The 57,388-nt window shown below is 70.7% G+C and carries 50 protein-coding genes and 1 pseudogene (2 of these 51 cut by a window edge); 36 read left to right on the forward strand and 15 right to left on the reverse strand.

From position 1 onward, the window contains the following. From IH68_RS0101640 to IH68_RS0101720, 17 genes are all read left to right on the forward strand, one after another. A protein-coding gene (locus tag IH68_RS0101640; protein ID WP_030927143.1) for an alpha/beta hydrolase crosses the window boundary here: on the forward strand, positions 1-76 show its end. It extends 635 nt beyond the left edge of the window; 76 of the gene's 711 nt are visible here — the last part of the coding sequence; its start codon lies beyond the left edge, outside the window; its stop codon occupies positions 74-76. Then, positions 73-921 (forward strand): sulfurtransferase, encoded by an 849-nt coding sequence (locus IH68_RS0101645; protein ID WP_030927145.1) that lies wholly within the window; start codon positions 73-75, stop codon positions 919-921. The genes IH68_RS0101640 and IH68_RS0101645 overlap by 4 nt, the downstream gene beginning before the upstream one ends. A gap of 24 nt (positions 922-945) precedes the next feature. Then, positions 946-1,836, forward strand: coding sequence for an ABC transporter permease (locus IH68_RS0101650; RefSeq protein WP_030927147.1), 891 nt, complete (start codon positions 946-948; stop codon positions 1,834-1,836). 4 nt (positions 1,837-1,840) lie between these two features. After that, positions 1,841-2,581, forward strand: coding sequence for an ABC transporter ATP-binding protein (locus IH68_RS0101655; RefSeq protein WP_051833068.1), 741 nt, complete (start codon positions 1,841-1,843; stop codon positions 2,579-2,581). Then, complete coding sequence (locus tag IH68_RS0101660; RefSeq protein ID WP_030927151.1) at positions 2,578-3,549, forward strand: ABC transporter substrate-binding protein; 972 nt, start codon at positions 2,578-2,580, stop codon at positions 3,547-3,549. The genes IH68_RS0101655 and IH68_RS0101660 overlap by 4 nt, the downstream gene beginning before the upstream one ends. A gap of 43 nt (positions 3,550-3,592) precedes the next feature. After that, on the forward strand, positions 3,593-4,693 hold the full coding sequence (locus tag IH68_RS0101665) for an LLM class flavin-dependent oxidoreductase (RefSeq protein ID WP_030927153.1): 1,101 nt from the start codon (positions 3,593-3,595) through the stop codon (positions 4,691-4,693). Between the two features lie 60 nt (positions 4,694-4,753). Continuing rightward, positions 4,754-5,761, forward strand: coding sequence for an ABC transporter substrate-binding protein (locus IH68_RS0101670; protein WP_030927155.1), 1,008 nt, complete (start codon positions 4,754-4,756; stop codon positions 5,759-5,761). Further along, entirely contained in the window at positions 5,758-6,876 is a 1,119-nt protein-coding gene (locus IH68_RS0101675) for an acyl-CoA dehydrogenase family protein (protein WP_234341147.1), read from the forward strand. The genes IH68_RS0101670 and IH68_RS0101675 overlap by 4 nt, the downstream gene beginning before the upstream one ends. A 28-nt stretch (positions 6,877-6,904) precedes the next feature. Beyond that, the gene (locus IH68_RS0101680; RefSeq protein ID WP_030927159.1) at positions 6,905-8,278 is read left to right on the forward strand and encodes an FAD-binding oxidoreductase; all 1,374 of its coding nucleotides are present in this window, start codon (positions 6,905-6,907) and stop codon (positions 8,276-8,278) included. Between the two features lie 1,037 nt (positions 8,279-9,315). Beyond that, a complete protein-coding gene (locus tag IH68_RS0101685) occupies positions 9,316-10,212 on the forward strand; it encodes a TauD/TfdA dioxygenase family protein (RefSeq protein WP_030927161.1) in 897 nt (298 codons plus the stop codon). Beyond that, entirely contained in the window at positions 10,209-11,102 is an 894-nt protein-coding gene (locus IH68_RS0101690; RefSeq protein WP_030927163.1) for an ABC transporter permease, read from the forward strand. Before IH68_RS0101685 ends, IH68_RS0101690 begins: the two co-directional genes overlap by 4 nt. Next, a complete protein-coding gene (locus tag IH68_RS0101695; protein ID WP_030927165.1) occupies positions 11,099-11,830 on the forward strand; it encodes an ABC transporter ATP-binding protein in 732 nt (243 codons plus the stop codon). The genes IH68_RS0101690 and IH68_RS0101695 overlap by 4 nt, the downstream gene beginning before the upstream one ends. Before the next feature lie 43 nt (positions 11,831-11,873). Next, the gene (locus IH68_RS0101700) at positions 11,874-12,932 is read left to right on the forward strand and encodes an aliphatic sulfonate ABC transporter substrate-binding protein (RefSeq protein WP_030927167.1); all 1,059 of its coding nucleotides are present in this window, start codon (positions 11,874-11,876) and stop codon (positions 12,930-12,932) included. Then, the gene (locus IH68_RS0101705; RefSeq protein ID WP_030927169.1) at positions 12,929-14,257 is read left to right on the forward strand and encodes an LLM class flavin-dependent oxidoreductase; all 1,329 of its coding nucleotides are present in this window, start codon (positions 12,929-12,931) and stop codon (positions 14,255-14,257) included. The genes IH68_RS0101700 and IH68_RS0101705 overlap by 4 nt, the downstream gene beginning before the upstream one ends. Continuing rightward, positions 14,250-15,074, forward strand: a complete 825-nt coding sequence (locus IH68_RS0101710; RefSeq protein WP_051833070.1) for an ABC transporter ATP-binding protein — start codon at positions 14,250-14,252, stop codon at positions 15,072-15,074. Before IH68_RS0101705 ends, IH68_RS0101710 begins: the two co-directional genes overlap by 8 nt. Next, entirely contained in the window at positions 15,071-15,379 is a 309-nt protein-coding gene (locus tag IH68_RS0101715) for a hypothetical protein (RefSeq protein WP_030927173.1), read from the forward strand. The genes IH68_RS0101710 and IH68_RS0101715 overlap by 4 nt, the downstream gene beginning before the upstream one ends. Before the next feature lie 50 nt (positions 15,380-15,429). Next, positions 15,430-16,929, forward strand: a complete 1,500-nt coding sequence (locus IH68_RS0101720; RefSeq protein WP_030927175.1) for an acyl-CoA synthetase — start codon at positions 15,430-15,432, stop codon at positions 16,927-16,929. Between the two features lie 104 nt (positions 16,930-17,033). Here IH68_RS0101720 and paaK read toward each other — a convergent pair whose 3' ends face one another. Next, positions 17,034-18,329: a phenylacetate--CoA ligase PaaK gene (paaK, locus tag IH68_RS0101725; protein ID WP_030927177.1), complete on the reverse strand. Its 1,296-nt coding sequence runs from the start codon at positions 18,327-18,329 to the stop codon at positions 17,034-17,036. Positions 18,330-18,546: 217 nt separating this feature from the next. Here paaK and IH68_RS0101730 point away from each other — a divergent pair, with 217 nt between their 5' ends. Continuing rightward, a complete protein-coding gene (locus IH68_RS0101730) occupies positions 18,547-19,404 on the forward strand; it encodes an alpha/beta fold hydrolase (RefSeq protein WP_030927179.1) in 858 nt (285 codons plus the stop codon). Between the two features lie 132 nt (positions 19,405-19,536). Here the strand turns inward: IH68_RS0101730 and IH68_RS51620 are convergent, their stop codons facing one another. Next, complete coding sequence (locus tag IH68_RS51620; protein WP_051833072.1) at positions 19,537-19,914, reverse strand: peptidoglycan-binding domain-containing protein; 378 nt, start codon at positions 19,912-19,914, stop codon at positions 19,537-19,539. Positions 19,915-20,241: 327 nt separating this feature from the next. On the opposite strand from IH68_RS51620, the gene IH68_RS0101740 reads away from it, so the two are divergent. Both IH68_RS0101740 and IH68_RS0101745 read left to right on the forward strand, forming a co-directional pair. Beyond that, positions 20,242-20,988 (forward strand): peptidoglycan-binding domain-containing protein, encoded by a 747-nt coding sequence (locus tag IH68_RS0101740; protein ID WP_030927183.1) that lies wholly within the window; start codon positions 20,242-20,244, stop codon positions 20,986-20,988. Beyond that, positions 20,985-21,776, forward strand: a complete 792-nt coding sequence (locus IH68_RS0101745; RefSeq protein ID WP_051833074.1) for a helix-turn-helix domain-containing protein — start codon at positions 20,985-20,987, stop codon at positions 21,774-21,776. The genes IH68_RS0101740 and IH68_RS0101745 overlap by 4 nt, the downstream gene beginning before the upstream one ends. A gap of 18 nt (positions 21,777-21,794) precedes the next feature. On the opposite strand, the gene IH68_RS0101750 is transcribed toward IH68_RS0101745, so the two are convergent. From IH68_RS0101750 to IH68_RS0101760, 3 genes are all read right to left on the reverse strand, one after another. Then, the gene (locus IH68_RS0101750) at positions 21,795-22,256 is read right to left on the reverse strand and encodes an excalibur calcium-binding domain-containing protein (protein WP_030927187.1); all 462 of its coding nucleotides are present in this window, start codon (positions 22,254-22,256) and stop codon (positions 21,795-21,797) included. Between the two features lie 112 nt (positions 22,257-22,368). Next, positions 22,369-24,348 (reverse strand): sulfatase, encoded by a 1,980-nt coding sequence (locus IH68_RS0101755; RefSeq protein ID WP_420718965.1) that lies wholly within the window; start codon positions 24,346-24,348, stop codon positions 22,369-22,371. A gap of 176 nt (positions 24,349-24,524) precedes the next feature. Beyond that, entirely contained in the window at positions 24,525-26,135 is a 1,611-nt protein-coding gene (locus tag IH68_RS0101760; RefSeq protein ID WP_030927191.1) for an acyl-CoA synthetase, read from the reverse strand. A gap of 187 nt (positions 26,136-26,322) precedes the next feature. Between IH68_RS0101760 and IH68_RS0101765 the strand changes: the two genes are divergently transcribed. The 7 genes and pseudogenes from IH68_RS0101765 to IH68_RS0101795 all read left to right on the forward strand — a co-directional run bounded on the left by IH68_RS0101765 (position 26,323) and on the right by IH68_RS0101795 (position 32,358). After that, positions 26,323-27,123: a crotonase/enoyl-CoA hydratase family protein gene (locus IH68_RS0101765; protein WP_030927193.1), complete on the forward strand. Its 801-nt coding sequence runs from the start codon at positions 26,323-26,325 to the stop codon at positions 27,121-27,123. 140 nt (positions 27,124-27,263) lie between these two features. After that, positions 27,264-28,205 (forward strand): Zn-ribbon domain-containing OB-fold protein, encoded by a 942-nt coding sequence (locus tag IH68_RS0101770; protein ID WP_030927195.1) that lies wholly within the window; start codon positions 27,264-27,266, stop codon positions 28,203-28,205. Continuing rightward, complete coding sequence (locus IH68_RS0101775; protein ID WP_030927197.1) at positions 28,205-29,251, forward strand: thiolase domain-containing protein; 1,047 nt, start codon at positions 28,205-28,207, stop codon at positions 29,249-29,251. The genes IH68_RS0101770 and IH68_RS0101775 overlap by 1 nt, the downstream gene beginning before the upstream one ends. Continuing rightward, positions 29,248-30,414: a thiolase domain-containing protein gene (locus IH68_RS0101780; protein WP_030927199.1), complete on the forward strand. Its 1,167-nt coding sequence runs from the start codon at positions 29,248-29,250 to the stop codon at positions 30,412-30,414. The genes IH68_RS0101775 and IH68_RS0101780 overlap by 4 nt, the downstream gene beginning before the upstream one ends. 93 nt (positions 30,415-30,507) lie before the next feature. Next, complete coding sequence (locus IH68_RS0101785; protein WP_030927201.1) at positions 30,508-30,750, forward strand: DUF397 domain-containing protein; 243 nt, start codon at positions 30,508-30,510, stop codon at positions 30,748-30,750. Positions 30,751-30,900: 150 nt separating this feature from the next. Beyond that, positions 30,901-31,806 (forward strand): universal stress protein, encoded by a 906-nt coding sequence (locus IH68_RS0101790; protein ID WP_030927203.1) that lies wholly within the window; start codon positions 30,901-30,903, stop codon positions 31,804-31,806. Next, positions 31,803-32,358, forward strand: a pseudogene (locus IH68_RS0101795) (ABATE domain-containing protein). Before IH68_RS0101790 ends, IH68_RS0101795 begins: the two are co-directional and overlap by 4 nt. Positions 32,359-32,362: 4 nt before the next feature. Here the strand turns inward: IH68_RS0101795 and IH68_RS0101800 are convergent. Next, positions 32,363-32,794: a plastocyanin/azurin family copper-binding protein gene (locus IH68_RS0101800; RefSeq protein WP_051833077.1), complete on the reverse strand. Its 432-nt coding sequence runs from the start codon at positions 32,792-32,794 to the stop codon at positions 32,363-32,365. Between the two features lie 265 nt (positions 32,795-33,059). Here IH68_RS0101800 and IH68_RS0101805 point away from each other — a divergent pair, with 265 nt between their 5' ends. Both IH68_RS0101805 and IH68_RS0101810 read left to right on the forward strand, forming a co-directional pair. After that, positions 33,060-35,966, forward strand: a complete 2,907-nt coding sequence (locus tag IH68_RS0101805) for a helix-turn-helix transcriptional regulator (protein ID WP_037884433.1) — start codon at positions 33,060-33,062, stop codon at positions 35,964-35,966. 134 nt (positions 35,967-36,100) lie between these two features. Beyond that, a complete protein-coding gene (locus IH68_RS0101810; RefSeq protein WP_030927212.1) occupies positions 36,101-36,598 on the forward strand; it encodes a hypothetical protein in 498 nt (165 codons plus the stop codon). Positions 36,599-36,604: 6 nt separating this feature from the next. On the opposite strand, the gene IH68_RS0101815 is transcribed toward IH68_RS0101810, so the two are convergent. Both IH68_RS0101815 and IH68_RS0101820 read right to left on the reverse strand, forming a co-directional pair. Further along, the gene (locus IH68_RS0101815; RefSeq protein ID WP_030927214.1) at positions 36,605-38,575 is read right to left on the reverse strand and encodes an N-acetylmuramoyl-L-alanine amidase; all 1,971 of its coding nucleotides are present in this window, start codon (positions 38,573-38,575) and stop codon (positions 36,605-36,607) included. Between the two features lie 290 nt (positions 38,576-38,865). Next, a complete protein-coding gene (locus IH68_RS0101820) occupies positions 38,866-40,008 on the reverse strand; it encodes an aminoglycoside phosphotransferase family protein (RefSeq protein WP_030927216.1) in 1,143 nt (380 codons plus the stop codon). Between the two features lie 244 nt (positions 40,009-40,252). On the opposite strand from IH68_RS0101820, the gene IH68_RS0101825 reads away from it, so the two are divergent. Next, complete coding sequence (locus tag IH68_RS0101825) at positions 40,253-41,743, forward strand: hypothetical protein (RefSeq protein WP_030927218.1); 1,491 nt, start codon at positions 40,253-40,255, stop codon at positions 41,741-41,743. A gap of 50 nt (positions 41,744-41,793) precedes the next feature. Here IH68_RS0101825 and IH68_RS0101830 read toward each other — a convergent pair whose 3' ends face one another. Further along, positions 41,794-43,227 carry a PP2C family protein-serine/threonine phosphatase gene (locus tag IH68_RS0101830; protein WP_030927220.1) on the reverse strand — a complete coding sequence of 478 codons (1,434 nt, stop codon included), beginning with the start codon at positions 43,225-43,227 and terminating at the stop codon, positions 41,794-41,796. Positions 43,228-43,624: 397 nt separating this feature from the next. Between IH68_RS0101830 and IH68_RS0101835 the strand changes: the two genes are divergently transcribed. Beyond that, on the forward strand, positions 43,625-44,038 hold the full coding sequence (locus IH68_RS0101835) for an SsgA family sporulation/cell division regulator (protein ID WP_030927222.1): 414 nt from the start codon (positions 43,625-43,627) through the stop codon (positions 44,036-44,038). A gap of 18 nt (positions 44,039-44,056) precedes the next feature. Here the strand turns inward: IH68_RS0101835 and IH68_RS0101840 are convergent, their stop codons facing one another. Beyond that, positions 44,057-44,665: a DJ-1/PfpI family protein gene (locus IH68_RS0101840; RefSeq protein WP_030927224.1), complete on the reverse strand. Its 609-nt coding sequence runs from the start codon at positions 44,663-44,665 to the stop codon at positions 44,057-44,059. A gap of 108 nt (positions 44,666-44,773) precedes the next feature. After that, positions 44,774-45,871 (reverse strand): chemotaxis protein, encoded by a 1,098-nt coding sequence (locus IH68_RS0101845; RefSeq protein WP_030927226.1) that lies wholly within the window; start codon positions 45,869-45,871, stop codon positions 44,774-44,776. Positions 45,872-46,023: 152 nt separating this feature from the next. Here IH68_RS0101845 and IH68_RS0101850 point away from each other — a divergent pair, with 152 nt between their 5' ends. Both IH68_RS0101850 and IH68_RS0101855 read left to right on the forward strand, forming a co-directional pair. After that, a complete protein-coding gene (locus IH68_RS0101850) occupies positions 46,024-47,442 on the forward strand; it encodes a basic amino acid/polyamine antiporter (protein ID WP_030927228.1) in 1,419 nt (472 codons plus the stop codon). Between the two features lie 27 nt (positions 47,443-47,469). Next, entirely contained in the window at positions 47,470-48,726 is a 1,257-nt protein-coding gene (locus tag IH68_RS0101855; RefSeq protein WP_030927230.1) for an arginine deiminase, read from the forward strand. Positions 48,727-48,739: 13 nt separating this feature from the next. Here IH68_RS0101855 and IH68_RS0101860 read toward each other — a convergent pair whose 3' ends face one another. Next, on the reverse strand, positions 48,740-49,162 hold the full coding sequence (locus tag IH68_RS0101860) for a PaaI family thioesterase (RefSeq protein ID WP_030927231.1): 423 nt from the start codon (positions 49,160-49,162) through the stop codon (positions 48,740-48,742). A 79-nt stretch (positions 49,163-49,241) separates the two neighbouring features. Between IH68_RS0101860 and IH68_RS0101865 the strand changes: the two genes are divergently transcribed. Then, on the forward strand, positions 49,242-49,667 hold the full coding sequence (locus IH68_RS0101865; protein ID WP_030927233.1) for a MarR family winged helix-turn-helix transcriptional regulator: 426 nt from the start codon (positions 49,242-49,244) through the stop codon (positions 49,665-49,667). A 4-nt stretch (positions 49,668-49,671) separates the two neighbouring features. On the opposite strand, the gene IH68_RS0101870 is transcribed toward IH68_RS0101865, so the two are convergent. Next, positions 49,672-51,258, reverse strand: coding sequence for an alpha/beta hydrolase (locus IH68_RS0101870; protein WP_030927235.1), 1,587 nt, complete (start codon positions 51,256-51,258; stop codon positions 49,672-49,674). Positions 51,259-51,580: 322 nt separating this feature from the next. Here IH68_RS0101870 and IH68_RS0101875 point away from each other — a divergent pair, with 322 nt between their 5' ends. Together IH68_RS0101875 and IH68_RS0101880 are read left to right on the forward strand one after the other, a co-directional pair. After that, the gene (locus IH68_RS0101875) at positions 51,581-52,270 is read left to right on the forward strand and encodes a chaplin (RefSeq protein ID WP_324607657.1); all 690 of its coding nucleotides are present in this window, start codon (positions 51,581-51,583) and stop codon (positions 52,268-52,270) included. A 123-nt stretch (positions 52,271-52,393) separates the two neighbouring features. Beyond that, complete coding sequence (locus IH68_RS0101880) at positions 52,394-53,248, forward strand: GNAT family N-acetyltransferase (RefSeq protein WP_030927240.1); 855 nt, start codon at positions 52,394-52,396, stop codon at positions 53,246-53,248. Here IH68_RS0101880 and IH68_RS0101885 read toward each other — a convergent pair whose 3' ends face one another. Together IH68_RS0101885 and IH68_RS0101890 are read right to left on the reverse strand one after the other, a co-directional pair. Next, complete coding sequence (locus tag IH68_RS0101885) at positions 53,249-53,977, reverse strand: methyltransferase (protein ID WP_030927242.1); 729 nt, start codon at positions 53,975-53,977, stop codon at positions 53,249-53,251. 7 nt (positions 53,978-53,984) lie between these two features. Beyond that, positions 53,985-57,388, reverse strand: the 3' portion of a protein-coding gene (locus IH68_RS0101890; protein WP_037884435.1) for an aminotransferase class I/II-fold pyridoxal phosphate-dependent enzyme. 892 nt of this gene lie beyond the right edge of the window; the window shows 3,404 of its 4,296 coding nt (coding positions 893-4,296); the start codon falls outside the window, past its right edge — the gene reads right to left on this strand; it ends in the stop codon at positions 53,985-53,987.

Below are 57,388 nucleotides of genomic sequence, written 5' to 3' on the forward strand. Positions count from 1 at the left end.
GGCCACCATCGTGCTCTTCCTGGAGCGGCTGCGCCTCTCGCCGGAGCTGCCGGCGATCGCGGAGGGTCTCGTATGAGCGCCCGCGTGACGACGACCGTCACCGAGCTGAGCGAGCTGCTCGCGTCGGACCGGCCGCCGGTGGTGCTCGACGTCCGCTGGGCGCTCGGTGACCCGCACGGCCGCGATCACTACGCCCACGGGCACATCCCGGGCGCGGTGTACGTCGATCTGGACACCGAGCTCGCCGGGGCACCGAGCCCGCAGGAGGGCCGCCATCCGCTGCCGGACCTGGCGGAGTTGCAGACCGCGGCCCGCCGTTGGGGCCTTCACGCGGGGCAACCGGTCGTCGTGTACGACGATCTGGGCAACACCGCGGCGGCCCGCGCCTGGTGGCTCCTGCGGTACGCCGGAGCGACAGATGTGACGTTGCTGGACGGAGCGTTGGGGGCCTGGAGGGCGGCGGGCCTGCCGCTGGAGACCGGAGTGCCTGCCGCTTCCGCGCCGGGCGACGTCGTGCTGAAGCCGGGCGGACTGCCGGTCACCGATGCCGACGGAGCAGCCGAACTCGCCGGTGGTGGACTGCTGTTGGACGCGCGTGCCGCCGAGCGGTACCGGGGCGAGGTGGAGCCCGTGGACCCGCGGGCGGGGCACATCCCGGGAGCGATCTCGGCGCCGACCGGGGAGAACCTCGCGGCGGACGGGACGTTCCTGCCGCCCGAGGTGCTGCGCAAGCGTTTCGAGGAGCTCGGCGCCGGTGCCGGATCCCGGATCGGCGTGTACTGCGGTTCCGGTGTCACCGCCGCCCACCAGATCGCCGCGCTCACCCTCGCCGGCTTCGAGGCGACGCTCTTCCCCGGCTCCTGGTCCGCCTGGGCCGCCGATGCCGGCCGCCCGGCCGCGACCGGTCCGATGCCGTCCTGAGGCGACGCGAGAGGAATCCCGCACATGACGACGAATCCGCTCGACGCGGCGGCCACCCGGGCCCTGCCGCTCCCCGACTTCCTGACCGACAAGGTGCCGCCCCCCGCCCGGGTGACCATCCGGGGCACCGCCCGCACCACCCGACGCTTCCGGGTGCCCCGTTCCGTGCGCCGGACGGCCGGGCCCGTGGGTCTGGTCCTGCTCTGGTTCCTGACCTCGGCCACCGGTGTGCTTCCCGAATCGGTCCTCGCGTCCCCCGTGGACGTCGTGAAGCAGGCCGTCGAGCTGACCCAGAACGGCGAACTCCCCAGTGCCATTGTTGCGTCGGGGCGCCGGGCTGCCATCGGCTTCCTCATAGGGGCGACCGTCGCCCTGAGCCTGTCCCTGCTGGCCGGCCTGTTCCGGCTCGGCGAGGACGTCATCGACTCCTCGATGGGCATGTTCCGGGCGATCCCCTGGGTGGGGCTGATACCGCTGTTCATCGTGTGGTTCGGCATCGAGGAGACCCCGAAGATCGCGCTGGTCGCGCTGGGTGTCACCTATCCGCTGTACTTCAACATCTACGGCGGCATCCGCTCCACCGACTCCCAACTCGTCGAAGCAGCGCGGATGATGGGGCTCGGCCGGCTGGGCCTGATCCGGTACGTCATCCTGCCGAGCGCGCTGCCCGGGGCACTCGTGGGGCTCCGGTACGCCCTCTCCACCGCCTGGCTCGCCCTCGTCTTCGCCGAGCAGATCAACGCGGACGCGGGCCTGGGCTATCTGATGAGCAACGCCCAGCAGTACTTCCGCACGGACATCATCGTGCTCTGCCTGGCCGTCTACGCGCTGCTCGGTCTCGCCTGCGACTTCGCCGTACGCGTCCTGTCACGCCGTCTGCTGACCTGGCGGGCCAACTTCGAGGGTGAGGCATAGCAACATGACCAACAGTGTGGAAATCCGCGGGCTTTCACGGGCTTTCGACGGCAACACCGTTCTGCACGACCTCGATCTCGACCTCCGGGAGGGCGAGTTCGTGGCTCTGCTCGGGCACAGCGGCTGCGGCAAGTCGACGCTGTTGCGGATCCTCGCCGGGCTCGACGAGGAGATAGGCGGCGAGGTCACCGTACCCGCACGCCGCAGCGCGGCCTTCCAGTCGCCGCGGCTGCTGCCCTGGTTGAAGGTATGGCGCAATGTGGTCCTCGGCCTGCCCGGCCGCCCCGACCGGTCGCGCGCCCAGAAGGCGCTGGACGAGGTCGGTATCGCGGACCGGGCCGGCGTCTGGCCCAAGACCCTCTCCGGCGGCCAGGCCCAGCGTGTCTCGCTGGCCCGCGCCCTGGTCCGCGAGCCCGAACTCCTGCTCCTGGACGAGCCGTTCGGTGCCCTCGACGCCCTCACCCGAGGCAGGGTGCAACAGCTGGTCGCCGAACTGTGGCAGCGGCACGGCTGCGCGGTCCTCCTCGTCACCCACGACGTGGAGGAGGCGCTGCTGCTCGCCGACCGCGTCCTGGTGATGGACGAGGGCCGGATCGCCCACGACCTGACCGTCGGCCTGCCGCGTCCCCGCGACCTCACGGCCCCCGAGTTCGTCGCCCTGCGCGCCCGGCTCCTCGGCTGGCTCGGCGTCACCCCCACCAACACCCCGGCCGATGCCAAGGCTCTTGAAGGGACCCTCTCGTGATACGCACCACCGTCGCCGCCGGACTCAGCCTCTCCGCTCTGTTGGCGCTGACCGCGTGCGGCGCCGACTCCTCCGCGGACACCGCCAGAAGCCAGGACGAGGTCACCCTCACCATCGGCGACCAGGCCAAGACCCTCCAGACGATCGTCGCCGCCTCCGGCGTGCTGAAGGGCGCCAAGTACAAGGTGAAGTGGGCGGAGTTCGAGGGTGCGGCCCCGCTCTACCAGGCCGTACAGGCGGGCGCCGCCGACACCGGGTACTCCGCCGATCTGCCGGCCCTCCAGGCGCTCAGCGGTGGGGTGAAGTTCAAGAACGTGGCCGCGCTCAAGAACGACGGCAAGCATGTCGGGATCGTGGTGCGCAAGGATTCCGGCATCGACAGCGTCAAGGACCTCAAGGGCCAGAAGGTCGTGGTGTCCTCGGCGAAGGGCAGTGTTGCCGAGTACCCGCTCGCGAACGCCCTGAAGCAGAACGGCCTCACCTACTCGGACGTGAAGGTCCAGTACCTGCTGCCGACCGACGCACAGGCCGCGTTCGCCTCGGGGAAGGTCAAGATCTGGGCGACCTTCGGCGTCTACCAGGCCGTCGGTCTGGAGCAGGGCGGCAGACTCCTCGTCGACGGCGCCGACGGGCGCGTGAGCGGCTACGGCTTCATCGGCGCCTCCGACAAGACCCTGGCGGACCAGCAGAAGAAGACCGCCCTAGGTGACTTCCTGCGCCGCCTCGGTACGGCCCTGAAGTGGACGAGCACGCACCGGGACGCGTACGCCAAGGCCATCGAGCAGCGCAACGGCGCCGACGCCTCCGTGGCCAAGACGCTCGCCTCGGCCGCGTACAGCCAGGTGCTGCCGATCGACTCCGACGTGAAACGCACCGTCCAGGGTGTGGCCGACCTCATGAACGGCATCGGCGTCCTGGCGCCGAATGTCGACGTGGCCAAGTCCGCCGACACTTCCGTCCTCAAGTGACCTCCGTGGAACTCAACTGACGTTCCAAGAAGGGAAGTTCGCCATGCCCGTCGAGTTCATCAGCGCCGTCCACACCGACTCCGGGGCCTCGGGCCCGGCCGCGGCGAGTCGGACCGGCTTCGACCCCGACTATCTGCGCAGGTACGCCCGTGCCCTGGACGACGGCGGCTTCGACCACACTCTGGTCGCCTATCACTCCGCCTCTCCGGACGCCTTCCAGGTCGCCCAGTTCGTCGCCACCCACACCGAACGCGTGCGCCCGATCCTGGCGCACCGGCCGGGCGTCGTCTTCCCCACGCACGCGGCCCGCGCCCTCGCGACGCTCGACCAGATCAGCGACGGCCGCCTGTCCCTGCACATCATCTCCGGCGGCAGTGACGAGGAGCAGCACCGGGAGGGCGACTACCTCAACAAGACCGAGCGGTACGAGCGTTCGGACGAGTACATCCAGATCCTGCGGAGGGTGTGGACGGCCGAGGGACCCGTCTCGCACGAGGGCAAGTACTTCAGGTTCGAGGGCTACTACTCCGATGTGAAACCGGTGGGCGGGCTCATCCCCGTCTCCGTGGGCGGGTCCTCACAGGACGCCTACCGGGTCGGAGGTCAGCAGGGCGACATCTTCGGGCTGTGGGGCGAGCCGCTGAAGGAGACCGCCGAGCAGATCGCCGCCGTCAACGCGGTCGCGGACGCCGCCGGACGTCCCCACCCCCGTATCTGGGTGTCGTTCCGTCCGATCATCGCGCCCACCGACGAACTGGCCTGGGAGAAGGCGCACCGGACGCTGGGTGTGCTGAAGGACCAGGCGAAGAACACGGAGCTGCTGCGCCACTACCGGACCACCGGGCGCCCGGCGAACGTCGGATCGCAGCGGTTGCTCGACATCGCGGCGCGCGGCGAGGTCCAGGACCGCTGCCTGTGGACCGCTCCGGCGGTCGCCACCAATGCCGCGGGTGCCTCGACCGCCCTGGTCGGCTCTCCCGAGACGGTTGCCAAGGCGCTGCTCGACTATGTCGACATCGGCTGCGACCTGCTGTCGATCCGCGGCTACGACCCGCTCAACGACGCGATCGACTACGCCCGTTACGTCGTCCCGCTGGTCCGGCAGGAACTCGCCCACCGAGCCGCCGCCTCCGAGGCCGCCTGACCCGAGCTGCCTGGCTCCCCGTTCACCGAACCCGTTTGCGAAGACCCTCATGGAGATTCCGTGTTGTTCCGCCGTTCCCTGCGCGCGTCCGCCGCCGCCCTCGCCCTCCTGCTGCCGTTCGCGGCGGCCTGCGGGGGCGACGCGACGGCAACGTCCGCGTCCGACGAGTCCTCAGTGACCCTGCGCGTCGGCGCCACCGGCTGGAAGGTCGAGGAGGCAATCCTCAAGTTCGCGCACCTCGACGACACCCCCTACAAGGTCAAGTGGAGCCTGTTCCAGGGCGGTGACCAGCAGCTCCAGGCCATCCGCGCCGGAGCCCTCGACGTGGCCTCGTCCAGCGAGATCCCGCCGATCTTCGCGGCCGCCGACGGCAGGCCCAACTTCAAGGTCGTCGCCGTGCAGCGCGGCTCGACCCTGAACCAGGAGGTCGTGGTCCCCAAGGGCTCCGAGGTGACCGACATCGCGGGCCTGAAGGGCAAGAAGGTCGGCTACGTCCAGAACACGACCGCCCACTACTTCCTGTACGAGTTGCTGAAGCAGGCGGGTCTGAAGTGGTCCGATGTCGACGCCAAGCCGCTGCTGCCCAACGACGGTCTCGCCGCCCTCAACGGCGGGAGCATCGACGCCTTCGCCTCGTACGGTACGTCGATCATCACCGCCCACCAGCAGGGCGCCACGACGATCGGCTCGGGCAAGGACATCCTGTCCGGCAACTTCCTCTGGACGGCGCGGGACAGTGTCCTCAAGAGCGCGGGGCAGCGGGCCGCCACCGCCGATCTGATCGCGCGGATCACCAAGGCGTACGCGTACGTCCGTGACGGCCGGCAGAACGCGTTCGCGAAGGTGATCGCCACCACCACTCACCAGCCCCTGGCCCAGGCGGAGAAGGACTTCCGCGCCCAGCAGGCGCAGCGGCCGACGCAGGCCCGCACGGTCGGAGACGACACGATCGCCTCGCAGCAGAAGGTCGCCGACGTCTTCGCCGAACTCGGTGCACTGAAGTCGCCCCTGGACGTCAAGTCTTTCTGGAGCCGTGAGCTGAACACCGACCTCAAGAAGGCGCTGTGACCACCGCCCTGACAGCCCGCCTCGCGGAACTGGCCCCCGGCTACGACCGTTCCGGCGCCTTTCCCGCCGCCTCCCTCAAAGCCGTGCACGAGGCCGGGCTGCTCACCGCCACCGTCGGCGAGCGGTACGGCGGCCGGGGCGCCGGCGTCGAGGAGACCGCGCGCATCCTGCACACCCTGGGGCAGGGTGACCCCTCGGTCGCCCTGATCGCCGCGATGACCCTCACCACGCACAGCAGGCAGGCGGCTCAGCCGCACTGGCCGGACGAGCTGTACGCGCAACTGCTCAAGGAGTCCGAGGAGCGTCCGACGCTCGTCAACCACGCACGCGTGGAGCCCGAGTTGGGCTCCCCGGCGCGAGGCGGCCTACCCGCCACACGCGCCCGGCGCACCCCTGACGGCTGGTCGGTCAGCGGCACGAAACGGTTCGTGACGGGCGCCGAGGGGCTCGCCTGGTTCCTGGTGTGGGCCACCACCGACGAGCCGGAGCCACGGGTGGGCACGTTCCTGGTGCCGGGCGAGTCTCCCGGCATCGAGATCACCGACCGCTGGGACCAGTTGGGGCTGCGGGCCAGCGGCAGTCACGAGGTGACGTTCCGCGAGGTGCAAGTCCCGTACGAGCAGGTCATCGGGCTCACCTCGTACGGTCCGGCGGCCGAGCAGGACAACAGGGCCGGCGCTTCCCTCCATCTCCCTCTCGCCGCGCTCTACTTGGGTGTCGCACGGGCCGCGCAGTCCTTCTTCCACACCTTCGCCCACGAGCGGGTGCCCGCCAACCTCGGTCATCCGGTGGCCCGTACGGAACGCTTCAGGCGGACCGCCGGGGAGATCGAGGTGCTGCTCGCCGCCGCCGAACAGCTGGTGTTCGGCGGAGCCGCCCGGGTCGACGCCGGCGACACCGCGTACACGCCCGAACAGTCCCTGGGCGCCCGAGTGCTGGCCGACCGGCACGGAGTACGGGCCGTGGAGCTGGCGGTCCGACTGCTCGGCAATCCGGGCCTGGCGCGCGGCAATCCGCTGGAGCGGCACTTCCGTGACATCCAGTGCGGTCCCGTGCACGCACCCCAGGAGGACATCTCCCTGCTGGCGATCGGAACGAAGGCACTGAACCCGTGACGGCACGTGCGACGAAGGACCGGAACCTGTGACCGCACCCGCAACAACCGCGTCAGCGCAGCTCCTGGGCCTCCTGGCCCGTGACCTCGCCCCCGACCGGCTGACCACGGACCGGGCAGCGCTCGCCCCGTACACCACCGACCGCTCCGGAACCCGGCCCGTCGGCAGTCCGCTGGCCGTCGTGCACGCCCGGCGCACCGAGGACGTGACCGTCACGCTCCGGCACGCGCACGCCCTGCGGGTGCCGGTGGTGCCGCGCGGTGCGGGCACCGGCCTGTCAGGCGGAGCCTCGGCGGGTGAGGGCTCGCTCGTCCTGGACCTGTCCGGGATGAACCGGGTGCTCGAACTGTCGGCGGACGACCAGCTCGCCGTCGTCGAACCCGGCGTGATCACCGCCGATCTTGACCGCGCCGCCGCCGCGCACGGGCTGCGGTACACGCCCGATCCGGCGAGCGCCGCCCTGTCCACGATCGGCGGGAACATCGCCACGAACGCGGGCGGTCTGCGCTGCGCGAAGTACGGGGTGACCCGGGACAGCGTGCTCGGCCTGGAGGCGGTGCTGGCCGACGGCAGCGTGCTGCGGACCGGCCGCCGGACAGTCAAGGGAGTCACCGGCTACGACCTGACCGCCCTGCTCACCGGCTCGGAGGGCACCCTGGCGGTGATCACGTCGGCCACCCTGCGGCTGCGCCCGATCCCGGTGGCGACGGCCACACTCGCCGCGTACTTCTCCTCGTTCGAGCGGGCCGCCGAGGCGTCGTACGCCATCGCCCGCGCCGGTGTCGAGCCCGCGGTCGCGGAACTCGTCGACGGGCCGGTGCTCCAGGCGATCGACCCGGCGCTGCGGGAGCGGGGCGCGGCCCTGCTGCTCGTCCAGTGCGACGGCGCGGGCGCGGCGGCCGAGGCGGCGTCGGTCGCCCGGCTTCTGGAGCCGCTGGCGGCAACCGTGGAAACGACCACGGATCCCGCCGAGGCCGAGGTGCTCCTCGCCGCCCGCCGACTGGCCCTGCCCGCGCTGGAACGCCTCGGCCGGCCGCTGATCGAGGACATCGTGGTGCCCCGCTCCCGGCTCGCGGAGGCGGCCTCGGAGATCCGGGCCATTTCCGTACGCCATGACGTGCCGGTCTTCACCATCGCGCACGCGGCGGACGGCAACCTCCACCCGATCATCGTCGTGGACCCGTCACTGCCAGGTCTGCCGGACGCGGCCTGGGAAGCGGCGGGCGAGATCTTCGCGCTGGCCCTGCGACTCGGCGGCACGCTCACCGGCGAGCACGGTGTGGGGGTGCTCAAGCGGCAATGGGTGGCGGACGAACTGGGGCCCGCGGCACACGCGTTGCAGCGCAGACTCAGGGAGGCGTTCGACCCGCGGGGCATTCTCAACCCCGGCAAGTCGCTCTGAAGGGCTTACCACGCGGACCGACATCGAAGTCTCAACTGGCCCCTGGCGCACGTCTCCAGCGCGTTTTTGCTGTCGCTGACCAGGTAAGCGGTCCCCGGCGGCAGCCGGTGCGCAGCGACGGTGCGCGTCGTGCGGAGGCGGTCCGAAAGGTTCGGTCTTCCCTGCGTCGCCGTCGCGCCGACTGCCGATTTCCCGTCGAACGGCCCGCGACTCGGCCGTTTGAACGGCCGCAGCGGGCTGTCCGGGCCCACGCCGATGACCTTGCCCACCGCGGCGCCGAAGAGCACGTCACCGGCGTTGATCGGCGATCGGGGAACGCCCTCGGCAGTGGCTGGGCGACGACGGTGACGTGCTCGGGGCCGGGCAGCCCCTGTGGGGCGGTGACGAGCCGGATCTCGTGGGTGGCGGACAGCAGGGGAGTGGCCATGGGGGTTACTGTTCGAGGGGAAGCGAAGCGCGCCGAGCGGGACGAGTGGTCGGTGCGGGCGCGCAGACGTCAGCCCCCGACGCGCGCGTCAAAGGCAAGTACGGCTGTCCGCAGCGTCCACGCCGGTTCCGTGTCCGCGATGCGAGACCTGTCCGGAAAGTTATTGACCCACGTGGTGGACATCTGCTGAACTCCCGTGCCATGAACCCGCGCGTGGACCTCACTCGGCGGCGCCACATCGATCTGGCGCACGTCTCCAGCGCGTTTTGTTGTCGCTGACCCGGTAAGTGGTCCCCGGCGGCAACCGGTGCGCACCGACGGCGCGCGTCGTGCGGATGCGGTCCGAAACGCCCGTAATGCAGCGTCGCCCTGTGGGATAGCCGTATCCGCCTCCTGGGCGATTGTTCCTCCGGCCTGATCTCTTCGCGCTGTCCGCACAGGCTGAGGTTCGCTCTCCCCTGCGTCGCCCTCGTACCGACTGCCCGATCTTCCGTTGATCGGGTCGCGAGTCGGCCGTTCACTCACGCTCTCTGTTCTCTGCTCTCCGCTCCCAGCACGGAGCACCCAGTTCTCAGCTGCGCGCCCGCTTCCTCCCGAGAAGGACTCCCTCATGCCCGTGTCCATCCGTAAGCTCACCAGCCGCATCGGGGCGGTCGTCGAGGGCGTCGACCCCGCGGCGCCGCCCGACCTCTCGACGGTCACGGCGCTGCGTGCCGCCCTCAACGAGCACAAGGCGATCGTCTTCGCTGACGTCGACCTCGACAACGCCGGTCAGGAGCGCGTGGCCGGGTGGTTCGGCGAACTCACCACCGCCCACCCGAACGTGCCGGCCGCCGACGGCACGACGAATGTCCTCGCCGTCGACAGCACGACGTCCAAGGCCAACGAGTGGCACACGGACGTCACCTTCGTGGTCAACCCGCCGCAGCTCACCACGCTCCGGTCCATCGTGACCACGCCCTACGGCGGCCAGACTCTCATCGCCAACGCCGCCGCGGCCTACCGCGACCTGCCCGAACCGCTGCGCTCCCTCGCGGACACGCTGCGCGTCGTGCACACCAACCAGTACGACTACGCCCGCCCCGCAGCCACGACGACGCAGCGACAGGAGTACGACCGGGCCTTCGTCTCGACGCCCTACGAGGCCGAGCACCCGGTCGTGCGAGTCCATCCGCTCACTGGCGAACGCGGGCTGTTCATCGGTGGGTTCGCCAAGCGGATCGTCGGCCTGTCGAGCAGCGACTCGGCCGATCTGCTGCGCATCCTCCAGTCGTATGTGACGCGTCCGGAGAACATCCTGAGCTGGACATGGTCCCCGAACCAGCTGCTGATCTTCGACAACCGGATCACCCAGCACTACGCGGTGGACAACTACGACGACCACCCGCGCCGCCTCAACCGGGTGACGATCGCAGGAGAGGTGCCGACCGGTGTCGACGGCCGCCGCAGCGAGCAGCTCGTCGGCGATGCCTCGCACTACAGCAGCGTGCCGGCGGTGGCAGCATGACCGAGCTCAGCCTCAAGGCGCCGCCCGTCACCATGGACCCGGACGCCTCGACGACGAGCGGGCGGGAACGCGAGGTGTTCCTGCCTCGCGACGCCCGTCGCCGGACGTCGCTCAGCACACTCCGCGAGCGCCTGCGCTGGCCCCTGGGCATTTACACGACTCCGGTCGCGATCCTCATCGCCTGGGAGATCCTCGCCCGGGCCGGAGTGGTGTCGAAGACCTACGCTCCCGCGCCGACGTCGATCGTGAGGTCCGCCGCTGATCTGTGGCAACAGGGCGTCCTCGGACCGGACTTGGCCATCTCGCTGCAGCGGGCCGGCATCGGTCTCGCGATCGGTCTGACGGTGGGCATCGTCAGCGGGGTGCTCGGCGGGCTGCTACGCAGCGGCGAGTACCTGTTCAACGGCCTGGTCCAGGTGCTGAACACGATCCCCCTCCTCGCGGTGCTGCCGCTGATGATCGTTTGGTTCGGCATCGACGAGCTCACGAAGGTGCTGCTGATCTCCTTCGGCGCCGGTGTCCCGATGTATCTCAACCTGTTCGCCGCGATCCGGGGCGTCGACCAGCGGCTGATCGAGATGGCGCGCACGACGGGCGCGGGCACCTGGCGCCTGGTGACGCGCGTGCTGGTGCCCGGGGCCCTGCCCGGCTTCCTGGTCGGCCTCCGGTTCTCCCTCGCATACAGCGTCCTGGGCCTCGTCGCCGCCGAAACCGTCAACGCGGACAAGGGACTTGGCTTCCTCATCACCCAGGGGCAGACGTATCTCCAGACCAACCAGGTCTTCGTGGGGCTGGTGATCTACTCGCTCCTCGGTCTGCTCGCCGACCAGTTCGTCCGGGCTCTCGAGCGGGTGCTGCTGCGGTGGCGACCCAGTTATGAGGCGTCATGAGCAGCACGATTGCGACCGAGCCCCGTCGGCAGACCGGGGTCGTCGTCGAGCAGGTGGTCCGCCGGTTCAGTGACCGGGTGGTGCTCGACCACCTCGACCTCACCATCGCCGAGGAGGAGTTGGTGATCCTGCTCGGTCCTTCGGGCTGCGGCAAGAGCACCCTGCTGCGGCTGCTCGCCGGACTGGACCGGCCCGACGGCGGGCGCGTGGAGGTCCCGGCACGGCGTGCGATCGTCTTCCAGGCCGACCGGCTGCTGCCCTGGCAGCGTGTCCTGCGCAACGTCACGCTCGGCCTGCACGGACCCGACGCGGAGCAACGCGCCCGCGCCGTGCTCGCCGAGGTCGGACTCGCGGGCCGTGAGAAGGCATGGCCCAAGGAGCTCTCCGGCGGCGAGGCCCAGCGGGTGTCCCTCGCGCGGGCCCTGGTCTCGGAGCCCGAACTCGTGCTGCTCGACGAGCCGTTCGCCGCCCTTGACGCGATCACACGGCTGCGCATGCACGACCTCGTACGCGCACTGCGGACCAAGCATCAGGCGGCCATGCTGCTCGTCACCCACGACGTCGACGAGGCGATCGCCCTGGCGGACCGCATCGTCGTCATGAGCAACGGCCGCATCGGCACCTCGCACGAGGTGCACCTCACCGCCGCGGACCGCGAGGCGAGCGTCGCACGCGAAGAACTCCGCGCCCGGCTCCTTGAAGACCTCGGCTTGGCCGGCCAGCACTGACCTGCTCGAACACCCTCACCCAGCACAGAAAGCACGACAACCCATGCGAAAGAGAACCACGAGACTCATCGGCGCAGTCGGCTCGCTCGCTCTGGCGAGTACTCTCGTCGCCTGCGGAGGATCGTCGTCGGACACCGCCGCGCCGCTGAGCAACGCCGCCGACGCGAGCGACGCCAAGCACCCGGAGTGGAGCAAGTACACCTTCACCATCGGCGACAACGGCGGTGACGGCAGCCAGGAACTGGCGAAGGCCACCGGCGTGTTCGACAACGCGCCCTACAAGGTGAAGTTCGCCCGCTTCACCTACGGTCCGCCGCTGGTACAGGCCGCCGCCTCGGGCGACATCGACCTGGGCAGCGTCGGCGACGTACCGCCGATCACCGGCGCCGCGAAGGAGTACGGCTTCAAGGTCGTCGCCGTCAACCGCTCGCTCACACCCACCCAGTCGAACGAGAACATCATCGTGCCGAAGGGCTCGCAGCTGAAGACGGCCGCCGACCTCAAGGGCAAGAAGATCGCTGTCCCGCAGGGCAGTTCGGCCCACGGACTGGCCCTGAACGCGCTGAAGAGCGTCGGTCTCACCCCCAAGGACGTGAAGCTGGTCTTCCTCGATCCGGCGGCCGGTGCCACGGCGTTCAACACCGGGAAGGTGGACGCCTGGTCGATCTGGAACCCGCAGTCGGCGATCGCGGTCAAGAACGGCGCGCGGATCCTGGTGAAGGGCCTCCCGCCGATCGACCAGACGAGCAGTTACTACGTCGCGAGCGACACGTCGCTGAAGGACAAGACCAAGCGTGCGGCTCTGACGGACGTCCTGAAGAGGCTGTCGCGAGAGTTCGCCTGGGCGATCAAGAACCCCGACAAATACGCGCAGGCGCTGTCGAAGGAGCAGGGCATCCCGCTGGATGACGCCAAGGCGTCCCTGGCCGCCTACTCGAACCGGGTGACTCCGGTGGAGAAGGCGGACATCGAACTGGAGCAGAAGCTCGCCGACGCCTTCCTGGAGGCCGGTCAGATCACCAAGAAGGTCGACGTCACGTCGATCGTCGACAACCTCCTCCCGGCCGGCTACGACAGCTCCAAGCTCAAGGTCACCTCATGAGCGCGGGACGGAGGAGGCTCCACCTCAACGCCTTCCTCATGGAAGCGGGCCACCACGAGGCGGCGTGGCGGCTCCCACACAGCAATCCCCGGGCCGACTTCGACCTGCGGCACTGGATCGAGCTGGCACAGCTCGCCGAGAGCGCCAAGTTCGACTCGCTGTTCCTCGCGGACGGCCCGGCCCTCATCGGCACCGGCGAGTTCCGGCCGCCCGGCCAGCTCGAGCCGCTGACGCTGCTCACCGCGTTGTCCCAGGCGACCAGCAGGATCGGCCTCATCGCGACCGTGTCGTCGACGTACAACGAGCCCTATGACCTCGCCCGCCGGCTCGCGTCCGTCGACCATGTCAGCGGCGGCCGCGCCGGCTGGAACATCGTCACCTCGGCAGGCGCGGACGAGGCAGCCAACTTCGGCCTCAACAACCGCCCCGGCCACGCCGAGCGCTACGCCCGCGCCGACGAGTTCCTGAAGGTCGCCAAGGCGCTGTGGGACAGCTGGGAGTCCGAGGCCGTCGTGGCGGACCGGGCCACCGGACGGTACGCCGACCCCGTGCGGCTGCACCGGCTCGGCCACCAGGGCAGGTACTTCAAGGTGGCCGGCCCGCTCAACGTCGAGCGTCCGCCGCAGGGCTACCCACTGCTCGTCCAGGCCGGCTCCTCCGAGGACGGCAAGGACTTCGCGGCCCGCCACGCCGAGGCCATCTTCACCGCGCACACGACCTACGAGCGCGCGGCCGGCTTCTACGCCGACATCAAGGCACGGACCACGGCCGCGGGGCGCAACCCGGACGGCGTCATCGTCCTGCCGGGCATCGTCCCGTACATCGGCTCGACCGAGGAGGAGGCCCGGACGCTTGCACAGCAGTTCGATGAGCTGCGCGTCCCGGAGTACGGGCTGCGTCAGCTGGCCGCCGTGTTCGAGACCGAGCCGTCGGCCTTCGAACTCGACCAGCAGCTACCGGAGTTCATCCTGGCGAGGCCGAAGCTGGAGGGCTCGCAGAGCCGTTCCGACCTGATCATCGATCTCGCGGTGCGCGAGCAGCTGACGGTCCGGCAGATCATCTCCCGGCTCGGGGGCGGCCGCGGCCACTTCGAGTTCGTCGGCACACCCGAGCAGGTGGCGGACACGATCATCGCCTGGTTCGAGGGCGGTGCGGCAGACGGGTTCAACATCATGGCCCCCGCGCTCCCGTCGGGCCTTGCGGCCTTCGCCGAGCACGTGCTGCCGATCCTGCGCGGCAAGGGGTTGTTCCGCGAGGAGTACGAAGGCACCACCCTGCGTGAGCACTACGGGCTCCCGGTGCCCGCGAACCAGTTCCATGGCTGACCCGCTTTCCGGGCCTGATCCGCTTCCCACGGTCGGCCCGCTCGCGACTCCCGCCGCTTCCACTTCCCGGAGCGGCGGGAGTCCGCCCGCGCTGCGGGTCGAGGGCCTGCGCAAGACGTACCAGGACGGCTTCACCGCGGTGGCCGGGCTCGACCTGGAGATACCGGACGGCGCGTTCTTCGGGCTGCTCGGCCCGAACGGCGCCGGGAAGACCACGCTCATCGGCTCGGTGTGCAACATCGTGCGCCCCAACGCCGGCACCCTCTCCGTCTTCGGGCACGACCACCGCAGCCGTCAGGCCCGCAGACTGCTGGGCCTGGCCGCGCAGGAGATCAACGTCGACCGGTTCCTGTCCATCCGGCAGATCCTGGTCTACCACGCGGGATATCACGGCATCGGCCGGAAGGCGGCCGCCCGGCGCGCGGACGAACTGCTCACCCTGTTCCGCCTCGATGACAAGGCCGACGTACGTGCTTACGAACTCTCCGGCGGCATGCAACGCCGCCTCGTCCTCGCGCGGGCCCTCATGCACCGTCCCCGCCTGCTCATCCTCGACGAGCCGACGGCCGGCGTCGACGTCGAACTGCGCTCGGAGATCTGGCGGGTAGTGAAGGGCCTCAACGCGGCGGGCACCACGGTCCTGCTGACCACGCACTACCTGGAGGAGGCGGAGACCTTGTGCGACGAGATCGCGCTGCTGCGCGCGGGCCGGATCGTCGACCGCGGCTCCTCAGCCTCGCTGCGGGAGCGGTACGCGGCCCGGGACATCTCGGAGGTCTACGAACGGGTGATCACGGCAGAGGAGATGGCCTCGTGAGCGGTACCGAGACGCCGGCCCTCCCGGCGTACGACGAGTCCTTCCGGGCGGAGCGCTCACCGTTCCTGTGGTTCCTGGAGCGCGAGGTCCTGCGGTTCCTCACGATCTGGCGCTACAGCGTCGTCGGTCCGGTGCTGTCGACGGTGCTGTTCGTCGTGGTCTTCGGATCGGCTCTCGGCTCGCACGTCGACACGATCGACGGCGTCGGCTACGGCAGCTTCATCGTGCAGATACGGGTGCGCAAAGGGATCTCCCAACGTGGATGGGGGAACGAGCGGTTGAGCGTGCGACGGGCGGGTGCGTGAGCCTCCCGGGTGCTTGACCTGCCCCGGCCACGGACCGAGGATCATCAGTCATGACGCAGGGACACGGCAGCACGGTTGACGGGGTGCTGCGGCGCAGCGCCCGACGCACCCCCGCGCGCACCGCGGTGGAGTACGGCGACCGCAGGTGGACGTACGAGGAACTCGACGGGGCCGTCTCCCGCGCGGCAAGCGTCTTGCTTGAGCAGGGACTCGCTCCCGGCGACCGGGTCGGCGCCTACGGCCACAACTCGGACGCCTATCTGATCGGCTTCCTCGCCTGCGCCCGCGCGGGCCTCGTCCATGTGCCGGTCAACCAGAACCTGACCGGCGACGACCTCGCTTACATCGTCGGCCAGTCCGGCAGCTCGCTGGTCCTCACCGACCCCGACCTGGCCGGTCGACTCGCCGACGACGTACGGACGCTGCCCCTGCGCGACGCCGACGGTTCGCTGCTGGACCGCCTGGCTGCGGCCCCCGCATACGACGGACCCGAGCCGCGCACCGAGGACTTGGTGCAGTTGCTGTACACCTCAGGCACGACGGCCCTGCCCAAGGGCGCGATGATGACGCACCGCGCCCTGGTGCACGAGTACCTGAGCGCGATCACCGCCCTTGACCTCAGCGCCGGCGACCGCCCCGTGCACTCCCTCCCGCTCTACCACTCCGCGCAGATGCACGTGTTCCTGCTGCCCTACCTCGCGGTCGGCGCCACGAACATCATCCTCGACGCCCCCGACGGCGACCGGCTCTTCGACCTCATCGAAACCGGCCGCGCGGACAGCCTGTTCGCCCCGCCCACGGTGTGGATCGGCCTGTCCAACCGCCCCGACTTCGCCACCCGCGACCTCGGCGGACTCCGCAAGGCCTACTACGGCGCCTCGATCATGCCGGTGCCCGTTCTGGAGCGGCTGCGCGAACGACTCCCCAAGCTTGCTTTCTACAACTGCTTCGGCCAGAGCGAGATCGGCCCCCTGGCCACGGTCCTGGCACCCGACGAGCACAAGGGCCGCATGGACTCCTGCGGCCGCCCCGTCCTCTTCGTCGACGCCCGTGTGGTCGACGAGGACGGCAAGGACGTCCCCGACGGCACACCCGGCGAAATCGTCTACCGCTCCCCGCAGTTGTGCGAGGGCTACTGGGACAAACCCGAGGAGACAGCCGACGCCTTCCGTGACGGCTGGTTCCACTCCGGCGACCTGGCGGTGCGGGACGCCCACGGCTACTACACGATCGTCGACCGAGTGAAGGACGTCATCAACTCCGGTGGCGTACTGGTCGCTTCACGCCAGGTCGAGGACGCCCTCTACACCCACGAGTCCGTCGCCGAGGTCGCCGTGATCGGCCTGCCCGACGAGCGGTGGATCGAGGCGGTCACCGCGGTCGTCGTCCCGCGCGGCGAGGTGACCGAGGACCAACTGATCGCCCACGCCCGGGAGAAGCTCCCTCACTTCAAGGCGCCGAAGCGGGTGGAGTTCGTCGCGGAGTTGCCCCGCAACGCCAGCGGAAAGATCCTCAAGAGGGAACTGCGGGACCGGTTCGCCGGCCAGTAGGCGACCGAACGGGCGCGGGGCTGTATCGATGTGCGGCTCCACCGCGCGGGCGCGACCGGCCCCCTCCGACCCGCGGGCCATTCATCGTGCTTCCCGCGGAGCACCTAGCGAGACCGCAGGTCCACGATGCGCCGGATCTTGCCCACCGACCGTTCCAGCGACTCCGGTTCGACGATCTCCACGGCAACCGACACCCCGATGCCGTCCTTCACCGCCGCCGCGATCGCCCGCGCGGCGGCCTCCCGTACCTCGGGGCCGGCGCCGGGCCGGGCCTCCGCCCGCACGGTGAGGGCGTCGAGACGGCCCTCCCGGGTCAGGCGCAGCTGGAAGTGCGGCGCGACACCGGGCGTACGCAGCACAATCTCCTCGATCTGGGTGGGAAAGAGGTTCACCCCGCGCAGGATCACCATGTCGTCACTGCGCCCCGTGACCTTCTCCATCCGCCGGAACACCCGCGCCGTGCCCGGCAGCAGCCGCGTCAGGTCACGTGTGCGGTACCGCACGACCGGCATCGCCTCCTTGGTCAGCGAGGTGAAGACGAGCTCGCCCTCCTCGCCGTCCGGCAGCACCTCACCGGTGATCGGATCGACGACCTCCGGGTAGAAGTGGTCCTCCCAGATGTGCAACCCGTCCTTCGTCTCCACGCACTCCTGCGCCACACCCGGGCCGATCACCTCGGACAGCCCGTATATGTCCACCGCGTCGATCGCGAACCGCTCCTCGATCTCCCGCCGCATCTGCTCGCTCCACGGCTCGGCACCGAAGATGCCCACGCGCAGGGAGGTGCCGCGCGGATCGACGCCCTGGCGCTCGAACTCGTCGAGGAGCGTGAGCATGTACGACGGCGTCACCATGATGATCTGCGGCTCGAGGTCCTGGATCAGCTGCACCTGGCGGGCCGTCATACCGCCGGAGGCGGGGATGACCGTACAGCCGAGGCGTTCCGCGCCGTAGTGTGCGCCGAGGCCGCCGGTGAACAGGCCGTAGCCGTACGCCACATGCACCTTGTCGCCGGGCCGGCCGCCCGCCGCGCGGATCGAGCGGGCCACCATGTCGGCCCACAGGGAGAGGTCGTCGTCCGTGTAGCCGACGATGGTAGGGCGCCCGGTGGTGCCGCTGGAGGCGTGGATACGGCGGATGCGGTTCTGCTCCACGGCGAACATGCCGTACGGGTAGTTCTCGCGCAGATCCGCCTTCGTGGTGAACGGGAAACGGGCCAGGTCGGACAGCGAGCGGCAGTCGTCCGGGTGGATGCCGGCCTTGTCGAAGGACTCCTGGTAGAAGGAGACGCGCTCGTACGCGTGCCGCAGCGAGACCCGCAGCCGCTCCAGCTGCAGCGCCCGCAGCGCACCGGCGTCGAGCCGTTCCCCCGCGTCCAGCAGCTCCGTCGCATCCACCATGGGGACGTCTCCTTCGCCAACCACATCAATACGGGCGACCGATCATTCGGTCGTGCTGTTCGGGATCAGTAATTCAGGCCACGTCGGGGCAGGCAAGAGGTCAGCCCGCATTTTCTCGGTGCAGGAGTGGAAGATCGAGCGCGGTGAGGAGGCCCCTGAGAGGGGCGCCCCCACAACTGCGTTGCGGCACCGGTCCATGGGACAGGAAGATCGGCGCATGCCGATTTTCACCGCAGCCGACGGGACCGAGCTCGCCTACCACCTCCGCGGTGAAGGGGAGCCGCTCATCGTCCTGCCGGGAGGTCCGATGCAGGCCTCCTCGTACCTCGGAGACCTGGGCGGGCTCGAGACGCACCGCCGACTGGTCCTGCTCGACCTGCGCGGCACCGGCGACTCCGCGGTGCCGGCGGATCCGGCCACCTACCGGTGCGACCGGCTCGTGGACGACGTGGAGGCACTGCGCGCCCACCTGGGGCTGGAGCAGATGGACCTGCTCGCCCATTCGGCCGGAGGCAGCCTGGCGATGCTGTACGCCGCCCGGCACCCCGAGCGGGTGGCGCGACTGATCCTGGTCACCTGCACCCCGTGGGCACTGGGCAGGCAGCCCAGCGCCGAGGACAGGCTGGCCGCGGCACGGCTGAGGAGCGGCGAGCCTTGGTTCGAGGACGTGTTCCCGGCGTTCGAGGACTGGCTGGCGGGGAAGGCCGACTTCGACCCGGCGTTCGCTCCCTTCTTCTACGGCCGCTGGGACGACGCAGCAGCTGAGCACGATGCCGGCGCCGACTTCAACGACGAGGCCGCCGACGTCTACGGCTCCGATGGCGCCTACGACCCGCAGGCGACCGGCGCCGCACTCGCCCAGGTGGCCGCACCGGTCCTCGTCCTCGCCGGCGAGCTCGACGGCGGCCCCCGCCCCGAGCTGGCGCGCACCGTGGCTGACGTCTTCCCGAACGCCGAATTCACCGTCCAGCCAGGTGCAGGGCACTATCCGTGGGTGGACGACCCCGAGTGGTTCGCACGCCGGGTCGCCGGGTTTCTGGACCGGGACGGAGCCGTTTTGCCGTCGGCGAAGTAGCAGCCCGGCCCGGGGAGCTCCCGGCTCGAGTTGCGGGATGCGCCGGCTGCCGTGACATTTGAGGTGGAGTGAAGAGTGCGAGGGGCCCTGTTCTCCCCCGAGAGGACAGGGCCCTGCGCGCGCCCGCTTCGCTCAGCGGTGCGAGCTCGGCAGGTGCTCGTAGCAGCCGGAGCGCCAGCCGCCGTCGCCCTGGAGGTTGTCCAGGAGGCTGTCGCCGGTGTTCTTGCCGACGACGCCGTCGACGTGCAGGCCGGACTTCTGCTGGAAGAGCCGGACCGCACTGTAGGCGCCGGAGCCGAAGGCCCGGTCCTCGCCGATCGTGTGGTGACGGGTCCGCTTGGCCCAGTCGTTGTGCCCGTGCTGGACGCACAGCACGGGCACACCCGTGTCGCCACGGCTGATGTTCGGCACGTCGGGCCGCGCGGAGGCGCTGCCGACCGAGCCCAGCACCAGGCCGGCGCCGAGCACTCCGGTGACGGTCGCCAGTGCAAGGGTCCTGTGCATGGTCATGGCCGGGTCCTTTCCGGTGAGTTGAGGGGGCCGTATCGCTTCCGGTGGAATGCGAGGGCACGGGAGGAGGCTCCCGGGCCGTGCCCCTCGGTGGCACCACCGACGTTGCCCGGCCGGATCCGGTAGCGGCCAGGCCAAGCGGCAGGACCGGTGGCACGCGGCACGGCCCATGCGCTGACCTGCTGGGACGCCGTGTCCCCTGACAAAGCCGTGGGACGGCGGGCGGGGTCGGGAAGCGGTCGCAGTGGACGGGACCCGCAACCGCAACCCCGGAGGAACCGCGTCCTCCTCCACGACGGCGACCGCGCACGGGTACGGGGAAGTGACATGACGCGCTGGAAGGAACTGCCCTCCGGGCTGGACGACGCGGAGCGGCAACTCGTCGCACAGCTGCGGAGGTTGAAGGACAGCGCGGGCCTCAGCCTGGCCGCGCTCGCGGCCAAGACGTCGTACAGCTCCTCGTCCTGGGAACGCAATCTCAACGGGAAGAAGCCGGTGCCGCGCGCCGCGGCCGAGGAACTCGCCGAAGTCTGCGGGGCGCCGCCGGAGCGGCTGCTGGTGCTGCACGAGGTCGCCGAGACGGCACGGGCACAGCGAACGGCGGCAGCCGAGGACGAGCCCCGGCCCCCACGTCGCATGCCCCGATCACGGCGCACCGCTCACGCCCTTCCGGCCGTCGCCGTCTCAGCCGTCCTGGTGGCGTTCGGCGCCGGATTCCTGAGCGGAGCCGCCTGGCACCGAGACGACGGCATCGGGGCCAAGCAGCACGCCGCGTCCGCCGCCTCCGCCTTCCCCAGCGGTCACACGTACGGCTGCGACCGGGTCCGGCGCGAGCCCGGCGTCATCACCGCCGGCCACTCCACCAGCCGTGACGTGCTCCTGGACCGGGGCAGCACCGGCTGGGACGTGGTGGAGGTGCAGTGCCTGCTGCGACGGCACGGGTTCGACAGCGGGCGGGTCGACGGGGTGCACGGCGAGAAGACCGGGCGTGCCGCGCGCGCCTTCCAGAAGCGGCACGGGCTCGCGCCGGACGGCATCGTCGGCCCCGACACCTGGAAGAAGCTGCGCACATGAGCCCGGAGACGACACAACTGGCCGCGAGCATGCGCGAGGTGCGCGCCGCGGCGGGACTGAGCCTGGCCCAGCCGGCCCGGCGCACGCCCTACAGCAAGTCCTCCTGGGCGCGCTGTCTGGCGGGTACGCAGCCGGTGCCCCGCCGCGCCGTGGAGGCGCTGTGCGAGGTGGCGGGTGTACGCCCCGAACGGCTGCTGGCGTTGTGGGAGCTGGCCGACGCCTGCTGGAGCGGGCGGGCGCGGGCGACGCCCGAGCCGCGTCCCGAGCACCGGAGCGTCCGCAGTACGCCGTACGTGTGGGGCGCTGCGGCCGGGCTGGCGGCGGCCGCGGTGGCAGCCGTCGCCGTACTGCTGTCCGGGCCGTACGGGTCGTCATCGGCTGTCACCGGCAAAGTCCCGGCGACCTTCACGCCCGGTCCCGGCTGCTCGGGCCGTACCTGTGAAGGGAAGAACCCGATCGACATGGGATGCGGCGGTCGGCAGATGGTCAGGACCCTGGTGGCGCGTACCGCCGCCGACGGACGCAGCATGCAGTTGCGCAACGGCACGGCCTGCCACGCCGTCTGGGCCCGCGCCTCCCGTCTCCACCTCGGCGACCGGGTCGAACTCACCCTGCCGGGCGCACCCCGCAAGGAGATCCACGTCGACACCGACAAGGAGCGCAACGCCTACCTGGCGACCCCGATGACGGCTCTGACACCGCCGCACGAGCCGGGCGACGCCCGCGTGTGCCTGCTCCCGGCCGACGGCCGGCGCGGGTGTTTCACCGGCGGATCCGGCAGCGGGTGAGCAGCACAGCGGCCGAGGTCACGGCTTTCGCGGCCCGGCTCCGGCAGCGGCTCGACGCCGCCGCAGCACGACATGACCGCCGACCAGGCTCAGCGCGAGGACAGTGAGGCCGACGCCGCCCGCCACCTCGAAGCCGGCCGGCCCCGTGCCGCCGCCCACGCCTGCATTCACCCCTCGCTGCGGCACGGGCGTGGAGGTGGCCGGGGCCGGGGTGAGCGTGGCGGGGGTGACCGGGGTGGAGGTGGGCGTGGTCGAGGGCGAGGGTCTGTGCGGCAGTTCCTCGCAGGCGATGCCGTCGTGGTCCGCGTCCAGGCGGAACGGGTCGCTCGGATTGCTGTTCAGTACCGCCTGCGCGTCTTCCTGGAACGCGAAGTCGCGGCAGTCCAGGTCGGTCTGTGCATGTGCCACGACGGCTGTCGGGCCGGTGGTCACGAGGAGGGTCAGTGCTGCTGTGCTCAGCACGCGCGTACGTATGTGCATGTGGGGTCCCCCTTCAGCGTCGGTGATCCGATCACCGTCACTGCGACCCTAGGGACGGCGTACCGCCCCGGCGCGTCGTGCTGAGCCGTCCGAAGGACCCCTGCCGGTCAGCTCACCCGCCCTGCGGCCCGTATGCCGTCATGAAGCGGTCCCGGAACTTGTTCATGGTCCACTCCGGGGCGTTGTCGGCGGGCTTGATCCCGTCCGTCCAGCCCCAGTTCGAGACGCGGTCCAGGACCTTCGGGTCGCGGGCGACGATGGTGACCGGCACGTCCCGGTTGCTGGTGCCCCCGGTGACCGTCGGGACGGGCTGGTGGTCGCCGAGGAAGACGAGGACGGTCTTGTCGTCGCCGTAGCGCTGCATCCACTGGGTCAGGCTGTCCAGGGAGTACTGGATCGCCTTGCGGTACTCGGTGCGCACGCGCTTCGCGCTCTTCCAGACCTCCGTGGGGTTCGTGCCCTCCTTCTTGATCTTGTAGAAGACCTTGCCGTTGCCGAGGTCCTTCCAGTCGATCATGTGGGCGATGGGCGACCAGGGGTTGTGGCTGGAGGCCAGGATGATCTCCGCCATGAGCGCGTCGCGGTTCTTCTTGCCGTGCTCCAGCTTCTGGAAGGCCTCCAGGCTGAACTGGTCCGGGACCGGCGTCCAGCTGAAGTACGGGCCCTGGTAGCCGAGGTGCGTGGAGTCGTAGATGTGGTCGAGGCCGAAGTACTTGCCCTCGGGCCAGGCCTTGCGCACGCCCGGGACGATGCCGACCGTGCGCCAGGCGCCGGTCTTCTGGAAGTAGCTGGTGAGGGTCGCGCGGTCGCTGGTGGTCAGGGTGCGGTACCGCTGCTGGTTCTTGATCCACAGGCCGGACAGGAACGTCGAGTGGGCGAGCCAGCTGCCGGCGCCCGTCACCGGTGACTTGAGCCAGCCGCTGCGCGCCGCGAAACCGGCCGCCTTGAGCCTGGCGTCGCCCGCCTTGAGTGTGGCGTCGACCTCCGGTCCCATCGTCGGATCGTCGATCGCCACCCGGCCGTAGCTCTCGATGAAGGTGAACATGACGTCCTTGCCGCGCAGCCCGGTCAGCAGCTGGTCGGACGGTGTCTTGGCGTAGGCGTCGACGGCCATCTGCTTCTTGAAGACGTCGGCGTCACCGAGGCCGTCGCGGACGTACTGCACACGGTTGGCGAGGTACTGGGCGTAGCCCTTGGTGGCGACGGTGACACCGCCGAACTGCACGCCCAGTGTGAAGCAGATGATCCACACGACGCCGAGGACCAGCGTGGAGCGGACGGCGACGGGGCGGTGCCGGGCCAGCACGTTCGCCAGCCGCACCATCGCGAGCGCGCTCAACGTGAGCACGGTGATGACCAGGACGATCACCCCGACCACCGCGAGCACCTCACCCGAACGCCCGAACGAATCCTTCACCCAGTCCGCCCCATCGCTCAGCAGTACCCAGTCGAAGACCAGGTCGAACGGCCGGGCCAGGGTCTGACGGAAGCCCATGTCGAGGCACTTCAGAACGGCGGACAGCCCGACGAACGCCCCGAGCACGACGGCCGTGATCCGCCGTCCCCTCGTCGGCAGTGCGAGCAGCGCGGCCGCGAGGAAGATCGCCTCGACGGGGAGACGGAGGAACGACTGGACCGTGATCCAGTCGAGGCGGTTGGGCACGAGGAGCACGACGAACACCAGCGCAGCGGCCAGGACGGTCGTGCCCACGTGTACGGCCATTGCCGTGCGGGGGTAGCGACGGCGCCAGCCGAACCAGCCTGGGCGGGCGGGGGAGGATGCGGCGTCCGTCGGGGCGGGGTCGCCGGTGGCGGCGGACGTGGAGACGGCGACTGCCGTGTCGCCGGATCCGTCGGTGGTGACGGCGGCGGAATCGTCACTGGTGGAAGTCGGGTGCGGGACGACGGCCCCGGTCGGCGCCTGCTCGTCCTCCGCGCCGTCGGCCGTCTCCTCCGCCGGCTCCCCGTCCGCCGAGGTGCCCGGCTCCGGGTCGGTCGCCACGGGAGCGGTCGAGGCCTCCTCGGCTCTGGTCCTGACCGGTGCGTCCGCGTCCGTCTCCGGCAGTTGACGAGGGGGCGTGAGGTGCGACACCCGTGGGTCCTTCCGTGCGAAACCGCTGATGGCACGGCGGACCGGGCCCGCAGGGCCGAGCCGCCAACCTCGCGTACGGCCCTACGCCACCCTCCGTTCAAACTCCCGGGTCAACCGCGCGCAAAGAGTACGCCCGCCGCCCACGGCCGGCCCACGGCGGGGCCCCGGCCTTCCGCCTAGCGGTCCGCCGCGACCGCCACCTCCCGGGCCCAGCGGTAGTCGGCCTTGCCGCTGGGCGACCGCCGTATCGCTTCGGTGATCACCAGCTGCCGCGGGATCTTGTAACCGGCGAGATGGGTACGGCAGTAGGACTGCACGTCCTCCAGCGAAGGCCGGTGGGCGCCCTCGCGCAGTTGCACCACCGCCGCCACGTGATTGCCCCACTTCGCGTCCGGCACGCCGGCCACCAGCGCGTCGTAAACGTCGGGATGGGACTTCAGCGCCTGCTCGACCTCTTCGGGATACACCTTCTCGCCCCCGGTGTTGATGCACTGGGAGCCACGGCCGAGGACCGTGACCACGCCCTGCTCGTCCACCGTCCCCATGTCGCCGAGCAGCACCCACCGCTCGCCGTCCTTCTCGAAGAAGGTCTCGGCGGTTTTCTTCGGGTCGTTGTAGTAGCCGAGCGGCACATGGCCGCACTGTGCGACCCGGCCCACCTCGCCCACCGCGACCGGCTCGTGGGTGGCAGGATCGACCACCTGCGTACGGGAGTTGACGCGGATGCGGAAGGACTGCCCGGCCCCGGAGTCGGCTGCCGCCGTGCCGTTGAAGCCGGACTCGGACGAACCGTAGTTGTTGAGCAGCATCGCGTTGGGGAGCAGCTCCTGGAACTGGCGGCGTACGGTCTCGGAGAGCACCGCGCCGGACGAGGACACGCTGAACACCGACGAGCAGTCCGTGCCCTTCATGGGTCCGGCCAGGGCGTCGATCAGCGGCCGCAGCATCGCGTCGCCCACCAGCGAGATGCTGGTGACCTTCTCCTTCTCGACCGTCCGCAGCACCTCCTCGGGCACGAACTTGCGGTGGATGACGATCCGTTGCCCGAAGTTGAAGCCGATGAAGGAGGTGAGCGTCGAGGTGCCGTGCATCAGCGGGGGAGTGGGGAAGAAGGTGATCCCGGAGCCGCCGGCCGCGACCCGCTCGGCGAGCTCCTGCGGCTTCCTGACCGGCTCACCGGTCGGCGCGCCCCCGCCCAGACCCGAGAAGAACAGGTCCTCCTGACGCCACATCACACCCTTGGGCATCCCGGTGGTGCCGCCGGTGTAGATGATGAACTGGTCATCGCCCGAGCGCGCCGGGAAGCCGCGCTCCGGCGACCCGCCCGCCTCGGCCTCGGCGAACGACACGGCAGCCGCCCCGTCCTGCGCCCCGCCCACCCGTACCAGGTGCCGCAGCTCGGGACACTGCGGCAGTGCCGTCGCCACCCGCCCGTCGAACTCCGCGTCGAAGACCAGCGCCACCAGATCGGCGTCCCGGTAGAGATACACCAACTCATCTTCCACGTAACGGTAGTTGACGTTGACCGGGACGATCCGCGCCTTCAGGCACCCGAACACCGTCTGCAGATACTCGATGCCGTTGTAGAGGTGCAGCCCGAGGTGCTCGCCGGGGCGGATCCCGGCGTCGATCAGATGGTGGCCGATACGGTTGGCCGCCGCGTCCAGCTCCTCGTACGTCAGACGCCGCTCCGCGCCCGTGCCAGGGTGGTCGACGTAGACCAGGGCCTCTCGCTCCGGCACCACGTCGACGACCGACTCGAACAGGTCGGCAAGGTTGTACTCCACCGCTCCTCCTGACCCCGGCAGCCATGACGAAGAAAGGCGCAACCGTCGGTTCGCCGGTCATCAGAGCAAAGGGGACGACAACTGTGAAGGGTCCGCGCGAAGAAATCTGACTGCCTGTCAGAAAACCCTTGAAGTGACTCCCCGCCTACTGCAACCTGTTCTCGTTCTTTGAGAGGGGAGATGGGTGATGGGTGGGACCGAACACCTCACCGTGCAGCGCGAAGGCGCCACACTGGTGCTCACGCTCAACAGGCCGGACGCCAAGAACGCGCTCTCGCTGTCCATGCTCGTAGGCCTGTACGACGGCTGGATCGCGGCCGACGAGGACGACGCCGTCCGCTCGATCGTGCTGACCGGCGCGGGCGGCGCGTTCTGCGCCGGCATGGACCTCAAGGCCCTCGCGGGCAAGGGCATGGAGGGAGAGCAGTACCGGGACCGCCTCAAGGCCGACCCTGACCTGCACTGGAAGGCGATGCTGCGCCACCACCGCCCCCTCAAGCCGGTGATCGCCGCCGTCGAGGGTTACTGCGTGGCGGGCGGAACCGAGATCCTCCAGGGCACCGACATACGCGTCGCGGGCGAGTCGGCGACCTTCGGGCTCTTCGAGGTCAAACGCGGACTGTTCCCCATCGGCGGATCCACGGTCCGCCTGCAGCGGCAGATCCCGCGCACCCACGCGCTGGAGATGCTGCTCACGGGGCGCCCCTACACCGCCCGGGAGGCCGCCGACGTGGGCCTGATCGGTCATGTCGTGCCCGACGGCACCGCCCTCGCCAAGGCCCTGGAGATCGCCGACCAGATCAACGCCTGCGGCCCGCTCGCCGTGGAGGCCGTCAAGGCGTCCGTCTACGAGACCGCCGAGATGACGGAGACCGACGGGCTCGCCTCCGAACTCAAGCGGGGATGGCCGGTCTTCGACACGGCCGACGCCAAGGAAGGGGCCCGCGCCTTTGCGGAGAAACGGCCGCCCGTTTACAGGCGCGCGTAGCGCTGCGTCGGCTCAGGCCGGTTCGGGCACTGCGGGCCGGATGCGGCTGGTCGCGCCCCCGCGGCGGAGCCGCACATGTCACAGCCCCGCGCCCCTGACAGGGCGCGTCCTCACCGTCGACTTCTCAAGGAGGTGGCCCGGTGGCCGAAGTCCTCAAGGCTCCCCTCGCCGTTGAATTCCCCTTCACCCGCTCCCTCGGCCCGGTCCAGAGTGCCTTTCTGACCGGCCTGCGTGAGCGGGTCGTCCTCGGGGTGAGGACCGGTGACGGCCGTGTCCTCGTCCCACCCGTCGAGTACGACCCCGTCACCGCCGAGGAGATCCGCGACCTGGTCGAGGTCGCCCCCACCGGCACGGTCACCACCTGGGCCTGGAACCACGACCCCCGCCGCGGCCAGCCCCTCGACACCCCCTTCGCCTGGGTCCTGGTCCGTCTCGACGGCGCCGACACCGCCCTCCTGCACGCCCTCGACGTCCCTGCACCGGACGCCGTGCACACCGGCATGCGCGTCCGCATCCGCTGGGCCGAAGCGCGCGAGGGCGCCATCACCGACATCGGCTGCTTCGAGCCGTACGACGGCGAACCGGCCCAACCGACGGGTCACAGCGGCGAGTTCGAGGACGCGATCAGCGGCATCGTCGCCCCCGCCCGCCTCGACTACACCTACTCGCCCGGCCGAGCCCAGACCGCGTACATCACCGCCCTCGCCGAGCGCCGCACGGTCGGCGAACGCTGCCCCTCCTGCCGCAAGGTGTACGTCCCGCCCCGGGGCGCCTGCCCCACCTGCGGCCTCGCCACTTCGGAGCAGGTCGAGGTGGGGCCGCGCGGCACGGTCACCACGTACTGCATCGTCAACATCAAGGCGAAGAACCTGGACATCGAAGTCCCGTACGTCTACGCCCACATCGCCCTCGACGGCGCCGACCTCGCGCTGCACGGCCGTATCGGCGGCATTCCCTACGACCAGGTGCGCATGGGACTGCGCGTCGAACCGGTGTGGACCGAAGGAGCCCGCTATCCCGACCACTACCGGCCCACGGGAGAGCCCGACGCGGAGTACGACACCTACAAGGAGCTGCTGTGATGCGTGACATAGCACTGGTGGCCTTCGCGCAGACCGACCACCGGCGCACCAGCGAGGAGCTCTCCGAGGTGGAGATGCTCATGCCGGTGCTGCATGATGTCCTGGCCCAGACCGGGCTGAAGACCGCCGACATCGGCTTCACCTGCTCCGGCTCCAGCGACTACCTGGCTGGGCGCGCCTTCTCCTTCACCCTCGCCCTCGACGGCGTAGGCGCCTGGCCGCCGATCTCCGAGTCGCACGTCGAGATGGACGGCGCCTGGGCCCTGTACGAGGCGTGGACGAAACTCCTCACCGGGGACGCCGACACCGCCCTCGTCTACTCGTACGGCAAGTCCTCACCCGGCTCCGTACGCGACGTCCTGACCCGGCAGCTCGACCCGTACTACGTGGCGCCCCTGTGGCCCGACTCCGTGGCCCTGGCCGCGCTGCAGGCACAGGCCCTGATCGACGCGGGCGACACCGACGAGCCCGCACTCGCCGCCGTCGCAGCCCGCAGCCGTGCGGACGCCGCCGCCAACTCCCATGCCCAGCTGCGAGGTTCGGTGCCCCAAGGGGACTACCTCGTACGGCCCCTGCGTACCGGTGACTGCCCGCCCATCGGCGACGGGGCGGCCGCCGTGATCCTCGCGGCGGGGGAGCGGGCCCGGCAACTGTGCGAACGGCCCGCCTGGATCCGCGGCATCGACCACCGCATCGAAGCCCACGGCCTCGGCGTCCGCGACCTGACCGACTCGCCCTCCACCCGCCTGGCCGCCGAGCAGGCCGGCGCCTTCGAACGGCCCGTCGACACCGCCGAGTTGCACGCACCCTTCACCTCGCAGGAGGTCGTTCTGCGCAAGGCACTGCAGCTCGGCGACGACGTGCGGGTCAACCCGTCCGGCGGGGCCCTCGCCGCCAACCCGATCATGGCCGCCGGGCTCATCCGCATCGGTGAGGCCGCCGCCGGCATCCACCGGGGCGACTCCGACCGGGCGCTCGCCCACGCCACCTCCGGGCCCTGTCTGCAGCAGAACCTGGTCGCCGTACTCGAAGGGGATCCGCGATGAGCAAGGAACCCGTGGCCGTCGTAGGCATCGGCCAGACCAAGCACGTGGCGGCCCGGCGGGACGTGTCGATCGCCGGACTTGTCCGTGAGGCGGCCCAACGAGCCCTTGAGGACGCCGAGTTGAGCTGGGCCGACATTGACGCCGTAGTCATCGGCAAGGCGCCCGACTTCTTCGAGGGCGTGATGATGCCGGAGCTCTACCTCGCCGACGCGCTCGGCGCGGTGGGCAAACCCATGCTGCGGGTGCACACCGCCGGATCCGTCGGCGGCTCGACTGCACTCGTCGCCGCCAACCTGGTCGCGGCCCGCGTCCACGGCACCGTGCTGACGCTGGCCTTCGAAAAGCAGTCCGAGTCCAACGCCATGTGGGGCCTGTCCCTGCCGATCCCCTTCCAGCAGCCGCTGCTCGCCGGGGCCGGCGGCTTCTTCGCCCCGCACGTGCGCGCGTACATGCGACGCACCGGCGCGCCCGACACGGTCGGCTCGCTGGTGGCCTACAAGGACCGGCGCAACGCCCTGAAGAACCCCTACGCCCACCTGCACGAGCACGACATCACCCTGGAGAAGGTCCAGGCCTCGCCCATGCTGTGGGACCCGATCCGCTACTCCGAGACCTGCCCGTCCTCCGACGGGGCCTGCGCCATGGTGCTGACGGACCGGGCGGGCGCGGCCCGCGCGCCCCGGCCGGCGGCGTGGATGCTGGGCGGCGCCATGCGCAGCGAGCCCACCCTCTTCGCCGGCAAGGACGCCGTGTCGCCGCAGGCCGGCAAGGACTGTGCCGCCGACGTGTACCGGCAGGCCGGCATCGCCGACCCGCGCCGCGACATCGACGCCGTCGAGATGTATGTGCCGTTCTCCTGGTACGAGCCCATGTGGCTGGAGAACCTCGGCTTCGCCGACGAGGGCGAGGGCTGGAAACTCACCGAATCAGGGGTGACCGAGCTGGACGGCGACCTGCCCGTCAACATGTCGGGCGGCGTCCTGTCGACCAATCCCATCGGCGCCTCCGGCATGATCCGCTTTGCCGAGGCGGCGCTCCAGGTGCGCGGGCAGGCCGGAGAACACCAGGTGGAAGGGGCCCGACGGGTCCTCGGGCACGCCTACGGGGGCGGATCGCAGTTCTTCTCGATGTGGCTCGTGGGGAGCGAACCTCCGGACTCGTAAAAGACTCCGGAAAGGTCCCCCTCACGTGGCCTGTCGGCATCAGAAACCGATCGCTAGGCTGGCCGCGGACGACGAATCGGGAGGAGCACGGACGTGGCCGAGAGCACCATCCAGCAGCACCCGCTTGCGGGCTGGGACAAGCCTGAGCTGGACCTCAGCACCGCCGATTGGCACTCGAGCAGCCGTGGCCTGGGGGATGTCCAGATCGCTTTTGTCGAGGGATTCATCGCGATGCGCAACAGCGGCCGCCCGGAAAGCCCTTCCTTGATCTTCACGCCTGCGGAATGGGGCGCGTTCGTGTCGGGGGCGCGGGAAGGAGAGTTCGACCTGACGTGACCCGGCGGCCCTGCGGCTGAGCCGACGGGCCGATCCGGGGGTGTTCCACCCGTCTTTGCGGACACGCGACCTTGAGCGCCCTTCCCGGGCCGATGCCTGAGCGAGGCTGGCCCCGGGAAGGGAAGGTCGTCTCCCGGAGATGAGGAACCCATGAGCAGCACCCTGCCGGTCATCGCGGCGGTGGACGGTTCGGACGACAGCCTGCGCGCCCTGGACTGGGCCCTCGACGACGCCCGCAGACGCGGGGTGCCGCTGCGAGTGGTTCATGTGCGGCAGTACGCCGTCTGGGCGCAGCCCGACATCCTTGCCGCCGGGCCGCCGGAGCCGGGCGACGATCCGGTGCTCGGCCAGGTGCGCACGTATCTGGAGGGGCGGTCCGACCTCCCGGCCGTGGAATACCACGGGCTGGAGGGGGTGCCGGGCGCCATCCTGCCCGAACTGGGCGCCCGCGCCCAGCTGTTGGTGCTGGGCTCCCGAGGGCGCGGCGGTTTCGCCAGTCTGCTGCTCGGCTCCAGCGGCATGGCTGCCGCCCGCGACGCCGAGTGCCCCGTCGTGGTGGTGCCCCGGCCCGGCCGTGAGGTGCACGGCGACGTACCGGTCGAGCCCGGCCCGCGCGTGGTCGTCGGCCTGCCGGTGGACAGCCCCGACGAGGCGACCCTGGCCTTCGCCTTCACCGAGGCCGGGCTGCGCGGCGCCCGCCTCCATGTGGTCGCCGCCTACATGTGGCCCGTGCAGACCTGGGTCACCCCAGGCGAACTCGTCCCGCCGCTGGCCGACCAGCACGCCGTCGAGAACCAGACGTGGACCCTCGCCGAGGGCTTCCTCACCCCGCACCGCTCAAGACACCCCGACGTCCCCGTCGACACATACGCGATGCCGGGCGACGCGGCGGGCCAGCTGGTCGCGGCCTCCAAGGACGCCGGCCTGGTCGTCGTGGGCCGTCACCGCCGCCGCCTGCTGGCCCCCGCCCGCATGATGGGCTCGGTCGCCCAGGCGGTCCTGCTGCACGCGGCGGCCCCGGTGGCGGTGGTACCGCCGGCAACGGGGGAGGGATGAGGGCCTGCGGCCGCTGGGCCCGTCCAGCGGCGGGGCATGCGCACGACCTGGCGGATCCCGCAGGGCTCGCCACCTGGGTCCGTGCCCACCCCGACGCCGTGCCGGAAGCCGTCGCCTTTGTCGCCGACGACGCGAGCCTCACCGCCGTACGCGACCTGCGGGCAGCCGTCCGTGCCCTCTTCGCCCACGCCGTACGCCCCGCCGAACCCAGCCGCGCCGACGCGGCCCGCCTCCTGCCCGTACCCGAAGCCCTCGCACGCCTCAACGCCGCGGACGCCCGCACCCCGACCGTCCCCGTGCTGCGCTGGCCCGAGGGAGCCGAACCCGCCGTCCACAGAAAGGCGGCCGTCGGCGCGCACGACCTCACCGCGACTCTCGCGCAGGCCGCGATCGCCTTCCTCGCCGGCCCCGACCGGCAGCGGCTGCGCGCCTGCCACGCGCCGGCGCTACTTCCTCAAGGAGTACCCGCGCCAGGAGTGGTGCCAGCCCTCCTGCGGCAACCGTGCACGCGTCGCCCGGCACCACCACCGGCACAGGACCGTCCAGGCGTGACGAGTCACCCGACCTGGATGTGCTTGTTCATCCCGAGCTGCTTGTGACTGTCGACCGGGCAGTACAGGTCGTACGTGCCCTTCTTGAAGGTCACCGTCACCATCGCCTGCTGACCGCTCTGGATGTTCTTGGTCTTGGCGTCCTCCACGCCGGGCCCGTCGATGGACAGGGCGTGCGTGACCTTGCCTGCGTTGTCGGCGACGAAGGTGTAGGTGCCCGGTGTGAACGACGACCGGGACAGCTTCAGCCCGTATTCGGTCTCGGTGACCGTCACCCGTGTCCCCGAGGCCTTGCTCGCGCCTGAGGAGGCCGAGCCGCCTCCTCCGCCCCCGCCCCCGCTGGAGCAGGCGGCCAGGACGAGAGCGGCTGCGAACACCGACGCCGTGACCCCGAGTGCCGCACCCGTCGTGCGGGACTTGCGTGCCGTGAGTTCCATGTGGCTCATCCCCTTCCGGGCCTGCCCGCTACCGGTCGGGCTTGTCCGCGTCTGCCACGGGAGACCCTCTATGGTGGATACGGACAGAGATGTCCCATTGTTCAGGGCGGCCTCCACAGCGGTGGCGAACAGCCCCTGAAGCAGCTCGGTCAGTAATGGGCAGACCGGTTCGCGCGACCCCCGCGAGGCGTACGCTGAGGTGCCTGTAGGTCACGGTGCGCGCCCGCTCCCCGCGCGGGCGCACCACCGTGGCAGGGGGTATGCCATGGGGCAGCGCAGTGTGCGGAACAGCCGCACCATCTTCGAACGCGAGAGTGAACTCGCCGCAGTGGACGAGGCGTTGGGAGAGCTCACCGGGCTGCGCAGGGACGGCGCCGAACCGTCCGACCGCCCCCGCGGCGCACTCCTCGCCTTCGCCGGGCGCGCCGGCATCGGCAAGACCACCCTCCTCGCCGAGGTCCGTCGGCGCGCCGCCACCCGGGGCTGCACCGTGCTGTCCGCCCGCGGCGGCGACCAGGAGCAGCGCGTCGCCTTCCACGTCGCCCGCCAGCTGCTGCAGCCCCAACTGGCCGGGTCCGCGGAGACCGATCTGCGGGCCTCGCTGGGCAGTTGGTACGACATCGTCGGTCCCGCCCTCGGCCTGTGCGCCCCCACCGGCGGCGCCCCGCCCGACCAGCAGGGCCTGCGCGACGGCCTCGACTGGGTGCTCACCCATCTCGCAGTGCTGCGCGCCCCGATGGTGCTCGTCCTCGACGACGCCCACTGGGCCGACCCCGAATCCCTGGGCTGGCTCGCCGCTTTCGCACCCCGCGCCGAACAGCTCCCGTTGCTGGTCGTCGTCGCCTACCGGCCCGACGAACTCCCCGACCACGCCGAGTCGTTCAAGGGCTTACCGGGGCGCGCGGGCGGCCGCCCCCTCGACCTGGAACCGCTGAGCGCCGCCGCCGTAGCCCACCTCGTACGGGAGACGCTCGGTGCGCACGCCGACGACGCGTTCTGCCGTGAGTGCTGGGCCGTCACCGCCGGCAATCCGTTCGAGACGGTCGAGCTCGTCGCCAAGGTGCGCGACCGCGGCCTCACCCCGACCGAGACCGGCGCCCATCTGCTGCGCGACCTCGCAGCCGCCGTCAAGGGCAGCGGCCTCATCGCCCGCCTCGAACGCCTGGGCACCTCCACCGTGCGTTTTGCCTGGGCCTGCGCCGTCCTCGGCACCGAGATCCATCCGCTGCTCGCCGCCGCCGTTGCCGGACTCGGCCACGAGGAGGCCGCCGACGCCGCCGACGCCCTGCGCGGCGCCCGCATCCTCACCGGCGCCGAGACCCTCGAATTCGTCCACCCCCTGATCGCCACCGCCGTCTACCGGGCCATCCCGCCCGGTGTCCGCGTCGCCCTGCACGGCCAGGCCGCCTGGTGCGTGATCAACGAGGGCCAGGGGCCCTCCGCCGCTGCCCGTCACCTCCTGGAGGCCCACCCCGACGGCGACAACTGGGTCGTCCAGCAACTGCGCGCCGCGGCCGAGGAGACCCTCCGCGCGGGCGCGCCCGACGCCGCCCGCAGCTACCTCGCCCGCGCCCTGCGTGAACCCCCGCCCTACGAGGACCGCGCCGCCGTCCTGTACGAACTCGGCTCGGCCTCCCTTCTCACCGAACCCGCCACCACTGTCAACCACCTGCGTGCCGCCCTCGAGGAACCCATCGCCGACGCCCACCTGCGCCAGCACATCGTCTACCGGCTCTCCCAGGTCCTCGCCCACAGCGACCGCCTCGCCGAGGCCTCCGACACCCTCGCCCGCGAGATCCGCGTCACCGACGACGCCCGCGTCAAGCTGCGCATGGTCGCCGAACAGTTCATGTGGGACGCCTTCCGCGCCGACGAACCCGACCACCCCTCCCGCTCCCGCCGACTGACCAAACTCGCCGACCGCCTCAGCGGCCGCGACCTCACCGAGCGCTACATCATCGGTCTGCGCACCTGGGACGCGGTCCTGCGCGGCGAACCTGCCCAGGTCGCCCTCCACCACGCCGAACGCGCGCTGGCCGGCGGCCTCGGCTGGGCCGAGCCCGACCGCGGCTTCGAGGTGCCCGTCCTGGTCGCGCTCGCCTTCATGTACGCGGACCGGCCGGGGCGCACGGAAGAGCTGTTCGCGACCGGCATCGCCGACTTCGAACGCCAGGGCTGGCGCGGCGCCCACCTCTCCTTCGCCTACACGCTCCTCGCCTACGTCCGCTACCGCCGCGGCCGGCTCTCCGAAGCCCAGGACTTCGTCATGGCGGGACTCCGGCTCGCCGAGCGAGTCGGCCCCGGCACCCCCGCCCACTGGTACGCCGTGGGCGTCCTCATCGAGGTCCTCCTCGCCCGCGGCCGCGTCACCGAGGCCGCGCAGGTCGCCGAGGACTACTCCTTCGGAGCACCCTTCCCGGCCGCCGTCGTCTTCCCCGACGCCCAGACCGTGCACGGCGAGCTCCTGCTCGCCCTCGGCCGCACCAAGGAGGCGGCCGAGGAGCTGGCCGCCGCCGGCCGCCGGCTGGAACCGCGCGGCATGCGCAACCCCGCCTGGTGCCCCTGGCAGCTCCACCTCGCCCGTGCCGAGAGCCACGACACCCCCGAACGCGCCGTCGCCACCGCCCTCGAAGCGCTCGCCCGCGCCCGCCAGTTCGGCACCCCGTCCGGCATCGGCCAGGCCCTGCGGACAGCCGCCGAGGTCTCCTCGGGCTCGGCCCGCATCAAATACCTGGAGGAGTCCGTCGCCCACCTGGAGCGCTCCCCGGCCGCCTACGAACTCGCCTGCGCACTCGTAGCCCTGGGCACCGAACTCCGCCGCGCCGGCCGCCCCACAGACGCCGCCGAACACCTCTACCGAGGCCTCGACGCCGCTGTCCAGTGCAGCGCCGACGGCCTCGCCGAAACAGCCCGAGACGAACTGGCCGCAGCCGGCCTCCGCCCCCGCCGCCTCCACAGCACCGAGACGGACATGCTGACGTCCCGAGAGCGTACTGTCGCGAATCTTGCAGCCGAGGGCAGCACCGAGGCGGAGATCGCAAAGGAACTGCACTTGGACGAGCCGACGGTCGTACGCCTGCTCTCGGCGGTCTACCGAAAGATGGGCACGGAGAGCACGGGCTTGAGGGCAGCGCTGGGTCCTGAACAGCCGACGCAAGGGGCAACGCCTTAGGGGCGCGGGGCCATATCAATATGCGGCGGCGCCGCGGGGCGCGACCAGCCCCCACAACCCGCACCCACACGACGGCCTCGAAACCCCCGCGACCTCCCGCCCATCGCCGAACGGCACCACGTACCATTGGCGACATGTCGTTCCTCCGCCGCCGCAGCGCCACCCCCGCCGGGCCCGACTTCGACGTACTGGCCATGGACCCGGGCGACTGGCCCGGCAATCTGGGCGCCGGTCTGCTGCCCGCCCCCGACGGCACCTGTCAGGGCGTCTTCCTGCGCTACGACCTGTTCGGCGGCCGCGGCCCCGCGATGATCATCGGCAATCTGCCCGAGGGCTCTCCGGCCCGCGAGACCGCCGAGGACGAGATCCCCTTCGAGGTGGCCCAGCTGCTGATCGCGCTGGAGAACGACGAGGAGGTGAGCGTCGTCGGAGTCGAGGACATGCCGGTCATGCAGGGCGACAATCTCCTGATCGTGCGCCGTCTCAAGCTCTCCGAGAGCCGCATCTCCTGCGTGCAGTTCGACCGCAGTGACAACGTCCTGGTGACCATCGCCGCCTGGGACCGCCCCATCACCGACGACCTGTACGCCCTGCTGAAGCCGCTCCCGGCGGAGCTGTTCCAGCAGGGCTGACACCGGCTACCGGCGGGACCGCACCACCTGTACGTCCGCCGCGCGTACGAACGCCACCCGGTGTCCGAACTGGATCTCGTAGTACAGGTCCTTGCCGGCCACGACCCGGTGCGAGTCGGTGGTGAAGGTGACCGCGTAGTAGTACTCGCCGGGCACCTTGTCGCCGACCACGTACTTCTGCCCCTTCGGCAGCGTGTACGGCAGCGGCGAGACCGCCTGCGCGGGCACCTCGGCCGGGTAGGCCGAGGCCTCCGGGTAGGCCCGCCCGTACACCGGGACGCTGTCCAGGCCCGGCTTCGGGGTGACCACGTAACCCGACGCGTTCACCGCGGTCCGGTGCTTCTTGGGGTTCTTGAACCATGCCTTCTGGCCCAGGTACCAGATCGCCGTCCAGTCGCGGTAGTGGCCGGCCACCGCGAACTGCTGGCCGGTGGACGCCCGCGAGCCCACGTCATTGACGTCGATCGTAGAGTCGGCGTTCTTGTGCAGACCCACGTCCTTGATCAGGGCGGAGTCCTCGTTGTGATCGGAGTACAGCCGCACCTCGCTGGAGCCGTGCGCCGCGCAGGGCTCGTCCTTGGTGACGCAGCCCGTGTACTCCGGCTGGTTGGCCTCGTAGTCGGGCCGGATCGTCACCAGCCCGCCGCTGCGGCCGGCGGCGTTGCGGAAGGGGTGGCCCAGCAGCTCGAAGTAGTGCCGCCAGTCCCAGAACGGGCCCGGGTCGGTGTGCATGCCGGGGATGGCCGACGTCGTCGGGCCCGGCACATTGTCGTGGCCGAGGATGTGCTGCCGGTTCAGCGGGATGCGGTACTTCGCGGCGAGATACCGCACCAGGCGCGCCGACGCGCGGTACATCGCCTCCGTGTACCAGGCGTCGGGCGCGGCGAGGAAGCCCTCGTGCTCCAGGCCGATCGACTTGGCGTTGATGTACCAGTTGCCCGCGTGCCAGGCCACGTCCTTCGCCTTGACGTGCTGGGCGATGAGACCGTCCGTGGAACGCAGGGTGTAGTTCCACGACACGTAGGTGGGGTCCTGGACCAGCTTCAGCACACCGTCCCAGGTGCCCTCCGTGTCATGGATGACGATGTACCTGATGCTCTGCGAGGCCGGGCGGTCGCCCACGTCGTGGTTGCCGTAGTCGTTGTTCCCGAACTCCTCGTACGGCGCCGGGATCCACTGGCACGACACGGACTTCGGGCATTCCGTGCCGTCGGCGGAGACGGTGCGCAGGCCGGACTTCTCCAGTTGCGCGGTGTCGGGGGCCAGGTCCGGCTGGGCGGTCAGGACGACCTGCTGCCCGGCGTCCGTCGTGCGCTGCTCGCCGGTGCGCATCACCTCGTACACGTCGTTCGCGTAGGCCGCTGCCGTCCCCGAGTCGTCCGCGCCCGAGAAGCGGGCCACCGCCCCGTACCACTCCGCGGGGTCCGCGCTGAGCGGCTCGCCCAGGTCTTTCTGCTCGGCGGCCAGCAGCGCGGCACCGCCCGCCACATTGGCGCCGGGGTCCGTACGGAGCCGCTCGGCGCTCAGCCCCGTCAGGCCGGCCGCCTTCGGCAACGTCTTGAGCCGGGGCGGGAGTTCGGAGTTCTCCGGCACCTTAGTGTCCGGGTGCAGGGCGGCGCGGGCGGTGTCCCCGCGGGCGTCCCCCGTGCCGTCGCTGTGGCGCGCGGTGCGGGCGATCGCGGTATGGGCATCGGTGAGGTGCATCGGGCCGTAGCCGGCCGACACGCTCGGCGCGCCGCCGTGCGCGTCCCAGCGGGACTGCAGATACGAGACGCCCAGCAGCACACTCAGCGGCACGTGATACTTGGCGGACGCCGAGGCGAACGCCTGCTGGAGCCGGTCCTCGTCGGACCGGGCATCGGACGGGGCCGCGCCGAGCAGCGGCAGCAGCAGGGCCGCCGCGGCGAGGGCGCCGGCGGTTCTGCGGGCGCGTCTGTGGCCGGGTGCGGACGTGGGGTCGGTGGCAGAGCCTCGCAATGCAGCCTCCTGGGACGAACGAGCGTGGCGGGGCGTGCAGGGCCGAGCGGTGGGTCAGTGGTACCCGCTGGCCGACGATCCGTCAATCATGCCCAGAGGCAGGAGATTTCCCATGTCAACACGAGCGTGGAGGAGTTTCCGGGCGGCGGTGTTCGGGCCTGCGGGGCGTCAGTGGCTTACACCAATGGCCCCTCGCGAAGGCTCTTCCAGAAAGGTTGCCGCGCAGGTCCGGACATACGAAGGTCCGCGGTACGCCGCTGTCCTGGGCGCACCGCGGACCTTCGTCCCCGTCAGCGAGTGCCGACCGCCGCCCGTACGGCCCGTCGGGCCAGCTGGCAGTCGTCGTGCAGCCGCCTGAGCAGCAGCCGCTGTTCCTCGCCGGACGGCGCAGCACCCGGGGGGGCCACTCCCGGTGCCGCCGGGGTCGTGTCGTGCATCGAACGCTGCACGGCTGTTTCGTAGGTACGGATCTCACGGGTCAGTACCAGCATCAGGTTCACCAGGAAGGCGTCCCGCGAGGCCGGGCCCGCCGACTGCGCGATCTGGCTGATCTGGCGGCGGGCCACCGGCGCGTCGCCGAGCACCGACCACAGCGTGGCCAGGTCGTAGCCCGGCAGGTACCAGCCCGCGTGCTCCCAGTCCACCAGCACTGGACCGGCCGGTGAGAGCAGGATGTTCGAGAGCAGTGCGTCGCCGTGGCAGAACTGGCCCATGCCTTGCCGGCCCGCCGAATGCGCGATTCCGTGCAGCAGCTTCTGCAGGTCTCCCATGTCGCGATCAGTGAGCAGTCCCAGTTCGTGGTAGCGGGAGATACGGGCCGCGTAGTCGAGCGGGGCGTCGAAGGTGCCCGCCGGCGGCCGCCAGGCGTTCAGTCGGCAGATCGCGCCGAGGGCCGCCCTGATGTCCGCGCGCGGCGGGGCCTCGGCCGGGTGCCGCTGCAGTGCCGCGACCCGTCCCGGCATCCGCTCGATGACCAGTGTGCAGTTGTCCGGGTCCGCCGCGATCAGTCTCGGCACCCGCACCGGCGGGCGGTGCCGGACGAACGAGCGGTATGCCGCTATTTCATGGCGGATCCGCTCGGCCCATACGGGGGAGTGGTCCAGTAAACACTTGGCGACTGCCGTGCTGCGTCCCGTCGTACCGACCAGGAGCACGGACCGGCCGCTGCGGCGCAGCACCTGCACCGGAGCGAACTCGGGACAGATCCGGTGCACCGACGCGATCGCCGTACGCAGCTGGGCGCCCTGTGGGCCGGACAAGTCGAGTCTCCCGCTGAGCGGTTGGGTGCCGAGACCCGGCACGCGCCGCGTCCGGGCCGCGCCGAGCGCGGGGGCCGCCGGACGCGCGGCGGGATCGAGGTAGGGGCCGCTGCCCGCCGGGCGGGAATGCAGCGACCGGGGCGGGGCGGACACGGAGGACGATGCTGCGTACATGGGCGAAACAGATCCCTTCGTGTGCCTGCGACGACAATGCGCTACCCGACCCGGCACCTCGGATGCACCCTGGGGAATGCATCCCTTGTTCAAGAAGGCGACCGGGTCGGGGTGGCGCTTTCCTACCTGACACCCGATGCCCAGTGGCACACCATCTGGCGAACCCTGGCGAACCCTGGCGAATAGTCGCCCGGCAACTTGCACCGGGCTACTGTCAACTCAGCCGAGAACCTGGGGGCTTGACGTGAGCGGACAACCCAACACCCGCCTATCGGACCTGTTCGGCCTGGCCGGCTGGTCCAAGGGTGAACTCGCGAGGCTGGTCAACCGGCAGGCGGCGGCCATGGGCCACCCGCAGCTGTCGACCGACACCTCCCGGGTACGGCGTTGGATCGACATGGGAGAGATCCCGCGCGATCCGGTGCCACGGGTGCTGGCAGCTCTGTTCACCGAGCGTCTCGGCCGTGTCGTGACCATCGAGGACCTCGGTCTGGTCCGGCACGGGCGTGCGGGGAGACGGCAGGACACCGGGAGTGTGGAACATCCCGACGGTGTGCCGTGGGCGCCCGAGCGGACTGCGGCGGTCCTCACCGAATTCACGGGAATGGACCTCATGCTCAACCGACGCGGCTTGGTGGGCGCGGGTGTCGCGCTCACCGCAGGATCCGCACTCAGCAGCGCCATGTACGACTGGCTGCACACCGATCCCACCCTCTCCGCCGACGCACCCGACTTCGACAATCCCCTGCACGCCGACCCCGCCGGGTTCGACCGCTACGAGGCAGCCCCCATCGGGTCGCAGGAGATCGAGGAACTGGAGCGCTCGGTCGAGGTGTTCCGGGCCTGGGACGCCGCCCGCGGCGGCGGGCTGCAGCGCAAGGCAGTCGTGGGCCAGCTCAACGAGGTGGGCGGCATGCTCGCCTACCGTCACCCCGACCATCTCCAGCGACGCCTGTGGGGCGTCGCCGCCAACCTCGCCGTCCTCGCGGGCTGGATGTCGCACGACGTCGGCCTGGAGCCCACGGCCCAGAAGTACTTCGTCATCGCCGCCCACGCCGCGAGAGAGGGCGGCGACCGGCCCCGCGCCGGAGAGGCACTCTCCCGGGCGGCTCGCCAGATGGTGCACCTGGGCCGGCCCGACGACGCACTGGACCTGATGAAGCTCGCCCAGTCCGGCTCAGGTGACGAGGTGCTGCCGCGCACCAGGGCGATGCTCTACACCATCGAGGCCTGGGCACAGGCATCCATGGGCAAGGGCCAGGCGATGCGCCGCACCCTCGGCCGCGCGGAGGACCTCTTCGTCTCCGACCGGGGCGATGTGCCGCCGCCGAGCTGGATGCAGATGTTCAAGGAGGAGGACCTGTACGGCATGCAGGCCCTGGCCTACCGCACCCTGGCCGAGCACGAGCCGGGAGCGGCCGTGCACGCCCAGCACTACGCGGAGAAGGCGCTGGCCCTGCGCGTCGACGGACGGCAGCGGTCGAAGATCTTCGACTTCCTCTCCATGGCGTCGGCCTGCTTCATCGCCGACGACCCCGAACAGGCCGACCGCTATGCACGCCTCGCCCTGATGTCGATGGGATCCAACTCCTCCCACCGCACCTGGGACCGGCTGCGCCAGATGTACCGGCTCACCGCCGAGTACTCCAGCTACCCGAAGATCAACGAGCTGCGGGAGGAGATCAAACTCGTGTTGCCCAGGACGGCGAAGGGTGGCAACAGCGCACGGGCATAGGGGGCCCGTGCAGCTGTCGCTGCTTCAGCTCACCAGGGCACCGCTGCGGTTCACCTCACCTTGGCGACGAGCAGGCACGCGTCGTTCTCGCGGTCGGCCTCGCCGTACTCCTCCACGACCATCCGTACGCAGTCCTGCGCGGTCGCTGCCTCGCCGAAGCGGGGGGCCAGGTCCAGGAGTTGCTCCACGGTCACGGTCTCCGTACTCCTGCGCCCGGGCACCAGCCTGTCGGTGTGCAACAGGAGCACGTCACCAGGCTCGAGGGTCTCTTCCGCCTGCTGGTAGGAGACCTGCGAGGTCGCGCCGAGCAGGACGCCGTTCGGCGCGTGCAGCCTGCGCCCCGTTCCGTTGCGGAACAGCAGCGGGGCGGGGTGTGCTGCCTGTGCCCAGGTCAGCGTGCGGGTCTCGGGGCGGTAGCGGCAGCAGACGGCGGTGCCGAGGGCGGGTTGCACGGTGGCGTCGAGTAACTGGTTCAGCCAGGACATCAGTTGCCCGGGCTCGGTGCCGGCCATCGCCATTCCGCGCACGGCGCCCAGCAGCGTCGCCATGCCCGAGGCGACGGCCACGCCGTGTCCGGTGAGGTCGCCGACGCTGAGCAGGGTCTGGCCGCCGGGGAGTTCGAGCGCGTCGTACCAGTCGCCGCCGATCAGTGCACTGGTCGACGACGGCAGATGGTGCGCCGCCAGATCCAGTGTCTCGGGCCGTTGCTGCGGGAGCCGCAGGGAGCCACGCCACGGCGGCAGCACGGCCTCCTGCAGCTCGACCGCGAGCCGGTGCTCGGTCTGCGCGCGGTGCTGGTGGCGCTGCAGCGAGTCACGGGTCTCGCTCACCACCTTCTGGCTGCGGCGCAGTTCGCTGACGTCCCGCAGGACCGCCCACATCGAGGCGGTGCTGCCGTCAGTGTCGAGCACGGGCTCGCCCATCATGTGGACCGTGCGCACCTCGTCGTCCGGGCGCACGATGCGGAACTCGCCGTCGATGGGCTTGGCGTCGACGAGGCAGTCCGTGACCATCGCCGTCAGCTTCGCGCGGTCCTCGTCCAGTACCAGGGACGGGAGTTCGTCGAGGGTGAGTGCGGGGGTGGCGGGGTCGCGGCCCAGGATCTGGTAGAGCTCGCCGGACCAGCTCGCCTCGTCCGTCAGCAGGTTCCACTCGGCGCTGCCGACCCGACTGAGCAGCGAGTCGTGCCGGGGTGCGGAGGGCACGGCCCGGGCGAGGTGCGCTGCGTCCGCGGCCGGGGGAACGGGCGGCGGGCCGTCCCGCAGCTGCCCCAAGTGGGTGTCGAGGTCGGTGAGTTGGTGCAGTGCCAGATCGCACAGCGCGCGCTGCCACCGCTCCTGGGGGTCCGAGCCGTCGCCATGGGCGTCCCGCCGTACGGCGTCCACCTCGCCCTTGAGTCGCCGCGTCTGCGATATCAGTGCCTCGACCGAGCCGCGTCCTGGCGGCTGGGCGGCTGGGTGATCCGCAGAGAGGTGGGACGGCATGACGCACTCCGATGCGGGGACGGTACGACCGGGGCCGGCAACTTGAAGGACCGTTACGACTGTTGCACAGCCCGCGACGCCCTGTAAGGGATTTGGCAACACACGATACGGTGGTGCTTCTGGCATATGCCACAGTCTTCACGGAGTGGTCGTGCGGTGCCAATGGTGTACGTCGCAGGCCAGGTCAAGTCGTAGGCAGCGTACGCGATTTGAAGGGTTGTTGAGAATTTCCGGTGCGTGTTCAGTCGCACGTTCGACGACTACTTGTTCTAGATCTCGACATGTGACGCAGGTCACATAAAATCGCAAGCGCTTCCACGTAATGCAAACGGCTTCTGCGGGGTCGTACAAGCACACCGGTAATCCGGCCGACCTCCGACCGCAGTGGAGACCGACCATGGACCTCAGCCTCGAGCAGCCCGCCCGCGGACGTCTGATCACCGCCGACGAGCGGGAGCTCCCGGTTCCCGCGACGTTGCGCTATGCCGCCACGGACCCGCTGGCCGTGCACGTCGACTTCCCGCCCGAGGTCTCCCTGGACGGCACGGGAGTCACCTGGACCTTCGGCCGCGCCCTGCTGGAAGAGGGACTGCGCGCTCCCGCCGGCAGCGGTGACGTGCACATCTGGCCGTGCGGGCAGGCCCGTACGGTCGTGGAGTTCCACTCTCCCCACGGCCTGGCCCTGCTCCAGTTCGACACCGCCGCCCTGCGCCGGTTCCTGCTGCGCACCTATGCCGTGGTGGCGGCCGGCCAGGAGGACATCGGCGCGGCCGTGGAGGAGGGGCTGAACTCGCTCTTCGGCAGCGTCTGAGGACCGGTTCGGGGGGCGTCAGCGCAGTGCGGCCTCGCCCGCGCGGACGGCGTGCAGGGCGCGCTCGACGCTCTGCCGGTTCTCGCCGACCGGGGCCACGTAGTCGAGGACGTCGCGCGCGGCGTCCTCCCCGAGAGTGCGGGTGATGACCCAGGTGGCGAGATACTGCGAGGCCAGACAGCCGCCCGCCGTGGCGATGTTCCCCTGGGCATGGAACGGCGCGTCCAGCACGCTGACGCCGCAGGCTTCGACAAAGGGCCGGCTCTTCCTGTCCGTGCAGGCGGGCATGGAATGCAGCAGCCCGAGCCGGGCGAGCACCAGCGCGCCCGAACACTGCGCACCGATCAACTGGCGTGCGGGGTCGAGCGGCAGCCGGGAGATCAGCCGGTCGTCGGCGACCACGTCCCGCGTCTTCACCCCGCTGCCGATCAGCACGACGTCGGCTTCGGTCACGAACTCCATGGGGCGCTGCCCGGTCACCTCCACGCCGTTCATGGAAGTGACCACCGGCGTCGGCGTCGTGATGAACGCCTCGAGTCCGTCCTTGCGGCACCGGTTGATCAGCGCGGAGGCGATGAAACTGTCAAGCTCGTTGAATCCGTCAAAGGTGACCACGGCGACCTGCATGAACATCTCCTCGGGGCACGGTACCAGGGGGTCACAGTTTCCCAGCGGTGCCGTGCCCGGGTCGCGGGCCAATCGGCCGTCGGTGGCCCGCATCGAGCCGGGCGAGGTTCAGTAGCGCAGGATTCCCGCGATCCCGTGGGCGTCGCCCAGCATCCCGTCCGGAACGAAGCGGACGTCGGCGCCCGTCTCCAGGCACTGTTCGACGATCTCGTCCACGATGTCCTCGCGGGAGTCCAGGTCGCCGCTCTCGGCCGGGATCAGATGGCCGCCGAGGATGTCGCGCACGGTCACGCGGTAGTTCTCCTCGACCGCGAGCAGCCGTACGCGGCCCTCACGGGCGCTCTGCCAGACCTCGTCGACACCGGCGGCGAACGCCTTGCGGCCACGGGCCGTTTCGAGCTCCCGGGCCACGGCCTCGGTGCTTCTGCGGGCCTCGGCGGCGACCTTCGGCCGTACCGCCTGCCACACGGCGTCGGGAGTGCCGTGCGCGAGGCCGCCGTGCGGCACATGCACCGCCTCCTTGGTGACGCTGCCGACCTCGTCCATGGCAGACAGTGCCGCCTGCTCGCCGGTGATGTACAGCGGCCGCGGTTGCTCGCGCAGGACCATGCCCATCGCGGCGTCGGCCTCCCGCAGGAAATGGCGGGTGCCCTCGTCGCGGAAGGTGCTCGGAATGTCGCCGATCTGCTCCTGCCGCTCGGCGTCGAAGTTCACCGGGCGCCTGGTCAGGGGGAATCCGCCGGTCCGGTCCTCCGTGACGCGGTCGGGGCCGCCGCTCCACAGGGTGACCTGGTCGGAGGAGACCGACAGCACCCAGAACGGCCGTTCGGCGGCGTGCGCGGAGACGAGGTTGCGGGTCAGGAAGGTGTCCGAGAGCACCACGCGCTCCGGCACCGTGCGGGCGAGCGACCACACCTGGTGCTCGCCCGGAGCGGCGAAGATCACCAGGCCGTCCTCGGCATGCGCCAGATCCACCTCCTGAAGAGCCTGGTCGAGCTGACGGACCACCTCGGAGCGCCGTTCGCGGGTCACCGCGGGATCGGACTCCAGCTGCTTCTTGGCCTCGGCCACCACATTGCGCAGCCGGACCGGATCCTGGGCGTTTTCGGGCTCCCGGCGGTGTGTGGGCGTCAGCACCGACACTGCCGGATAGGCGCGCGGGCGCCGGAGCTCGGACAGGGTTGAGGGACTCAGGTCGTGCTCCATACCAAGCACGATAGGGCCGTTTCGCCCAGAGGGCATTAGGGGGAGCCACGCCGGGCAATCGGCATAATTCATTGCTAATCTCGCTCGGGTCGCCGGATGGCGCTCTCCGCATCGCCGGTCCATGTCGATGCCCGACCGTCGCAGGACGTCTCATGACGCAGGTCGAGAAGGAAACCCGGGCCCCGGACGCCGCCAAGCTCGCCCTCCCGACGCTCACCACCATGGTGGTCGGCTCGATGGTCGGAGCCGGCGTCTTCTCCCTCCCGCGCCGCTTCGCGCAGGAGACGGGTGTGGCCGGTGCCCTCATCGCCTGGGCCGTCGCCGGCACCGGCATGCTGATGCTGGCCTTCGTCTTCCAGACGCTCGCGATCCGCAGGCCCGACCTCGACGCGGGCGTGTATGCGTACGCCAAGGCGGGCTTCGGCGAATACCTGGGCTTTTTCTCGGCGTTCGGCTACTGGGCGAGCGCCTGCGTCGGCAACGTGACGTACTGGGTGCTGATCATGTCGACGATCGGAGCGATCGCGCCCGCGCTCGGCGACGGAGACACGGTGCTCGCGGTGGTGCTCTCCTCGATGGGCCTGTGGCTGTTCTTCGCGCTGATCAGCCGCGGAGTCAAGGAGGCGGCGGCGATCAACCGGATCGTCACGGTCGCCAAGGTCGTACCGATCCTGGTCTTCGTCGTCCTCGCGCTCTTCTACCTGAAACCGCATGTTTTCGCCGAGAACTGGGGTGGCGCCGACTACGCCGGATCCCTCTTCCAGCAGGTCAAGGGCACGATGCTGGCCACCGTCTTCGTCTTCCTCGGCGTCGAGGGCGCGAGCGTCTACTCGCGGCACGCCAAACGCCGCGAGGACGTCGGCCGGGCGACCGTCCTGGGCTTCCTGAGCGTTTTCGCCGTCTTCGCGTCGGTGACGATCGTGTCGTACGGCCTGATGCCGATGAGTGAGATCGCCGAGCTGCGCCAGCCCTCCATGGCGGGTGTCCTGGAACACGCGGTGGGCACCTGGGGCAAGGTCTTCGTCAGCGTCGGACTGATCGTCTCCGTGCTCGGCGCCTATCTCGCCTGGACGCTGATGGCCGCGGAGGTGCTGTTCGTCGCCGCCAAGGACGACGACATGCCGCGCTTCCTGAAACGCTCCACGGCGGCCGACGTGCCCGTGCCCGCGCTGGTGATGACCACCCTGCTCAGCCAGCTCGTCCTGGTCGTGACGATGTTCTCGGACGACGCGTTCAACTTCGCCCTCGACCTCACCAGCGCACTGACCCTGATCCCGTTCCTGCTGGCGGCCGCCTTCGCCGTGCGGATCGCCGCGGGCGGACGGGGCGGGGAACTGGCCGTCGCGGTCCTGGCCACGGTCTACACCGCGTTCCTCATCTACGCGGCCGGCCTGAAGTACCTCCTCGTCTCCTTCATCATCTACGCCCCGGCCACCGCCCTGTTCGTCAAGGCCCGCCGGGAGCAGGGCAGACGGCTGTTCTCGCCACGCGAACTCTTCGTGCTCGCCGTCTCGGCCGCCGGCGCCGCGCTCGGCGTCGTCGCTCTGGCGGTGGGCTGGATCAGCCTGTGACCCGCCCGCTCTTCGGAAAGGTGCACCGTGACCAGTCAAGACCCCCGTCCCGCATACGGCGTCCACTCCGAAGTTGGCAGGCTGCGCAAGGTGCTGGTCTGCGCACCCGGGGCGGCACACCGCAGACTCACCCCCACCAACGCCGGCGATCTGCTCTTCGACGACGTGATGTGGGTGGAGAACGCCCAGCGCGACCACGCCGACTTCGTCGACAAACTGCGCGAACGCGGGGTCGAGGTCGTCGAGTTGCACGACCTGCTCGCCCAGACCCTGGCCGTCCCGGGCGCCCGGGACTGGCTCCTGGACCGCAAGATCATCGCCAACGAGGTCGGCATCGGACTCATCGACACCACGCGCGCCTACCTGGAGTCCCTCGAACCCGGGCGGCTGGCCGAGTACCTGATCGGCGGCCTGGCCACCGGCGACCTGCCGGCCGATTACCGCACCGACTACCTCGCACTGGCCCGCGAGTCGACCGGCGTGCGCGAGTACCTGATGCCGCCGCTGCCCAACACCCTCTACACCCGCGACACCACCTGCTGGCTCTACGGCGGCCTCACGCTCAACCCGCTGTACTGGCCCGCCCGGCACGACGAGACCCTGCTGATGAAGGCGATCTACACCTTTCACCCCGACTACGCAGGCTCCACCGTGTGGTGGGGCGATCCCGAACTCGACTGGGGACAGGCGACGTTGGAGGGGGGAGACATCATGCCGGTCGGCGGTGGTGTCGTCCTGATGGGCATGAGCGAGCGCACCTCACGTCAGGCCATCACCCAGGTCGCCAGGGCGCTGTTCGAGCATGGCGCCGCCGAGCACGTTGTCGTCGCAGGCATGCCCAAGCTGCGTTCCGCGATGCACCTCGACACCGTGTTCACCTTCGCCGACCGCGACCTGGTGACCCTGTACCCGGCCATCATGAACGCCGTCCGCACCTTCTCCCTGCGGCCCAGCGACAAGGCACCCGGCCTCGACGTCACCGACGAGGGACAGACGCCCTTCGTCGACGTCGTCGCCAAGGCGCTCGGCCTGCCGAAGCTGCGGATCGTGGAGACCGGTGGCGACGTGTACGCATCCGAGCGCCAGCAGTGGGACAGCGGCAACAACGCGGTCGCCCTGGAGCCCGGCGTGGTCTTCACCTACGACCGCAACACCCAGACCAACACGCTGCTGCGCAGGGCAGGCATCGAGGTCATCACCATCGTGGGCGCGGAACTGGGGCGCGGACGAGGCGGCGGGCACTGCATGACATGCCCGATCGTGCGGGATCCCGTCGAGTTCTGACCTGGCTTCCGGCCTAGCGCTTCGCAGTGTTCGGTTCGATCACCGCGATGTTTCCCTGCGCCGCGGCGCACAGGGTCTGTACCCCGGCGGCATCGATCGTGATCAGGTCGCAGCGGGTGACGATACGGGTGCGGCCCGCCCGTACCACGTGCCCGTGTGCGCGCAGGATCTCGCCGGTGGCGGGGCGCAGGTAGTCGATGGTGAACCCGGACGTGATCAGTCCCGCCCCCACGACTGTCCCCGCGGCGAGCGTCAACGTGTTGTCGGCCGCGTAGGAGAGCACCCCGCCGTGCACGAAGCCGTACTGCTGGAGCAGGTCCTCGCGGATGTCCAGCTCGAGGGTGGCCTCGCCGTCCCCGAACGCGGTCACCCGGGCGCCCAGCAGCCTGCTGAACGGCTGCTCGGCGAGGGCTTTACGGGCCAGGTCCAGATCCATCGTCCCGCCCACCTCTCCATTTCACTTCACTGGTGAAGTGAGGGTGGCGCGGACCTGCGCCGTCTGTCAACATCGGCCCATGTCCGAGCCTGATCAGCGCCTTTACTTCCTGCTGCAGCGGGCGGCGCACCAGCTGCGCACCACGGTCGACCGCCGCTGCCTGGCCGCCGCCGGCGTCACCACCGCCCAGCTCGGCGCGCTGTTCGCCGTACAGGACCAGCCCGGGCTCACCCAGCAGGAGCTGGCCCGCATCCTCGGCCTGCGGGAATCCGCCGTCACCGCACTCGTCGGACGGCTCACCGCGGCGGGTCTCCTGCTCAAGCAGGCGCACCCCCGTGAACACCGGGCCGTGAGGCTGGAGTTGACCGAGGCCGGCACCGCTGCCCTGCGCGCCGGGCAGCCGGAGGTGGACCGCCTGAACGCGGAACTGCGGGTGCTGCTCGGGGACGACGGGTTCGTACGGACGGCGGGGGCGCTGCAGCAGCTCGCCTTCTGGGAGGGCTGACACGTCAGGTGGCCGGGGTCTCGTCGTCCTCCGGACCGCACGAGCTGCCGGTCGGCGGCAGGCTGCCGTAGAGCAGGAAGTCGTCGACCTTGCCGTGCACGCACTTGGAGGACGCGTAGCCGGTGTGTCCCTCACCCTTGTTGTCGAGCACCACGGCCGAGGAGCCCAGCCGCCTCGCGGTCTCCACGGTCCAGCGGTACGGCGTCGCCGGATCGCCGCGGGTGCCGACGAGCAGCATCTTCGGGGTGTGGACATCGCGCACCTGGTCGCGGATGAAGTCGGTGCCCTTGGGGCGGCCGTAGCACATCAGCAGCTCGGTGAGGCGGTAGCGGCCGAAGACCGGGGAGGCCTGCTCGTACTCGGCGCGCAGCCGGCCGAGATCCTTGACGATCCGGTCGGCGGCGGGGCGATCCGGATCGTCCGCGCAGTTGATCGCCATCAGCGCCGCCGGAAGATTGTCGAGCGGGACGTCGTTCTCGTCGACCAGCCCGCCGCCGGCGTGCTGCCGGAAGGGAAGCGCGGCCCCGCCGGACGAGAAACCCAGCACCCCGCGTGCGTCGCCGTCCTCGACCAGCTGGGCGATGGCGCGCTCCAGCGACGGCCACAGCTCCTTGCTGTAGAGCGCCTGGCCGATCGCACCCACGAGATCCTGCCCGGTGAACTCCTCGCCGAAGTCCGTCGGCAACGGGTCCTTGTCGAGGGAGCCGACGAGCTGGACGACCTGCTGCCGGGCATCGCGCGGGTCCTGGCCGAACGGACAGGCGATGTCCTGGGTGCACCAGGTGATGAAGTCGTCCAGGGCGGTCTGCTGTCCCTCGGCGCCCGCCACTCCCTGCTCGGACATCGGTTCGGTCAGCGTGTCCACTCCGTCGAGGACCAACCGCCCGACGTTCTTGGGGAATTGGGCCGCGTACACGGCGCCGAGCCGGGTTCCGTAGGAGAAACCGAGGTAGTTGAGCCTCTTGTCACCGAGCGCCTCACGCATCACGTCCAGGTCGCGTGAGGCGTTCACCGTGCCGATGTGGGGGAGTACCGGACCCGAATGCTTCGCGCACTCGGTGGCCGCCTTCTCCAACTGCTGCAGCACGGACCGCGGATTCTTGCTGTCCGCGATCCCGTCGGCCGCGGCTGCGGCCTCCTCGGAGCCGTCGCCGCAGCTGACCGGCGAGGACCTTCCGACACCGCGCGGGTCGAAGGTCACCACGTCGTAGCCGTTGGTGAGGCCCATGAAATCGTCGCCGCCGGACGCGAGTTCGCTGACACCCCCCGCGCCGGGGCCGCCGAAGTTCAGCAGCACCGAACCCCGCTTCTTGCCCGTCGCCCGGTAGCGGGCGAGGGCCAGGTCGAGCGTGCCCGCCTTGGGCCTGGCGTAGTCGAGGGGGACGGTGACCTTTGCGCACTGAAGATCCTTGGGCATGTCGTCGCCCTTGCACCCGGACCAGGTGATCTTCTGCCGGTAGAACCGCGACAGGTCGGGCCCGGTGCCGTCCGAGGCCGCCGTGGGCAGCCCTGCGGCCAGCAGGGCCAGACCTACGGCTCCGGTGACGGTGAAGCGTCGGACAGCGGGCCGCGTTGATTGCTTGACCAGCATCAATGCCTCCCGGGGCGCCCGCCGGGGACCGGGAGAACGGCGCCCTCGATCACGATAAGCGGAGGCCGCAGGGCGCGCCTCCGGGCGAGCGGGTACGCGCGGGACGCCTTACCCTCCGCTCCTTCGCTGCGGATGCGGCGGGTTTGCTGCCGGTTCGACAACCCGCGCCACTCAATGGGGTGAAAGGTGAATAAGCCATAACCCGGACGGTTCCTCGGCGTTTTATCCGGTGCGGGTGAGTGCCCGCTACTCCGGCTCGGGTATGTGCCCGCGGCCATGTCTGGAAGGCAGGGAACCTATGAGAAGGGTTACCCGAAACGGTGTGATCGCCGTCGCCGCTGCCTCGGGAGCGATGGCGTTGACGGTTCCGGCGTACGCCGTGGCCGGGGCGGACGGTGCGACCGCCGGCTCGCCCGGTGCGACCTCCGGCAACACCGCCCAGCTCCCGGCCCACGTTCCGGCGAACGTGTGCGGGAACACCGCGAACGTGGCGGGGTTCCTCAACCCGGCCGCGGGCAGCAGCTGCAGCAACAAGGGCGCGGCCGGCAAGCGTGCGGCCGACGACGGCGCAGCCCACGGCAGCAGCGAGGACTCGCCGGGCGTGCTCTCCGGCGACACCGCCCAGCTCCCGGTCCACCTCCCGGTGAATGCCGACGGGAACACGGGGAACGTGGTCGGCGCCGACGACGCGGCCGCCGACGACGAGTCCACGAACAACTCCGGCGGTCACGCCTGCTCCTGCAGCGAGCCGACGCCGGAGCCGATCGTCCCGTCCGAGGCGCCTCCGCAGCCTGTGAAGGTCCCGGCGAAGGTTCATCCGAAGCCTGTGGCCGTCCCGCCCAAGGCGCATACCCGGTCGGTGCCCGCCCAGCACGCCGCCCCACGCAAGGCGCCGGCCGCCCTCGCCCATACCGGCACCGACCAGACACTGCCCGCCGCCCTGGCGAGTGCCGCGCTGGTGCTGGGTGGGGCCGCCCTCCGCCGGCGCTTCCGTCCAGGACCCGGGCGCTGACCTCGCCCTGGCAACGGCTCAAACCCACCGTGACGCGCCCCGCAAGATCCGCAAGGATGCTGCGGGGCGCGGTCGATCATCGCGCCCCTTGTCCGCCGTACCACCACGGAATGGAGCGCACGCATGACCTCCGCTGCCCTCGAAGACCTCGTCGTCACCCAGGCCGGATCCGAGGACTGGCCGGTGATCAGCGGATGGGCCGCGGACGAGGGGTGGAACCCGGGAGCGGCCGACGAAGCGGCGTTCTTCGCGCAGGACCCCGACGGCTTCTTCCTCGGCCGGATCGACGGCGAACCGGTGTCGGCGATCTCCGTGGTCAACTACGGCCCCGACTACGCCTTCCTCGGCTGCTACCTCGTCCGGCCCGACCTGCGCGGCCGCGGCCACGGCCTCACCACCTGGAAGACCGCGCTGGCCCACGCGGGCAGCCGCACCATCGGTCTCGACGGTGTGGTGGCCCAGCAGGACAACTACCGCCGCTCCGGCTTCGAACTCGCCCACCGCACCGTCCGGTTCACCGGAACCGCGCCCGCGGCGAAGACCCCGGCCGGCGTGCACCCCGTGCAGGAGACCGATCTCGCCGACCTCACCGCCTACGACAGCGCCTGCTACCCGGCCGACCGCCCCCGTTTCCTGGCCCACTGGCTCACCGGCACCGGACACCGCGCCCTCGTGCGCCGCACCGACGGCCGCGTCACCGGCTACGGGGTGATCCGCCCCGGTCACGACTCGCTCCGTATCGGCCCGCTCTTCGCCGACACCTCTGAGGACGCGCATGCCCTCTTCACCGCCCTGACCGCCGAGGCGGCCGGAAGCGAGGTCGCCGTGGACGTCCCTGAGACGAACGCGCCGGGCATCGCCCTGGCCGAACAGGCCGGCTTCACCCCCTCCTTCGAGACGGCCCGCATGTACACGGGCCCGGTCCGCCCCTACGCCCAGCACCGCGTCTTCGGCGTCACGACCCTGGAACTCGGCTAACTAACGCGCCACCGCCGTGAGCAGCACCATCCCCGAGTCCCCGTAGTCCGGCAAAGTCGGGTCTGTGTCGATGTGGCTGACGGACAGGTCGCGGGTCATGGGGGTGAACACCCGGGTGACGATGTCCGGGTCCACCGGGCAGCCCGGCCAGCGCGACACCGGGCCGATGCGGTAGGTGGGCATGTTCTCCATGAAGGCGGCCACCAGGTGCCCGCCGGGGACCACGCAGCGGACGAAGGCGCGGCAGAAGTCCGTGAATTCCGCGTAGTCCTCGGTGGCGCCCTCGGCGACGAAGTGCATGGACGCCAGCTCGTACCCGGCGGGCTCCAGCTCCCTGACGTCCGCGTGGACGACGTTGACGTGCGCGAGCGCCCCGGCCAGCGTGGCCGGCAGGTCGGGGTTGAGGCGTCGGCACAACGCGTGGAAGGGCATCCAGCTGGCGTCCGGACCGCACTGGATCTGGCGTTCCAGGTAGTCGATGTTGCCCGCACCCGCATCGACGGCCTCGATCCGGCGGCTCGCGGCGGCAGCGAGGATCAGGGGATACAGGTTGGGTCCGGCCCCGAACTCCACCGAGCGCTGGACGGAGCCCGGCGCGAAGCGGTGGTAGAACGCCGAGTGGTGGGTGATGACCGCCGCGTCGGAGGGGTGCAGGTCGCGGTAGTTCTCCGCGAGGTAGTCCGCGACCGGCCAACGGTCCCAGTCGACGTCGTCGTTGTGCGTCTTCATGGCCGTCTCAGACCTTCGCCCTCAGCGGGAACCGCGCGGCCAGCCGGGTCAGGGTGCCGTTCAGCCGCTCGATGTCCTCGTCCGAGTTCAGTGCAGTGATCTGGATCCGGAAGCCCACCCGGTCCCGCGGCACCAGCGGATAGGCGGCCAGCGTCACGTAGATGCCCTCCTCCCACAGGAACGCGCCCACCGCGTCGAGGTCGTCCGCGTTCGCCAGCGGGATCTCGATGATCGGCAGGCGGTGCGTGTTCAGCGTCCTGACGTCCAGCCCGTCGAGATGATCCAGCACCCGCGAAGTCCTGCGGTACAACTCGGCGCGCAGGACGTCCCCGCGGCGGTCGTTGACGTCCAGTCCGGCCAGCGCCGTGGCCAGGGAGGCCGTGGGGGAGGGGCCCGAGTACAGATAGGGCCCCGCGGCCGTCTTCAGCCGGTTCTTCAGCTCGGTGGGCAGGGCGAGGAAGGCGAGCAGCGACGAGTACGCCTTGGAGAAACCGGCGGCCAGGACGATCCCGTCGTACGACTCGCCGGAGTGCCGCACCACACCGTTGCCGCGAGAGCCGTAGGGACACAGCTCCTCCGGGCCGCGTTCCCCGATCACCCCGAACCCGTGTGCGTCGTCCACGTAGAGCGTCGCACCCCCGGCGCGGCAGACCGCGGCCAGCGTGGGCAGATCGGGGACGTTGCCGGTCATGCTGTTCACGCCGTCCAGGCACACCAGCCGCGGCAGGCCCGCGGGCACCGAGGCCAGCAGGTTCTCCAGTTCGTCGGGGCGTTCGGCGTGGAAGCGGTGCAGGGTGGCGCCCTGACCTCGGGCCACCACGCAGCCGTCGTACACCGTCTTGTGCGCCGTCGACTCCACGAACACATGGCCGCCCTCGGCCAGCACCGGGATCGCCGAGGCGTGGATCAGGGTCAGCGTCGGCAGCAACAGCGTGTCCGAAGCGCCCAGCAGGTCCGCAAGCCGTGCCTCGATCTCCGGGTACAGGCGGGGGCTGCCCAGAAGCCGCGACCAGCTGGGGTGGGTGCCCCAGCGCCGCAGGGCGGGCTCCACCGACTCGATGATCTCCGGGTCCCAGTCGAAGCCGAGGTAGTTGCAGGACGCGAAGTCGACCAGCCAGTGGCCACGGCTGCGGATGTGCCGGCCCCGCACCTCGTCCAGCACCGCGTCGCTCATCGGGCTGGTGCGCCGCAAGTGCTCGAGGTCCGCCCACAGCGCCGCCCGCCGCTCCCGGGACGCGGGCCGTGCCGCCGGCACGGCCACCGCCTTGGGCGCACCGTTGCCGGGCGCGTAGCAGCGTCCCTCGCTCTCTCGCAGCACACGCTCGCTCTGCTCCACCGTCATCGGCTTGGCGAACAGAAAGCCCTGCCCGAACCGGCACCCCATGCCGGCCAGCAGATCGCGCTGCGCCGCGTCCTCGATCCCCTCGGCGATCACCTGCAGGCCCAGGGTGTCGGCGATCCGCACGATGCCCTCGACGAGCGCGACCTGCTGTGCGTCGCGGGTGATGTCGTCGATGAACGTCTTGTCGATCTTCAGCGCGTCGATGGGGAAGTCCCGCAGATAACGCAGCGAGGAGAAGCCCGTTCCGAAATCGTCGACCGCGATGTGCACGCCCATTTCCTTCAGGGAGCGCAGCACCGACTGGATCTGGGTGTCGCGGTGCAGCAGCACCGTCTCGGTCAGCTCCAGCTGCAGCGAACCGGGGGCGAGGCCCGGCGTGCGCAGCGCCTGGCCGACCTGGTCCAGGAAGCCCACGTCGCGGAACTGGCGGGCGGACACGTTCACGCTGACGTACGGCGGGCCGAAGGGGACGGGCAGCTGCTGCAGTCCCACGATGTCGCTGACCGCGTTCTCCAGGACCCACGCCCCCAGCATCGCGATGTGCCCGGTCTCCTCGGCCAGTGTGATGAACTGCTCCGTTGTGACGGGCCGGTGCGGTGCCTTCGGCCAGCGCACCAGCGCCTCGAAGCCGACGACCTCGCCCTCGGTGATGTCCACGACCGGCTGGTAGCGCAGGGCGAACTCGTGGCCGACGACCGCCTGGGCGAGCCGGCTCTGCAGGTCGTGCCGCTCGACCATGCGGGTGTGCAGCAGCGGCTGGAAGCGCCGCCACTGCCGCTTGCCGGCCGACTTCGCCGCGTACAGCGCGAGGTCTGCGTGGCTGAGCAGCTCCTCCGCGTCCGTGCTGTCGCGGGCCGTGGCCACCCCCACGCTGGCGGAGACCGTCACCGACTCGTCCGCGAGGGCGAACGGCCTGGTCAGCGTCTGGATCACCTGCGCCGCCAGCAGTTCCGCGTCGAGCGGTTCGCGGGCGTCCTCCATCAGGACGGCGAACTCGTCGCCGCCCAGCCGGGCCGCGGTGTCGGTGCGCCGCAGCGTCTTGGAGAGGCGGTCGCCGACGGCGATCAGCAGGTGGTCGCCCGCCGAGTGCCCGAGCGTGTCGTTGACCAGCTTGAAGTCGTCAAGGTCGATGAAGAGCAGACAGGTCATGGACGACTCGCGGCGGCCGCGCAGCAGGGCGCGTTCGATCCGCTCGAGCAGCAGGGTGCGGTTGGGCAGGCCGGTCAGCGAGTCGTGGAAGGCCCGCTGGGTCAGCTCGTGCGCCAGCCGGCGCTGCTCGGTCACATCGCGCAGGGTGACGACGAGCCCGGCCACGGTCCGCTCGTCCCGGAAGTCGCTGCACCGCACCTCCACCTCGACGCGGCCCGCCAGGTGGCGCACCCACCAGTGGTCGTGGGTGGCCCGCGGCCCGGTCTCCCGCACGGCTGTCAGCTCCCGCGCGGCACGGTGCCGGTCCCGTGGGTCGACCAGGTCGGGCAGCGATTCCCCGACCACGTCGTTGGTGCCGAAGACGGTCGACGCCGAGGGGCTGGCGTACCGGATGGTGTTGTCGTCCTCGACGATGAGGATGACGTCCGAGGTGTTGCGCACCAGCGTGCGGAAGTACGCCTCGCTCTCCCTGCGGACGATCTCCTGGCGCAGGGCGATGCGCTCCATGGCCAGCCCCGCGTGCGAGGCCAGGATCTCCAACGAGCCCCGCGTCTCGGCGAGCGCCTCGGCCGGCCCCGCGACCAGCAGGACGCCCGGGACGTCTCCGTACGGGCGGTCGGGCGGGATCATGAGGCAGACCAGGACGGGCGCTGCGTCGTCCAGCGCGGTGCCGGTGTCCGCACTCAGTTCGCGGGCGTGCACGATCTGCGCGTGATACGGGACCAGATCCGGCGCGCGTTCGGCGGGCAGCAGCAGGGTCCGGTGGCCGACCATCGTGCCCAGGAGCCGGTCGACGGCGGCCTCGCAGGACCGTGCGACCTCCTGCTGCCGGACCGCCGAGACCAGCGAGGCGGCCGCCCTGCGCAGGGCCAGTTCCCGCGTCACCGCCTTGCGGTGGGCCACCACCATCCCCGACAGCC

Source organism: Streptomyces sp. NRRL S-646 (assembly GCF_000720765.1).
GTDB lineage: Bacteria > Actinomycetota > Actinomycetes > Streptomycetales > Streptomycetaceae > Streptomyces.

Excerpts from the sequence above, each read along its gene's own strand:
- IH68_RS0101645 (WP_030927145.1), top strand. The coding sequence starts at position 73 with ATGAGCGCCCGCGTGACGACGACCGTCACCGAGCTGAGCGAGCTGCTC.
- IH68_RS0101650 (WP_030927147.1), top strand. The coding sequence starts at position 946 with ATGACGACGAATCCGCTCGACGCGGCGGCCACCCGGGCCCTGCCGCTC.
- IH68_RS0101655 (WP_051833068.1), top strand. The coding sequence starts at position 1,841 with ATGACCAACAGTGTGGAAATCCGCGGGCTTTCACGGGCTTTCGACGGC.
- IH68_RS0101665 (WP_030927153.1), top strand. The coding sequence starts at position 3,593 with ATGCCCGTCGAGTTCATCAGCGCCGTCCACACCGACTCCGGGGCCTCG.
- IH68_RS0101685 (WP_030927161.1), top strand. The coding sequence starts at position 9,316 with ATGCCCGTGTCCATCCGTAAGCTCACCAGCCGCATCGGGGCGGTCGTC.
- IH68_RS0101690 (WP_030927163.1), top strand. The coding sequence starts at position 10,209 with ATGACCGAGCTCAGCCTCAAGGCGCCGCCCGTCACCATGGACCCGGAC.
- IH68_RS0101695 (WP_030927165.1), top strand. The coding sequence starts at position 11,099 with ATGAGCAGCACGATTGCGACCGAGCCCCGTCGGCAGACCGGGGTCGTC.
- IH68_RS0101700 (WP_030927167.1), top strand. The coding sequence starts at position 11,874 with ATGCGAAAGAGAACCACGAGACTCATCGGCGCAGTCGGCTCGCTCGCT.
- IH68_RS0101705 (WP_030927169.1), top strand. The coding sequence starts at position 12,929 with ATGAGCGCGGGACGGAGGAGGCTCCACCTCAACGCCTTCCTCATGGAA.
- IH68_RS0101710 (WP_051833070.1), top strand. The coding sequence starts at position 14,250 with ATGGCTGACCCGCTTTCCGGGCCTGATCCGCTTCCCACGGTCGGCCCG.
- IH68_RS0101720 (WP_030927175.1), top strand. The coding sequence starts at position 15,430 with ATGACGCAGGGACACGGCAGCACGGTTGACGGGGTGCTGCGGCGCAGC.
- paaK (WP_030927177.1), bottom strand. The coding sequence starts at position 18,329 with ATGGTGGATGCGACGGAGCTGCTGGACGCGGGGGAACGGCTCGACGCC.
- IH68_RS0101730 (WP_030927179.1), top strand. The coding sequence starts at position 18,547 with ATGCCGATTTTCACCGCAGCCGACGGGACCGAGCTCGCCTACCACCTC.
- IH68_RS51620 (WP_051833072.1), bottom strand. The coding sequence starts at position 19,914 with ATGACCATGCACAGGACCCTTGCACTGGCGACCGTCACCGGAGTGCTC.
- IH68_RS0101740 (WP_030927183.1), top strand. The coding sequence starts at position 20,242 with ATGACGCGCTGGAAGGAACTGCCCTCCGGGCTGGACGACGCGGAGCGG.
- IH68_RS0101745 (WP_051833074.1), top strand. The coding sequence starts at position 20,985 with ATGAGCCCGGAGACGACACAACTGGCCGCGAGCATGCGCGAGGTGCGC.
- IH68_RS0101750 (WP_030927187.1), bottom strand. The coding sequence starts at position 22,256 with ATGCACATACGTACGCGCGTGCTGAGCACAGCAGCACTGACCCTCCTC.
- IH68_RS0101765 (WP_030927193.1), top strand. The coding sequence starts at position 26,323 with ATGGGTGGGACCGAACACCTCACCGTGCAGCGCGAAGGCGCCACACTG.
- IH68_RS0101775 (WP_030927197.1), top strand. The coding sequence starts at position 28,205 with ATGCGTGACATAGCACTGGTGGCCTTCGCGCAGACCGACCACCGGCGC.
- IH68_RS0101780 (WP_030927199.1), top strand. The coding sequence starts at position 29,248 with ATGAGCAAGGAACCCGTGGCCGTCGTAGGCATCGGCCAGACCAAGCAC.
- IH68_RS0101790 (WP_030927203.1), top strand. The coding sequence starts at position 30,901 with ATGAGCAGCACCCTGCCGGTCATCGCGGCGGTGGACGGTTCGGACGAC.
- IH68_RS0101800 (WP_051833077.1), bottom strand. The coding sequence starts at position 32,794 with ATGGAACTCACGGCACGCAAGTCCCGCACGACGGGTGCGGCACTCGGG.
- IH68_RS0101805 (WP_037884433.1), top strand. The coding sequence starts at position 33,060 with ATGGGGCAGCGCAGTGTGCGGAACAGCCGCACCATCTTCGAACGCGAG.
- IH68_RS0101810 (WP_030927212.1), top strand. The coding sequence starts at position 36,101 with ATGTCGTTCCTCCGCCGCCGCAGCGCCACCCCCGCCGGGCCCGACTTC.
- IH68_RS0101820 (WP_030927216.1), bottom strand. The coding sequence starts at position 40,008 with ATGTACGCAGCATCGTCCTCCGTGTCCGCCCCGCCCCGGTCGCTGCAT.
- IH68_RS0101830 (WP_030927220.1), bottom strand. The coding sequence starts at position 43,227 with ATGCCGTCCCACCTCTCTGCGGATCACCCAGCCGCCCAGCCGCCAGGA.
- IH68_RS0101835 (WP_030927222.1), top strand. The coding sequence starts at position 43,625 with ATGGACCTCAGCCTCGAGCAGCCCGCCCGCGGACGTCTGATCACCGCC.
- IH68_RS0101840 (WP_030927224.1), bottom strand. The coding sequence starts at position 44,665 with ATGCAGGTCGCCGTGGTCACCTTTGACGGATTCAACGAGCTTGACAGT.
- IH68_RS0101845 (WP_030927226.1), bottom strand. The coding sequence starts at position 45,871 with ATGGAGCACGACCTGAGTCCCTCAACCCTGTCCGAGCTCCGGCGCCCG.
- IH68_RS0101850 (WP_030927228.1), top strand. The coding sequence starts at position 46,024 with ATGACGCAGGTCGAGAAGGAAACCCGGGCCCCGGACGCCGCCAAGCTC.
- IH68_RS0101860 (WP_030927231.1), bottom strand. The coding sequence starts at position 49,162 with ATGGATCTGGACCTGGCCCGTAAAGCCCTCGCCGAGCAGCCGTTCAGC.
- IH68_RS0101865 (WP_030927233.1), top strand. The coding sequence starts at position 49,242 with ATGTCCGAGCCTGATCAGCGCCTTTACTTCCTGCTGCAGCGGGCGGCG.
- IH68_RS0101870 (WP_030927235.1), bottom strand. The coding sequence starts at position 51,258 with ATGCTGGTCAAGCAATCAACGCGGCCCGCTGTCCGACGCTTCACCGTC.
- IH68_RS0101880 (WP_030927240.1), top strand. The coding sequence starts at position 52,394 with ATGACCTCCGCTGCCCTCGAAGACCTCGTCGTCACCCAGGCCGGATCC.
- IH68_RS0101885 (WP_030927242.1), bottom strand. The coding sequence starts at position 53,977 with ATGAAGACGCACAACGACGACGTCGACTGGGACCGTTGGCCGGTCGCG.